Source organism: Curtobacterium sp. MCJR17_043 (assembly GCF_003224315.2).
Taxonomy (GTDB): Bacteria; Actinomycetota; Actinomycetes; order Actinomycetales; family Microbacteriaceae; genus Curtobacterium.
Map to the genome: position 1 here is coordinate 2,914,419 of NZ_CP126259.1, position 57,671 is coordinate 2,972,089.

The 57,671-nt window shown below is 72.4% G+C and carries 45 protein-coding genes, 2 tRNA genes and 13 pseudogenes (1 of these 60 only partly in view); 28 read left to right on the plus strand and 32 right to left on the minus strand.

Translation table 11 applies throughout. The features are described 5' to 3' along the window. Positions 1 to 139 precede the first annotated feature (139 nt). From DEJ15_RS15165 to DEJ15_RS15180, 7 genes and pseudogenes are all read left to right on the plus strand, one after another. On the plus strand, positions 140 to 1,048 hold the full coding sequence (locus DEJ15_RS15165; RefSeq protein WP_284175213.1) for an FAD binding domain-containing protein: 909 nt from the start codon (positions 140 to 142) through the stop codon (positions 1,046 to 1,048). A 23-nt stretch (positions 1,049 to 1,071) separates the two neighbouring features. Beyond that, positions 1,072 to 1,398, plus strand: a pseudogene (locus DEJ15_RS18910) ((2Fe-2S)-binding protein); the annotation flags it as partial. Positions 1,399 to 1,651: 253 nt separating this feature from the next. Beyond that, positions 1,652 to 2,203 (plus strand): annotated as a pseudogene (locus DEJ15_RS18915) (molybdopterin cofactor-binding domain-containing protein); the annotation flags it as partial. Positions 2,204 to 2,288: 85 nt separating this feature from the next. Continuing rightward, positions 2,289 to 2,741 (plus strand): molybdopterin cofactor-binding domain-containing protein, encoded by a 453-nt coding sequence (locus DEJ15_RS18920; protein ID WP_349814736.1) that lies wholly within the window; start codon positions 2,289 to 2,291, stop codon positions 2,739 to 2,741. Next, positions 2,633 to 3,172: pseudogene (locus tag DEJ15_RS18925) on the plus strand (molybdopterin cofactor-binding domain-containing protein); the annotation flags it as partial. The gene DEJ15_RS18920 and the pseudogene DEJ15_RS18925, both read left to right, overlap by 109 nt. Positions 3,173 to 3,308: 136 nt before the next feature. Further along, positions 3,309 to 4,850 carry an XdhC family protein gene (locus DEJ15_RS18930; protein ID WP_349814737.1) on the plus strand — a complete coding sequence of 514 codons (1,542 nt, stop codon included), beginning with the start codon at positions 3,309 to 3,311 and terminating at the stop codon, positions 4,848 to 4,850. A 116-nt stretch (positions 4,851 to 4,966) separates the two neighbouring features. Continuing rightward, complete coding sequence (locus tag DEJ15_RS15180) at positions 4,967 to 5,311, plus strand: hypothetical protein (RefSeq protein WP_146232859.1); 345 nt, start codon at positions 4,967 to 4,969, stop codon at positions 5,309 to 5,311. 166 nt (positions 5,312 to 5,477) lie between these two features. Here DEJ15_RS15180 and DEJ15_RS15185 read toward each other — a convergent pair. Further along, positions 5,478 to 5,927: pseudogene (locus DEJ15_RS15185) on the minus strand (manganese efflux pump MntP); the annotation flags it as partial. Between the two features lie 374 nt (positions 5,928 to 6,301). On the opposite strand from DEJ15_RS15185, the gene DEJ15_RS15190 reads away from it, so the two are divergent. Beyond that, on the plus strand, positions 6,302 to 6,982 hold the full coding sequence (locus DEJ15_RS15190; protein ID WP_110826207.1) for a hypothetical protein: 681 nt from the start codon (positions 6,302 to 6,304) through the stop codon (positions 6,980 to 6,982). A 274-nt stretch (positions 6,983 to 7,256) separates the two neighbouring features. Continuing rightward, positions 7,257 to 7,481: a PLDc N-terminal domain-containing protein gene (locus tag DEJ15_RS15195; RefSeq protein WP_110826029.1), complete on the plus strand. Its 225-nt coding sequence runs from the start codon at positions 7,257 to 7,259 to the stop codon at positions 7,479 to 7,481. A gap of 39 nt (positions 7,482 to 7,520) precedes the next feature. Here DEJ15_RS15195 and DEJ15_RS15200 read toward each other — a convergent pair whose 3' ends face one another. The 4 genes from DEJ15_RS15200 to DEJ15_RS15215 form a co-directional block, all read right to left on the minus strand. Continuing rightward, entirely contained in the window at positions 7,521 to 8,243 is a 723-nt protein-coding gene (locus DEJ15_RS15200) for an amidohydrolase family protein (protein WP_284175214.1), read from the minus strand. A gap of 109 nt (positions 8,244 to 8,352) precedes the next feature. Continuing rightward, positions 8,353 to 8,592, minus strand: coding sequence for a hypothetical protein (locus DEJ15_RS15205; RefSeq protein ID WP_284175215.1), 240 nt, complete (start codon positions 8,590 to 8,592; stop codon positions 8,353 to 8,355). 414 nt (positions 8,593 to 9,006) lie between these two features. Then, the gene (locus tag DEJ15_RS15210; RefSeq protein ID WP_284175216.1) at positions 9,007 to 9,441 is read right to left on the minus strand and encodes a hypothetical protein; all 435 of its coding nucleotides are present in this window, start codon (positions 9,439 to 9,441) and stop codon (positions 9,007 to 9,009) included. A gap of 26 nt (positions 9,442 to 9,467) precedes the next feature. Then, the gene (locus DEJ15_RS15215) at positions 9,468 to 9,959 is read right to left on the minus strand and encodes an HTTM domain-containing protein (RefSeq protein ID WP_181419625.1); all 492 of its coding nucleotides are present in this window, start codon (positions 9,957 to 9,959) and stop codon (positions 9,468 to 9,470) included. 409 nt (positions 9,960 to 10,368) lie between these two features. Here DEJ15_RS15215 and DEJ15_RS15220 point away from each other — a divergent pair, with 409 nt between their 5' ends. Further along, the gene (locus DEJ15_RS15220; protein ID WP_284175217.1) at positions 10,369 to 11,679 is read left to right on the plus strand and encodes an amidohydrolase family protein; all 1,311 of its coding nucleotides are present in this window, start codon (positions 10,369 to 10,371) and stop codon (positions 11,677 to 11,679) included. Positions 11,680 to 11,712: 33 nt separating this feature from the next. Here the strand turns inward: DEJ15_RS15220 and DEJ15_RS19740 are convergent, their stop codons facing one another. Both DEJ15_RS19740 and DEJ15_RS15235 read right to left on the minus strand, forming a co-directional pair. After that, the gene (locus DEJ15_RS19740; RefSeq protein WP_502866118.1) at positions 11,713 to 12,738 is read right to left on the minus strand and encodes a ferredoxin reductase; all 1,026 of its coding nucleotides are present in this window, start codon (positions 12,736 to 12,738) and stop codon (positions 11,713 to 11,715) included. After that, positions 12,735 to 13,391, minus strand: coding sequence for a helix-turn-helix domain-containing protein (locus DEJ15_RS15235; RefSeq protein ID WP_110826024.1), 657 nt, complete (start codon positions 13,389 to 13,391; stop codon positions 12,735 to 12,737). Before DEJ15_RS15235 ends, DEJ15_RS19740 begins: the two co-directional genes overlap by 4 nt. Before the next feature lie 153 nt (positions 13,392 to 13,544). On the opposite strand from DEJ15_RS15235, the gene DEJ15_RS15240 reads away from it, so the two are divergent. The 5 genes from DEJ15_RS15240 to DEJ15_RS15260 all read left to right on the plus strand — a co-directional run bounded on the left by DEJ15_RS15240 (position 13,545) and on the right by DEJ15_RS15260 (position 20,664). Further along, positions 13,545 to 15,641 (plus strand): ATP-binding cassette domain-containing protein, encoded by a 2,097-nt coding sequence (locus tag DEJ15_RS15240; RefSeq protein WP_284175218.1) that lies wholly within the window; start codon positions 13,545 to 13,547, stop codon positions 15,639 to 15,641. Beyond that, on the plus strand, positions 15,641 to 16,510 hold the full coding sequence (locus DEJ15_RS15245; RefSeq protein ID WP_110826022.1) for an ABC transporter permease: 870 nt from the start codon (positions 15,641 to 15,643) through the stop codon (positions 16,508 to 16,510). The genes DEJ15_RS15240 and DEJ15_RS15245 overlap by 1 nt, the downstream gene beginning before the upstream one ends. A gap of 549 nt (positions 16,511 to 17,059) precedes the next feature. Beyond that, complete coding sequence (locus tag DEJ15_RS15250) at positions 17,060 to 17,779, plus strand: hypothetical protein (protein WP_284175219.1); 720 nt, start codon at positions 17,060 to 17,062, stop codon at positions 17,777 to 17,779. A gap of 419 nt (positions 17,780 to 18,198) precedes the next feature. Continuing rightward, entirely contained in the window at positions 18,199 to 20,049 is a 1,851-nt protein-coding gene (locus tag DEJ15_RS15255) for a creatininase family protein (protein ID WP_284176229.1), read from the plus strand. Between the two features lie 255 nt (positions 20,050 to 20,304). Beyond that, positions 20,305 to 20,664, plus strand: a complete 360-nt coding sequence (locus DEJ15_RS15260; RefSeq protein WP_284175220.1) for a pyridoxine 5'-phosphate oxidase C-terminal domain-containing protein — start codon at positions 20,305 to 20,307, stop codon at positions 20,662 to 20,664. 270 nt (positions 20,665 to 20,934) lie between these two features. On the opposite strand, the pseudogene DEJ15_RS18945 reads toward DEJ15_RS15260, so the two are convergent. From DEJ15_RS18945 to DEJ15_RS15275, 4 genes and pseudogenes are all read right to left on the minus strand, one after another. Then, positions 20,935 to 22,239: pseudogene (locus DEJ15_RS18945) on the minus strand (aminotransferase class I/II-fold pyridoxal phosphate-dependent enzyme); the annotation flags it as partial. A 110-nt stretch (positions 22,240 to 22,349) separates the two neighbouring features. Continuing rightward, positions 22,350 to 22,423: transfer RNA gene (locus tag DEJ15_RS15265), tRNA-Arg, on the minus strand. A 92-nt stretch (positions 22,424 to 22,515) separates the two neighbouring features. After that, on the minus strand, positions 22,516 to 23,301 hold the full coding sequence (locus DEJ15_RS15270) for a dienelactone hydrolase family protein (protein WP_110826017.1): 786 nt from the start codon (positions 23,299 to 23,301) through the stop codon (positions 22,516 to 22,518). A gap of 39 nt (positions 23,302 to 23,340) precedes the next feature. After that, positions 23,341 to 24,762, minus strand: coding sequence for a glucose-6-phosphate dehydrogenase (locus DEJ15_RS15275; RefSeq protein WP_110826016.1), 1,422 nt, complete (start codon positions 24,760 to 24,762; stop codon positions 23,341 to 23,343). 97 nt (positions 24,763 to 24,859) lie between these two features. Between DEJ15_RS15275 and DEJ15_RS15280 the strand changes: the two genes are divergently transcribed. From DEJ15_RS15280 to DEJ15_RS18955, 10 genes and pseudogenes are all read left to right on the plus strand, one after another. Next, positions 24,860 to 25,519 (plus strand): Gfo/Idh/MocA family protein, encoded by a 660-nt coding sequence (locus DEJ15_RS15280; RefSeq protein WP_284175221.1) that lies wholly within the window; start codon positions 24,860 to 24,862, stop codon positions 25,517 to 25,519. Continuing rightward, complete coding sequence (locus tag DEJ15_RS15285; RefSeq protein ID WP_284176230.1) at positions 25,476 to 26,078, plus strand: Gfo/Idh/MocA family protein; 603 nt, start codon at positions 25,476 to 25,478, stop codon at positions 26,076 to 26,078. The genes DEJ15_RS15280 and DEJ15_RS15285 overlap by 44 nt, the downstream gene beginning before the upstream one ends. Continuing rightward, positions 26,075 to 26,998: a sugar phosphate isomerase/epimerase family protein gene (locus DEJ15_RS15290; RefSeq protein WP_110826014.1), complete on the plus strand. Its 924-nt coding sequence runs from the start codon at positions 26,075 to 26,077 to the stop codon at positions 26,996 to 26,998. The genes DEJ15_RS15285 and DEJ15_RS15290 overlap by 4 nt, the downstream gene beginning before the upstream one ends. A 120-nt stretch (positions 26,999 to 27,118) precedes the next feature. Then, positions 27,119 to 27,511 (plus strand): annotated as a pseudogene (locus DEJ15_RS15295) (thiamine pyrophosphate-binding protein); the annotation flags it as partial. Between the two features lie 115 nt (positions 27,512 to 27,626). Beyond that, positions 27,627 to 28,934: a thiamine pyrophosphate-dependent enzyme gene (locus tag DEJ15_RS15300; RefSeq protein WP_284175222.1), complete on the plus strand. Its 1,308-nt coding sequence runs from the start codon at positions 27,627 to 27,629 to the stop codon at positions 28,932 to 28,934. Between the two features lie 308 nt (positions 28,935 to 29,242). Next, the gene (locus DEJ15_RS15305; protein WP_284175223.1) at positions 29,243 to 31,207 is read left to right on the plus strand and encodes a bifunctional metallophosphatase/5'-nucleotidase; all 1,965 of its coding nucleotides are present in this window, start codon (positions 29,243 to 29,245) and stop codon (positions 31,205 to 31,207) included. After that, positions 31,170 to 31,520, plus strand: coding sequence for an LAVTG motif-containing sortase-dependent surface protein (locus DEJ15_RS15310; protein WP_284175224.1), 351 nt, complete (start codon positions 31,170 to 31,172; stop codon positions 31,518 to 31,520). The genes DEJ15_RS15305 and DEJ15_RS15310 overlap by 38 nt, the downstream gene beginning before the upstream one ends. A gap of 404 nt (positions 31,521 to 31,924) precedes the next feature. Further along, positions 31,925 to 32,182 (plus strand): annotated as a pseudogene (locus DEJ15_RS18950) (trimeric intracellular cation channel family protein); the annotation flags it as partial. Between the two features lie 73 nt (positions 32,183 to 32,255). Beyond that, on the plus strand, positions 32,256 to 32,627 hold the full coding sequence (locus tag DEJ15_RS15320; RefSeq protein WP_284176231.1) for a hypothetical protein: 372 nt from the start codon (positions 32,256 to 32,258) through the stop codon (positions 32,625 to 32,627). 344 nt (positions 32,628 to 32,971) lie between these two features. Next, positions 32,972 to 33,085 (plus strand): annotated as a pseudogene (locus DEJ15_RS18955) (TetR family transcriptional regulator); the annotation flags it as partial. 1,140 nt (positions 33,086 to 34,225) lie between these two features. Here the strand turns inward: DEJ15_RS18955 and DEJ15_RS18960 are convergent. From DEJ15_RS18960 to DEJ15_RS15430, 21 genes and pseudogenes are all read right to left on the minus strand, one after another. After that, a pseudogene (locus tag DEJ15_RS18960) lies at positions 34,226 to 35,185 on the minus strand (transglutaminase TgpA family protein); the annotation flags it as partial. Between the two features lie 683 nt (positions 35,186 to 35,868). After that, positions 35,869 to 36,417, minus strand: a complete 549-nt coding sequence (locus DEJ15_RS15330; protein WP_502866119.1) for a hypothetical protein — start codon at positions 36,415 to 36,417, stop codon at positions 35,869 to 35,871. A 77-nt stretch (positions 36,418 to 36,494) separates the two neighbouring features. Continuing rightward, the gene (locus tag DEJ15_RS15335; protein ID WP_502866120.1) at positions 36,495 to 37,205 is read right to left on the minus strand and encodes a hypothetical protein; all 711 of its coding nucleotides are present in this window, start codon (positions 37,203 to 37,205) and stop codon (positions 36,495 to 36,497) included. Further along, a pseudogene (locus tag DEJ15_RS19745) lies at positions 37,205 to 38,200 on the minus strand (AAA family ATPase). Before DEJ15_RS19745 ends, DEJ15_RS15335 begins: the two are co-directional and overlap by 1 nt. A 72-nt stretch (positions 38,201 to 38,272) precedes the next feature. Continuing rightward, positions 38,273 to 39,283, minus strand: a complete 1,011-nt coding sequence (locus DEJ15_RS15350) for a glycosyl hydrolase family 18 protein (protein WP_110826009.1) — start codon at positions 39,281 to 39,283, stop codon at positions 38,273 to 38,275. A 54-nt stretch (positions 39,284 to 39,337) separates the two neighbouring features. Beyond that, a complete protein-coding gene (locus DEJ15_RS15355) occupies positions 39,338 to 40,225 on the minus strand; it encodes a phosphate ABC transporter ATP-binding protein (protein ID WP_110826008.1) in 888 nt (295 codons plus the stop codon). A gap of 17 nt (positions 40,226 to 40,242) precedes the next feature. Continuing rightward, complete coding sequence (locus DEJ15_RS15360; RefSeq protein ID WP_284175226.1) at positions 40,243 to 40,926, minus strand: sortase; 684 nt, start codon at positions 40,924 to 40,926, stop codon at positions 40,243 to 40,245. A 398-nt stretch (positions 40,927 to 41,324) separates the two neighbouring features. Next, positions 41,325 to 42,596 (minus strand): Ig-like domain-containing protein, encoded by a 1,272-nt coding sequence (locus DEJ15_RS15365; protein ID WP_284175227.1) that lies wholly within the window; start codon positions 42,594 to 42,596, stop codon positions 41,325 to 41,327. Further along, on the minus strand, positions 42,593 to 43,384 hold the full coding sequence (locus DEJ15_RS15370) for a hypothetical protein (protein WP_284175228.1): 792 nt from the start codon (positions 43,382 to 43,384) through the stop codon (positions 42,593 to 42,595). The genes DEJ15_RS15365 and DEJ15_RS15370 overlap by 4 nt, the downstream gene beginning before the upstream one ends. A 67-nt stretch (positions 43,385 to 43,451) precedes the next feature. After that, entirely contained in the window at positions 43,452 to 44,099 is a 648-nt protein-coding gene (locus DEJ15_RS15375) for a hypothetical protein (RefSeq protein WP_284175229.1), read from the minus strand. 296 nt (positions 44,100 to 44,395) lie between these two features. Then, positions 44,396 to 45,265, minus strand: a complete 870-nt coding sequence (locus tag DEJ15_RS15380) for a hypothetical protein (protein ID WP_284175230.1) — start codon at positions 45,263 to 45,265, stop codon at positions 44,396 to 44,398. Between the two features lie 169 nt (positions 45,266 to 45,434). Beyond that, positions 45,435 to 46,046 (minus strand): hypothetical protein, encoded by a 612-nt coding sequence (locus DEJ15_RS15385; RefSeq protein ID WP_284176326.1) that lies wholly within the window; start codon positions 46,044 to 46,046, stop codon positions 45,435 to 45,437. Beyond that, entirely contained in the window at positions 46,043 to 46,228 is a 186-nt protein-coding gene (locus DEJ15_RS15390) for a hypothetical protein (protein ID WP_284176327.1), read from the minus strand. The genes DEJ15_RS15385 and DEJ15_RS15390 overlap by 4 nt, the downstream gene beginning before the upstream one ends. 76 nt (positions 46,229 to 46,304) lie before the next feature. Next, positions 46,305 to 46,466 carry a hypothetical protein gene (locus tag DEJ15_RS15395; protein WP_284176328.1) on the minus strand — a complete coding sequence of 54 codons (162 nt, stop codon included), beginning with the start codon at positions 46,464 to 46,466 and terminating at the stop codon, positions 46,305 to 46,307. A gap of 202 nt (positions 46,467 to 46,668) precedes the next feature. Beyond that, positions 46,669 to 47,736 (minus strand): annotated as a pseudogene (locus DEJ15_RS15400) (phosphate ABC transporter substrate-binding protein PstS); the annotation flags it as partial. Next, positions 47,733 to 49,094: a phosphate ABC transporter permease PstA gene (gene pstA / locus DEJ15_RS15405; protein ID WP_258366010.1), complete on the minus strand. Its 1,362-nt coding sequence runs from the start codon at positions 49,092 to 49,094 to the stop codon at positions 47,733 to 47,735. The pseudogene DEJ15_RS15400 and the gene pstA, both read right to left, overlap by 4 nt. 2 nt (positions 49,095 to 49,096) lie before the next feature. Next, positions 49,097 to 49,342, minus strand: coding sequence for an ABC transporter permease (locus DEJ15_RS15410; protein WP_284175231.1), 246 nt, complete (start codon positions 49,340 to 49,342; stop codon positions 49,097 to 49,099). A 66-nt stretch (positions 49,343 to 49,408) separates the two neighbouring features. Beyond that, positions 49,409 to 50,077 carry a PstC family ABC transporter permease gene (locus DEJ15_RS15415; protein ID WP_284175232.1) on the minus strand — a complete coding sequence of 223 codons (669 nt, stop codon included), beginning with the start codon at positions 50,075 to 50,077 and terminating at the stop codon, positions 49,409 to 49,411. A 382-nt stretch (positions 50,078 to 50,459) separates the two neighbouring features. Then, a tRNA-Ser gene (locus tag DEJ15_RS15420) sits at positions 50,460 to 50,548 on the minus strand. 319 nt (positions 50,549 to 50,867) lie between these two features. After that, the gene (locus DEJ15_RS15425; protein WP_110826003.1) at positions 50,868 to 51,572 is read right to left on the minus strand and encodes a GntR family transcriptional regulator; all 705 of its coding nucleotides are present in this window, start codon (positions 51,570 to 51,572) and stop codon (positions 50,868 to 50,870) included. Positions 51,573 to 51,766: 194 nt separating this feature from the next. Continuing rightward, positions 51,767 to 53,263 carry an MFS transporter gene (locus tag DEJ15_RS15430; RefSeq protein ID WP_284175233.1) on the minus strand — a complete coding sequence of 499 codons (1,497 nt, stop codon included), beginning with the start codon at positions 53,261 to 53,263 and terminating at the stop codon, positions 51,767 to 51,769. Positions 53,264 to 53,921: 658 nt separating this feature from the next. On the opposite strand from DEJ15_RS15430, the gene DEJ15_RS15435 reads away from it, so the two are divergent. The 3 genes and pseudogenes from DEJ15_RS15435 to DEJ15_RS15445 form a co-directional block, all read left to right on the plus strand. Then, positions 53,922 to 54,761: a uroporphyrinogen decarboxylase/cobalamine-independent methonine synthase family protein gene (locus DEJ15_RS15435; RefSeq protein ID WP_284175234.1), complete on the plus strand. Its 840-nt coding sequence runs from the start codon at positions 53,922 to 53,924 to the stop codon at positions 54,759 to 54,761. 71 nt (positions 54,762 to 54,832) lie between these two features. Continuing rightward, positions 54,833 to 56,192: pseudogene (locus DEJ15_RS15440) on the plus strand (MoxR family ATPase); the annotation flags it as partial. A gap of 63 nt (positions 56,193 to 56,255) precedes the next feature. Beyond that, a pseudogene (locus DEJ15_RS15445) lies at positions 56,256 to 57,671 on the plus strand (vWA domain-containing protein) (it continues 631 nt past the right edge of the window).

Genomic DNA, 57,671 nt, shown 5'->3' on the forward strand with positions numbered 1-57,671 from the left:
GTCATGTCCCGGAGGATGGCACCCCCCGTGTTTCGGGCAGGGGTCGAGCAGGTCACGGCTCCCGCGCGGCGACCGCCACCGGCTGTTGCTTCCCCGAAACGGTGCTGAAACACCGGTTCCCTACGGTTGCCGACATGGCATGGAACCGGGGCATGATCGCGCACGGCCGACGAGTCGGTGCGCTGACCGTCCCCCGTCGCCCTGCCCTGATCGGACCTGTCCATGGACCTCGTCTCCGTCCGCACCGTGCGGACACCGTCGCACCGCGACGACCTCGCGTTCTCCCCCCGGTGACCGCCCGCTCGGTGGCGGCACGTGGCTGTTCTCGGAGGAACAGCCCGGCCTGACCGGCCTCGTCGACCTGACGACGCTCGGCTGGCCCGACGTCGAACGGGTGCCCGGCAGCCTGACCGTCGCCGCGACCTGCACGATCGCGTCACTGCTGCGCGTGCGGCCCGATGTGTCGTGGCGCGCATGGCCGCTCGTCGAGCAGTGCGCGAACGCCCTGCTCGCGTCGTTCAAGGTCTGGAACGCCGCGACCGTCGGCGGGAACGTGGCCGTGGGACTGCCCGCGGGTGCGATGACGGCGCTGCTCGTCACGCTCGACGCCACCGCGGTCATCTGGACGCCCGACGGCGGGGAGCGGCGGGTGCCCGTCGAGCGGCTCGTCCTCGGCGTGCGCACGCTCGACCTGCGCCACGACGAGGTCATCCGGTCCTTCGAGGTCCCGGAGGCGGCTCTCCGAGCGACGACCGGGTACCGGCGCGTGTCGCTCAGCCCGTACGGCCGGTCGGGGTCCCTCGTCACCGCACGGTGGTCCGCGCAGGAGTTCGTGCTCGTGGTCACGGCGGCCACCCCGCGCCCGATCGTGTTCCGGTTCGCCGGGGTCCCGACGGCCGACGGGCTCGACGACGCACTCACGGCCGCGCTCGGGTCCGACGACCACTGGTACGACGACCCGCACGGGTCCCCCGCCTGGCGCCGCGCGGTCAGCACCCGCTCCGCACACGAGCTCCGCGACGAAGCCGCAGCGGGAGGGACCCGATGAGGATCGAGGTCGACGGCACCCCGATGGAGGTCGCACCGCAGCCCGGTCAGGTCCTCCGGACGCTCCTCCGGCAGCACGGCGTGACATCGGTGAAGAAGGGGTGCGACGCCGGCGACTGCGGTGCCTGCTCGGTGCTCGTCGACGGGGTGCCCGTGCACTCCTGCATCACGCCCGCACACCGGATGGAGGGCCGGACGGTGACGACGGCAGCGGGCCTCGGCACCCCGGAGCACCCGCACCCGGTGCAGCGCGCGTTCGCGGAGGCTCCGGGGTTCCAGTGCGGGTTCTGCACAGCCGGGTTCGTCGTCACCGCGTCCACGCTCACCGACGACGACCACGCCGACCGGCACCGGAAGCTCAAGGGCAACCTCTGCCGCTGCACCGGGTACCGGGCGATCGAGGACGCGCTCGACGGTGTCGTGAACACCGCGTGCGCGACCCCCGGCGCAGCGGTCGGCACGTCCGTCGTCGCGCCGGCGGCGATGCGCGTCGTCACCGGGCAGGAGGAGTACACGCTCGACGTCCCCGACACCCCCCGCGGTCCGGGCCACCGAGGCCCTGCTGCACCTCGCCGTCCTCGGCAGCCCGCACCCGCACGCCCGTATCACCGCGATCGACACCACCGCGGCCGAGGCGCTCCCCGGGGTGCACGCGGTGTTGACGTACCGGGACGACCCCGGCGTCCTGTTCTCCACCGGACGGCACGAGTCGCGACTCGACGACCCGGACGACACCCGGGTCCTCGACCGCGTGCTGCGGTTCCGCGGACAACGGGTCGCCGCGGTCGTGGCCGACAGCGTCCGGACCGCCGAGCTGGCGTGTGCGCTCCTCCGCGTCGACTACCAGGTCCTGCCGAGCGTGCACGACCCGGACGCCGCACGCCGACCGGGCGCACCCCTCCTGCACGGCGACAAGACGTCGGCCGAGCACCGGATCGCCGAGCCGACGCGCAACGTCGTGGCGAGCCTCCACGGCGAGACGGCCGACGTCGGAGCGGCCCTCGCGGTCGCCGCCGCGACCGTCGACGGCACCTGGAGCACCGGCCGGGTCTCGCACGCCGCCCTCGAGACGCACGCCACCCGCGGGTGGGTGGACCCGGACGGGAGGCTCGTGCTCCGGACCGCCACGCAGGTCCCGTTCCTGGTGCGGGACGAGATCGCCCGCGTCTTCGCGCTCGACCCGGCCCGGGTGCGCGTCGTCGCGAAGCGGGTCGGCGGGGGGGTTCGGCGGCAAACAGGAGATGCTCACCGAGGACCTCGTCACGCTCGCCGTGCTGCGCACGGGCCGGACCGTGCAGTACGAGTTCAGCCGACGCGACGAGTTCACGATCGCGCCGACGCGGCACCCCATGCGCGTCCGGGTCCGCCTCGGCGCCGACACCGACGGCAGGTTGACCGCGATGCACGTCGACCAGACGATGGACACGGGGGGCGTACGGCAACCACGGCATCGGCGTCATGTTCCACTCGGTCAGCGAGTCCGTCGCGGTGTACCGGTGCCCGGCCAAGCGGGTGGACGCGGAGTCGGTGTACACGAACAACCTGCCATCGGGGGGCGTTCCGCGGGTACGGCCTCGGGCAGGTGGTGTTCGCGATCGAGTCCGCGATGGACGAGCTGGCGCGGGAGCTCGGCATCGACCCGCTCGAGCTCCGCCGGCGGAACGTCGTCGTGCCCGGTGACCCGCTCGTCGTGACCGATCCGCACGAGGAGACCGACCTGCGGTGGGAGGGCAGCTACGGGCTCGACCAGTGCCTCGACCTCGTGGAACAGGCCCTGGCCGGGCCCCTGCCCGAGGTGCCGCGGACGGACGGGCCGGTCCTGACGGGTCCCGGGCCCGACGGCTCCCCGGACTGGGCGTTCGGCACCGGCGTCGCGCTCGCGGCCATCGCGACCATGCCGCCGCGGGGACACCACGCGCACACCTCGGTCGAGCTGCTGCCGGGCGGCCGCTACCGGATCGGCGTCGGCACGGCCGAGTTCGGCAACGGCACGACGACCGTGCACACGCAGCTCGTCGCCGCCGCGCTCGGCACCACCCCGGACCGCGTCGAGGTGCACCAGTCCGACACCGACGCCGCACGGTACGACACCGGTGCGTTCGGCTCCGCAGGCGTCGTCGTCGCCGGACGTGCCCTGTACGCGGCCGCGCAGGCACTGCGCGACGACATGACCGCCCGGGCACTCGTGGTCGTGGCAGCCCGGACCCCACGGACCGCATCGGGGGGTGCTCGGGCCCGCGGTCGTCGTGGAGCCCGGGGGTGTGCGGGTCGGCGACGAACTCGTCGGGCACGCGGAACTCCTCGTCGACGGTCCGCTCGTCGCGCACGGCACCCACGACGGCACACCGCGGTCACTCGCGTTCACCGTGCACGGGGCCCGGGTCGCCGTGCACCGCCCCACCGGTGAGGTCCGGGTCCTGCAGAGCGTCCAGGCGGTGGACGCCGGCACGGTGCTCAACCCGGAACAGCTCCGGGGGCAGGTCGAGGGCGGTGCCGCGCAGGCGGTTGGCTCGACCCTGTACGAGGAGGTCGTGCTCGACGACACCGGACGGGTCACCACCGACGCCTTCCGGTCCTACCGGGTGCCGAAGATGTCCGACGTGCCACGCACCGAGGTGCTGTTCGCCGACACACACGACCCGCTCGGTCCCCTCGGGGCGAAGTCCATGAGCGAAGCCCCCCTACAACCCCGTCGCCCCGGCCGTCGCGAACGCCGTGCGGGACGCGATCGGCGTGCGGCCGTACCGTCTCCCGATGACCCGGGACCGGGTGTGGGCGCTGCTCGCCGACCCGGCCGACGCCGGAGGTGCGTGATGTTCGAACTGGCGCCGCGCCTCCTGGCCGTCCTCGACGCCGGCGACCCCGTCGTCGTCGCGACCGCCGTCGACGTGCAGGGCAGCTCACCGAGCGGGACCGGCACCTCGATGGCGGTGCTGCCCGGTGGCGAGGTCGTCGGGACGATCTCCGGCGGGTGCGTCGAGGGGTCCCTGTACCTGACGGCGGAGGAGGTCCTGACGACCGGTGTCGCCGTGCTCGAGCGCTTCGGGTTCGAGGACCCGTCCGACCCCGCTGCCGACTGGGCGCCGGGGCTGCGGTGCGGCGGGCGGGTCGAGGTCCTCGTCCACCGCGTCCTGCCGAGCGACGCCGTCGTGCTCGACGCGCTCCGTGCCGCCGCCGCCGGGACGCCGACGTCGCTCACGGTGTCCCTGGAGCCCGCGTCGCTCGGCGCGGTCGTGCGTCCGGCGGACGGGTGCCGGACGCGGGTCTTCACCGAGTACGCCGGGGGCCGCGCCCGCTGCATCGTCGTCGGCGCCGTCGAGTTCGCCGTCGCCGTGACGAACACCGCGGCCATGCTCGGCTACGCGGTCACCGTCGTCGACCCGCGGCCGGTGTTCCTCACCGACCAGCGGTTCCCGGCGGCGCAGCAGCGGATCGTGGGGTGGCCGCCCCGGGTGCTGGCCGACACCGCGATCGGGCCGGACACCGTCGTGGTGCTGCTGTCCCACGACGACCGGTTCGACGCCGAGGTGCTCGACCTCGCCCTCCGCCGCGGTGCCGGGTACGTCGGGGCGATGGGGTCCCGCGCGACGCACGAGCGGCGCCTGGCGGTGCTGCACGACCTCGGGACGCCCGACACCGCGCGGCTGCGTTCCCCGATCGGGCTCGACATCGGAGCGGAGACACCGGCGGAGATGGCACTGGCGATCATGGCCGAGGTGGTGGCCGTGCGCCGGGGCGCTCCGGGCGGTCCGCTCGTCGGCGGGAGCGGGGCGCTCCACCGGCGGACGGCCCAGACCCGGTGACCAGCTGCGCCGGGTCACTCCCCGCCGGTACCCCGACGGCGCGGAGCATCGGCGATGTCGCTCCGTCGACCAGTGAGGGCGTCGGCCGCCGAGAGATGGCTCGCTAGGCTCCAGCTGTGTCCATGACAACCGGCCCGATCGGCGCTCGGGGAACCGCGCTGGTCGTCGCGACCGTCCTGACGTCGGTGTCCGCCGGAGCGTTCCTGGTGCTCTGGGCAGCTCTCTGGCTGCCGGTGCTGCTGCGCGGCGCGGACACGGCGCTCTTCCTGTGGCCGCTCGTCGTGGTCCTGGCCGTCGGACCGTGGTGCGGCTCGGTGGCAGCGCTGGTCCTCGCTGCCGTCGCACTCGGCGGGAGACGGGCGCCGACCGCAGCGACCGCCGTGCTGCTCGCCAGCGCACTGCTCGTCGTGGTCGCACCGGTGGCACTGTGGTTCGGCGCACCGACGCCGCTGGGTGTCTGAGCGTCCTCCTCCGCTCTCGGCACCGTCCGCCCGTGGGGACACGGCTCAGCCGAGGACGCCGGTGTGCTCCAGCACGATCTGCACGCCGATGAGGATGAGCACCACGCCCCCCGGCGATCTCCGCCGGCTTGCCGAAGCGTGCACCGACCCGGCGGCCGACCACCACGCCGACGTAGCTCAGCACCGCGGTCGTGACCCCGATGAGCAGCACCGCCCACCCGATCGACACGGGCAGGAACGCCAGCGTGATGCCGACCGCGAGCGCGTCGATGCTCGTGGCGACGGCGAGGACGAGCAGTTCCCGGACGCTCAGCCGGTCCGTGTCCTCGTCGGTGTCCTCGTGCCCGTGGAAGGCCTCCCACAGCATCTTCCCGCCGACGAGCGCGAGCAGGCCGAAGGCGACCCAGTGGTCGACGTCGGCGATGGCGCTGGCGAAGGTGGTGCCGAGCAGCCACCCGAGCAGCGGCATGAGCGCCTGGAAAGCACCGAACACGAGTGCGATGACGACGGCCTGGCGCGCGGAGAACCGCTTCATGTGCAGGCCCTTGCCGAGCGCGACGGCGAAGGCGTCGGCGGAGACGCCGATCGCGATCAGGAACAGGGCCCAGAACGACATGGGGTCGTGCCTCTCGAGACGGACGGAGGAGACACCGTCGTCTCGGAACCCGACGATCCTGCCACGTCGATCACCGCCCCGAGGACGAGAAATACCTGATCAGGGAGATTCGTCCCGCCGAATCTCCCCGTTGGGCGCCCCGCCTGCATCGGCCTGTCCAACGTGGCGCACCGGCTGGATGTAACAGGACGGTAACGACGGGAAACCCACCCAAACCATGTCGGGACCGGTGCCGAATCACTGTCACAAGCCGGGAACGGCCCGCAAGCGCTCACCAGCCGCACATCGCTGGTTCTCCACCCCTTCGCGGGGTGTGTTCGGCGCGCATCCCATTCCAGATCCGCGCCGAGCGCGACAAGCAAAGGAACGAAGACATGCGCAAGTCCCTGAAGACCTCGATCACCCTCGCCACGACCGGTGCCCTCGTGCTCGGCGGTGCAGCGTTCGGCGTCAGCGCCGCGAACGCCTCCACCCCGGCCGTGCACACCGTCTCCAGCTCCGCCTCGAAGATCCCCGCCCCGGTCGCGTCGGTCCCCGAGGTCCTCGGCGGCGACACCTCCGTCGCCCTCGACAAGGGCTTCACCGACGCCCTGACCTCGCTGAAGCTCACCCCGGGTGTCTCGGGAGATGCGACCCTCGAGGACGGCGCCGTGTCGTTCCCGATCACCTCCGGCTCGGTCACCTACTGGAGCCCGGACGGCAACTACCGCCCCTACGTCCAGGGTCTGCTGAACCACGACGACTCCGGCCTGACCCTCAAGGCCGGCGACACCACCGTCACGCTCGAGAACTTCGTCGTGAACCCGGGCTCCTCGAAGCTCTACGGTGACGTCCTCGTCAACGGGAAGGTCGCCGCCCCGAACGCGTTCCTGTTCGAGCTGCACGGCGGCTCCCTCAAGCCCCTCCAGCTCGAGGGCGACAACGCGATCCTGACCGGCACCACCGTCCACATCTCCCAGGACGCCGCGGACCTGCTGAACCAGACCTTCAAGACCGACGCCGTCAAGCGCGGCCTGCTCGTCGGCACCGCCACCATCACCGCCCAGATCAAGTAACACCCGATCTGACGCACCACCAGAACGCCGTCCCGCACACCGCGGGACGGCGTTCTCGCGTCCCCGGAACCAGACGCCCGGGTTCCACGACACCCCGCCACCGTCCCTCCCGGTTCTGGAATCCGCGCACCTCGACCGTCGAGATGCGCGAATCACGGAACCACGGCAGGACCGACGGGAGGCGACCACCGCCGACGGGAGGCTCGTCCGCCGTTCCCGACGCCGCTACACTCCGGGAGCGGAGTGCGACCGAGCCCTCCAGCGGAGGTGGGACGTGTTCGGGAACCTGGCTGTCGGAACGCACGCCGCGGTGCTGCTCGTGATCATGCTGCTCGAGGTCGGGGCGCTGGTGGTCCTGTGGCGCGACCGGACGCGGAGTCAGCTGGCGAAGGTCGTCTGGACGGTCGTCATCGCGGTGCTCCCGGTCCTCGGCGCGCTCGGGTTCCTGCTCAACTGGGCACTCGGGCGGCTCGCGGACCGGCTGAACCGCGCGCACTGACCGAAGCCACCGACCGGCCCGAGCGCCCCGCGCGGCGGCTCACGCGGGTGTCCGTGCCAACCGCTCGCGCAGGCGGGCTGCCAGCTCGCCCTCGTCAGCCGTGACGAGTCTCCCGTCCCGCACGACCACGCGGCCACCGACGACGACGTGGCGGGGCCGCCGCCCCGGGAACGCCCACAGGAGGCCGGCGACCGGATCGGCGACCCCGGCATCCGCGACGCCGGAGACGTCCCAGACGCAGAGGTCCCCGGCCGACCCGGCGCCGAGGTGTCCGAGTTCCGGCCGCCCGAGACCGACGGCGGACCCCTCGGTCGCCGTGCCGAGCACCTGTCGGGCGGGCAGCTGCGGCCCGACGAGCGCGGAGACCTGCATCGCCAGGCGGGCGTCCGCGAGCAGGTGTCCGGCGTCGTTGCTGCCGCCGCCACTGGTGCCCAGACCGACCGGGACGCCCGCGGCGAGGAGCCGCGCGACCGGCGCGATCCCCCACCCCATCGGCACGTCGCACCCCGGTGCGTGCGTGGCCGTGACCCCGGCAGCCGCGATGCGGGTGACCTCGTCGTCGGTGACGTCGCACAGGTGCGCGATCGTGACGTCGGGCGCGAGCCACCCCCACTGCTCGAGCAGGTCGAGCGGGCGTCGTCCGTACCGCTCGAGGGCGATGGCGGTGTCGACCTGTTCGTTCGCCTGCGTGCGTCGGCGCAGGCCGTGCTGGGCGGCGACCTCGCCGAGGGCACGGAACGTCGCCTCGCCGTCCGAGTGCACGCCCGCAGGGCCGACCGCGACCTGCAGTCGTCCGTCGGGGTCGACGCCGCCGACCGCGTCCTCGTGGAGCAGTCCGGTGACGATCGCGTCCGCCGACGCGGCCGCCCGCTCAGGGTCGTCCCGGGCGCTCCCCCCGGACGAACACCAGCCGCCCGCCGAGTCCGCGGACTGCGTCCACCGTGGCCGCGGCGAGCGCGACCGTGTCGTCCGCCGTCGCGTCCGCCGGCCAGTTGAGGTGGTGGTCGGCGACGGTGGTGACCCCGGACAGGAGGCCCTCCGCGGCCCCGACGGCAGCGGCCAGTCTGTAGAGCTCCGGGTCGTGGCCCACCCGGCCGTACGCACCGGCCATCGTGGGCAGCCAGTCCGCCATCGGTACACCGCGGGTCCCGGGGGAGGGTCCGGAACGCCGTCTGCAGCAGGTGGTGGTGTGCGTTGACGAGGCCGGCGGTGACGACACATCCCGAGGCGTCGAGCGTCGTCGCGACCGCACTGCCGTCGTCGACCACGACGTCGCCGTCACGCTCGGTACGGGGGGTCGACGAGGACGCGGTGTGCGCCGGTGACGGAGAGCATGCAGCGTTTGTAGCAGCGCGGTGTTTCGGGACGGTGTCGAACAGGGACCTCTTCGTCATCCCGCAGCTTCGTCTCATCGCTGAGACAGCTTGCCGATCGTTCTCAGCAGTGAGACGAGGGGTCGTCTTCCACAGCGCCGAGCGGCATGACCGAGGTCCTCGTCCGGCTACGGAGCGGGCTCGATTGATCCTCAGCGCGCGACCAGACGGGCTCGGATGTGTTCGGCGACACGCTCCGGATCACTGCACTGCACCACGTATTCATGATTCCTCCGGGTCCGCAGGACGACTGCCGGCCGGTTCCCGAGGATGAGTCCCGTCGCGGCGCCGTTCCACCGCAGGCCGACACCACCGAACCGGAACCAACTCTGTTCTTCGACCCTGACGGATTCCAACTCGGAGTACTCGAGCTGACGACGCCAGAGGGGGAAGAACCGAAGGTCGACGCTGTCAGCGACGTCCACGCGCACGGAGGCGGTGACGAGGACGAAGCCGGCACCGAGTACGAGCACGGCGGGGAGCATCGTCAACGTCGCGGGACCGATTCCGATCTCACGGACGAGGAGGACCATGAGGGCGACCATGCCACCGAAGCTGAGCAGGAGGAAAGCGCCGAGCACCCTCATCCAGCCAGGTCCGTTCGTCGTCTCCGTCATACCGGTGTCTCCTTTTCTCTTCCCGAGCGGATCCGGTACATCCTCGGTCGAACGAGTGACCATCCGACCGGGACGACCAAGATCAACAGCGCGGCACCCATCACGAACGCGAAGCTCGACACGCCGAGCACCAGCCAGATGGCGAGATGGAACAGGAGTGCGATCGGCAGCAGTATCCGCAATCGGAACGGCGTCGGCAGGAGCACGGCGATCGCGAGACTGAACTCCAGCACGAGCGTTCCCCAGGACGAAGCGGCGACCAGCACTGGGCGCATCGTCACCCATTCCGCCACCGGCCGGAGGAGCGGCGGTGCCCCGAACACGTTGTTCCGCACCCAGTAGAAGAGGGCAGTGCCGTTCACCCACTCTGCACTGCTGAGCTTCCCGAGACAGGCGACGAGGTAGACAATCGCGACCTGCAGCTTCGCGAGCGCGAGGGCGGAGTACGCGACGAGGACGCGCGCGCCCAGAGCACGCTCCGGCTGCACGGCCGTCCACGAGGTCCGCCGCCGGGGACCGCTGTCCCGGCGATGAGCGCAGCAGTGACCAGCCCGACTCCTCCGGTCGTCATCAGAGTTCGGCATCGGCTGTGTTCCGCGAATCTGGTCATGGCGTCGATACTCGTCGTCTTACATTCAGTATGTCAACCACGACTAGGGCTCAGAACACCTGCGGATCGGGACACGACCTCCTTCCCGCAGGACTGTGACCCCTTCAGCCGTTCTCCGCGTCGTTCCGCCGGCGCCGCCAGCACCAGTGGGAAACCGGACGGGAACACCCGCGAAACACGGGGTCCCTAGGTTCTCCCCATGACGCAGACCCTGATCCGCGGCGGGTGGGTCCTGACCGCCGCCCCCCGACGCCTCCGCCACACCGTCCGCGATCCGGGACGGTGCGGTGCTCCTCGACGGGACCCGGGTCGCCGCGGTCGGCACCTTCGCCGAGCTGTCGGCGGCGCACCCGGAGGTGGCCGTGCGTGGCGGGGCGAACGACGTCGTCACGCCCGGCTTCGTGAACACGCACGGGCACTTCAGCGAGGGGCTCATCACGGGGATCGGCTCGCAGTACACGCTGTGGGAGTGGTTGAACGCGCTCATCGCGCACGTCAACCCGGTGATGACGCGCGACAAGGCGTACGCGGGCACCATGCTGCAGGGCATCCAGATGCTCCGGAGCGGCGTGACGACGGCGAACGACATGTTCTGCTCGGACCCGATCCCCGGCGAGCCGGCGACCCCGGGGGTCGTGCAGGCGCTCGAGGAGCTGGGGCTTCGCGGGGTCGTGTCGTTCGGCTCCGGAGACGTCGACCGGGACTTCGGTGCGACCCCGATCCTGGAGGAGTTCGACGCGCTCCGTGAGGCCGCCGAGGCGAGCCGCTACAGCTCGTTCCGAGTCGGCGTCTCGTCGATCGGCCGGTACACCGACGCGACGTGGCAGGAGCACGTCGACTACGCGGTCGCCGGCGGCCACGGCGTGCACGTGCACTTCCACGAGGTGCGCGAGGAAGTCACCGCCGCCCGCCAGCGCACGGGGAGGACGGCGATCGGGTACGCCGAGGCGACGGGCATGTTCGAGGTGCCGGTCATCGCCGCGCACAGCGTGTGGATGGACCGCCAGGACCGCGAGACCTACGCGGCGAACGGCGTCGGCGTCGCGCACAACCCGGTGGCGAACGGCATCCTGGCGAGCGGCATCGCCCCGGTCGCCGAACTCCGCGCGCTCGGCATCCCGGTGGGCATCGGCGTCGACGGTCCCGCGTCGAACGACTCGCAGGACTTCCTGCAGGCGATGAAGACCGCCGCGCTCCTGGCACGCATCCGCGACCTGCAGGCGACCGCGATGACCGCCCGCGAGGCGTTCGAGATGAGCACCATCGGCGGCGCCCGGGCCCTGCGCATGGAGGACGAGATCGGGTCGCTCGAACCCGGCAAGCGCGCCGACCTCGTCGTGTTCGACGGCGAGAGCCCGACCCTCGCCAACGTGCACGACCCGTTCCAGGCGGTCGTGTTCGTCGCCGGCAGCCGTGAGGTCAAGGACGTCTGGGTCGACGGCGAACTGAGCCTCGCCGACTTCGACGTCACCCGCGTCGACGTCCGCGAGGCGGTGGCGCGCGCCCGTCCGTTGGCCCGCCAGCTCGTCGAGCAGGCCGGCCTGGAGCGCCTGTCGGCGCTCACGGGTGCCCCGCTCGACGACACCGAGCGCCCCTGACGGAGCGACCGAGCACCGGACGGGAGGCCCGGATCACGGCCGGATCCGGGCCTCCCGTCCGACGGTCAGAGCTCCAGCACCAGGCGCGGGCACCCGGCCGCCGCGCGGCTGACGCAGACCATCATCGTGCGGTCGTCGGCCTGCTCCGCGGGACTGAGCACGGTGTCCCGGTGGTCGACCGACCCCTCGAGGACGGGCGTCTCGCACGTGCCGCAGGTGCCCTCGCGGCAGGACGACAGCACGAACGCGCCGGCGTCCTCCGCGACCTCGAGCAGGCTCCGGTCGGCGGGGACGGTGACGGTCGTGCCGGTCAGGGTGAGCTCGACCTCGAACGCCTCCCCCCGGGGCGTCGACGTCCGCAACGGGCTCGAACCGTTCGACCCGGACGCTGCCGGCCGGCCAGTGCGCGGCGGCGGTTTCGACCGCGTCCATCAGCCCGCGGGGGCCGCAGCAGTAGACGACGGCGTCGCGCGGCTCAGCGAGCAGCCCGACCACGTCCAGCCGGGGTGCCTCGTCGGCGGCGGCGAGCGTGACCCGGTCGGGGTGTGCCGCGAGGAGCTCGTCGGCGAACGCCATCCGGTCGCGGGACCGACCGGCGTAGTGCAGCTCCCACGGCGTCCCGGCCCGCTCAGCCGCGGCGATCATCGCGACGATCGGGGTGATCCCGATCCCGCCGGCGACGAACACCGCGGGACGCCCGGGGTCGAAGCCGAAGTGGTTCCGCGGGCCGCCCACGGTCACGTCGTCGCCGACGCGGAGCAGGTCGTGCACGGCCAGCGAGCCACCGCGTCCGGTCGCCTCGCGGAGGACCGCCACCCGCCAGTGTCCGTCGTCCGTCGTGGTGACGAGCGAGTACTGTCGCTCGACGCCGGGCGCCACCCCGAGGTCGACGTGGGCACCGGGCTCCCATGCCGGCAGCGGCGCCGAGTCGAGCGGGGCGAGGTCGAGCGTCACGACGTCCGCAGCCACCTGCCGCCGGGCCGCGATCCGCATCCGGTGTCGCGCCTCTGTCTGCGGCACGGCGGTGCCGTACGCGCCGTTGCTGATGCCCGCGCTCATGCGCCGACTCCGGGCCGCGGCGTCTCCTTGACGACGATGAGGTGGAACGCGCTGCCGTCGGCACTGCACCACCGGTGTCCGGTCCCGCCGCGGTAGTACGCCGAGTCGCCGGGGCCGAGCCGCAGCACGTCCTGGCCGCGCAGGTCGAGCACGACGGCACCGGCGAGCACCGTCAGGAACTCGTCCTCGTGGTGCTCGAAGTACTCGCCGAGGTCGGTGTTGTCGCCCTTCCACTCGAGCGGCTCGAAGGCGTGTGGTCCGGCGTGCACGAGCAGCCGCGCCTCGCCGCTCGAGAACGGGCCGCGGGCGCCCTCGCCGGCGCGGAGCACCTCGGGCCGTCGGTCGTCGGGCTCCTGGCGGACCGGTGCCCCGGCGGCGAGGAGGGCGACCTGCGTGGTGTCGAGCGCACCGGCGATCTTCTCGAGCGACACCATGCTCGCGCGGGAGTGACCCCGTTCGACCTGGCTGAGGAACGGGTGCGACAGGCCGGTGCGCTCGGCGAGCTGCACGAGCGTCATCCGTGCCGCGCGGCGGAGCGTCCGGACGTGCGCGCCGATCCGGCGGGCCTGTTCGTCGACGACTCGATCGGTCGTGGGCTCGACCGCGGGGGTCGGAGCGGTGGCCGGTCCGGTGTCGGTCAGTTCGGTGGGCATCGCGCTCCGATCGGGGACGGGAGGGGCTGGGCGTTCCGTGCACGTCATCTCGTCACAGGCGGCAACCGGCGCGAAACCGGAGGGAAACACGGCCGCCCTAGCATCGAAGATGTTGATGCGATCAACATTGTCACACACGATCGAGAGGGTCCCATGGAGTCGTCACTGCCCCGTCGGGTCGCCCTCCTCCGCTCCGCGCTGCTGCCGGACGGCAGGCTCGTGGACGTCGCGATCGACGGCGACACCGTCAGCGCTGTCACGCCGGCGGGCACACTCGCAGCCAGCGACGCGGACACGCTCGACCTCGACGGACGCCTGCTGCTCCCCGCTCCCGCCGAGCCGCACGCCCACCTCGACAAGGCCCTCAGCGCGGACCGGATCCGGCCGCCGCTCGGCGACCTCGGATCAGCCATCGCGGCCTGGGCGGCGCACGCCTCGACCATGTCGGTCGCGGAGATCGCCGACCGGGCGCGGACGCAGGCGCTCGCCATGCTCGCCGCCGGGACGACCGCGATCCGGACCCACGTCGACGTCCTGAGCGACGGTGGCACCGCGAGCGTCGCCGACAGCGTCCGCGGAGCACGGGCACTCGTGCAGGTCCGCGAGGAACTCGCCGACCTCATGGACATCGAGCTCGTCGCCCTGGCCGGACCGCTCGCGCCGGACGAGCACGTCGAAGCGGTGCTCGACCTCGGCGTCGACCTGGTCGGCGGCGCCCCGCACCTCGCCGAGGACCCGCTCGCCGACGTCGACCGGTTGCTCGCGATCGCCCGGCGCCGCGGCCTCGGGGTCGACCTGCACGCCGACGAGAGCCTCGACGGGCCGGTCACGCTCGACCACTACGCCCGGGCGGTCCGTGACTGGCCGCGCGACCGCCAGTACTCCGCCGGCCACTGCGTCCGGCTCGGCACGCTCGGCCCGGAGCGGCTGGCCGAGGTCGTCGCCGACGTGGCCGCCGCGGACATCGGCGTCATCACGCTGCCGATCACGAACCTCTACCTGCAGGGCTGGCAGCACCCGGTGTCGACGCCGCGCGGCCTGACGGCGATCCGCGCACTCCTCGCCGCCGGGGTCCGGGTGGCCGCCGGCGCCGACAACGTCCGCGACCCGTTCAACCCGGTCGGCCGCAGCGACGCGCTCGAGACCGCATCCCTCCTCGTCACCGCCGGACACCTGACGCCCGACGACGCGTACGCGATGGTGAGCGTCGCCGCCCGGAGTGTGATGGGCCTCCCGGCCGCCGGCCCGGTCGTCGGGGCGCGCGCCGACCTGCTCGCCGTCGCCGCGACCAGCGTCACCGACGCGGTCGCGAACGCGCCGGCCGACCGCATCGTCCTGTCCCGCGGACGGCTCGTCGCCCGCACCGAGGTGCAGCGCAGCGTCGCCGCCCCCCACCCGCGCCCAGGCACCCGCCGTGCCCGAGCCCGCAACCGTCCCCGTTCCCTGACCGCGCACCACCATGCACGAGAACACGAGGTACCCGTGACCACCACCGCACCAGCCCCCGTCACCGCGACGGACACGCTGCTCGACTTCCGGAACGTCGAGATGACCTTCCCGAACGGCACCATCGCGCTGCAGGGCGTCGACCTCACCGTCGACCGCGGGCAGTTCGTCTCCGTCGTCGGCCCCTCCGGCTGCGGCAAGTCGACGCTGCTGCGGATCGCGTCCGGCCTCGAGACCGCCTCGGACGGGACGGCCGGGGTCGCCGCCGACCGGATCGGGTACGTGTTCCAGGACGCCACCCTCCTGCCGTGGCGCACCGTGCAGGGCAACGTCGAGCTCCTCGCCGAACTCGGGGACGTGCCGAAGGCCGAGCGGGCCGCGAAGGCGGCGCACGCGATCGACCTCGTCGGGCTGAACGGCTTCGAGTCGAACCTGCCGAAGCAGCTCTCCGGCGGCATGCGGATGCGCGTGTCACTCGCCCGGTCCCTGACGCTCGACCCGGAGCTGTTCCTGTTCGACGAGCCGTTCGGCGCCCTCGACGAGATCACCCGCGAGCGCCTGAACGACGAGCTGCTCCGCCTGTTCGTCGAGCAGCAGTTCGCCGGGCTCTTCATCACCCACTCGGTGTCCGAGGCGGTCTACCTGTCGACCGAGGTCGTCGTCATGTCCGGCCGTCCGGGCGGCATCGTCGGGCGCTTCGCGGTGCCGTTCCCGATGCCCCGTGACCCCGACATCCGTTTCACGCCCGAGTTCGCCGAACTGGTCGGCGAGGTCTCGCACGCACTCCGGGAAGGACACCGCTGATGGTCACGCTGCAGGAGGTCGCGGACGCCCGCACCGCGCGCACCGCCGCCCGTCGCTCCACCCCGCGCACCCGTCGGTCGGTCACCTGGTGGCAGCCCGTCGTCGTCCTCGCGGTGCTCGTCGGCGTCTGGTACGCCGCGGCCGCCTACTACGACCACGTGCGGGGCCTGGCGTTCCTCGTGCCGTACCCGCACCTCGTGCTCAAGGCGATCGTCGCACCGACCGGGATGAACGGCGCACCCTCGACCTTCGGCCACGACCTGTGGACGGCACTCGGCCGGACGACGGTCGTCTCGCTCACCGGACTGCTGTTCGCCATCGTCATCGGCGTCCTCTGGGCGATGGCGATGGCCCAGGCGAAGTGGCTCGAGAACTCGCTCTACCCGTACGCGGTCGTCCTGCAGTGCGTGCCGATCCTGGCGCTCGTGCCGCTCATCGGCGCCCTGTTCGGGTACGAGTTCACGAGCCGCGTCATCGTCACCGTGATGATCGCCCTGTTCCCGATGGTGTCGAACACGCTCTTCGGCCTGCAGTCGGCCGACAAGGGGCAGCGCGAGCTCTTCCGCCTGCAGCGTGCCGGCCGGTTCGCCCAGCTCGTGAAGCTGCAGGTCCCCGCCGCCCTGCCGTCGATCTTCGTCGGCCTGCGCACCTCGGCCGGCCTCAGCGTCATCGGCGCCATCGTCGGCGACCAGTTCTTCCAGCGCGGCAACCCCGGCCTCGGCGTCCTCATCCAGGTGACGGCCTCGCGGCTGATGGGACCCGAGCTCTACGCGACCATCATCATCGCCTCGCTCTACGGCGTCGCGGTGTTCCTCGTCTTCGGCCTGCTCGGTCGTCTGGCCGTCGGCCGCTGGCACGACTTCGGCTGAGCCGATCCCCGTCTCCCCTCCCCCTCCCACAGCACCCGCCCCAGCACCACGAGACCCGCACCACGAACGGAGCCTCCATGCGCACCACCACCCGACTCGGCGCTGTCACCGCCGCCCTCACCGTCTCCGCGATCGCCCTCACCGGCTGCGCGAGCGGTTCGGCGACGAGCGCCACCACCACCGCTGCGACGAGCGCCGCCACCGGCCCGGCCGTCGACCTCTCCGACGTCTGCCCCGCGACCGTGGTCGTGCAGACCGACTGGAACCCGGAGGGCGAGCACGGCCACCTGTACCAGATGCTCGGCGCGAACCCGGCGATCAACGCCTCGGGCAAGACCGTCACGGGCGACCTGGTCGCGAACGGCAAGCCGACCGGCGTCAAGCTCGAGATCCGTGCCGGTGGCCCGGCCATCGGCTACTCCAAGGTCAGCTCGCAGATGTACCAGGACAAGTCGATCACGCTCGGCTACGTCTCCACCGACGAAGCGGTCATGTTCTCCGGCGAGCTGCCCACGACGGCCGTCTTCGCCGAGAACGACCAGTCCCCCCATGGCGATCATGTGGGACCCGGCGACCTACCCGGACGTCGACAGCATCGAGAGCCTCGGCAAGGCACTCGAGGAGAACGACGGCGTGGTCCGCTACTTCAACGACGCCGCCTACATGTCGTACCTCGAGCAGTCCGGCATCCTGCCGAAGAGCGTCCTCGACGGCAGCTACGACGGCACCCCGTCCAAGTTCGTCTCAGCCGGCGGCAAGGACGCCCAGCAGGGCTTCGCCACCGCCGAGCCGTACGTGTACAAGAACCAGGTCGCCGCCTGGGGCAAGAAGGTCGAGTCGGCTCTCATCTCGAGCACCGGCTGGAACCCTTACCCCGAGACGATGTCCGTCCGCTCGGACCAGATGTCCGAACTGAAGCCGTGCCTCGAGAAGCTGGTGCCGGTCATGCAGCAGGCCGACGTGGACTACCTGGAGTCGCCCGCCGCGACGAACGACCTCATCACGCAGCTCGTGCAGCAGTACAACAACGGCTGGACGTACGACTCGAAGGTCGGTGCGTTCGCGGCCGAGCAGATGCAGAAGCGCGGCATCGCCACGGACGGTGACAACGGGTACGTGGGCGACATGGACGAGCAGCGCATGGCCGACTTCATCGAGAAGGCCACGCCCGTCTTCTCCGGCTCCGGCGGGAACATGAAGAAGGACCTCGCGCCCTCCGACCTGTACACGAACGAGTTCCTCGACGACTCGATCTCGCTCGGCTTCTAGCCGGTCCGGCCCGGCCGACCATCCACCGACGGGAGGCGCGACACCGCACGCGTGTCGGGCCTCCCGTCGGTCCCCCACCTCCCTCGCAGCAGGAGCAGCCATGACCATCGTCACCCCCCGTCTCCGTCTCCCCCCACCACCATCGAGGCGCTCCGCGCCGAGCTCGTCGACCTCCTCGGCGAGCGCGGTGTCAGCGCCGACGAACGGACGCGCGCACGCGCCTCCGTTGACGAGGCGACCATGAGCCCGATCCTCAGCGAGCAGCTGCCGCTCGGGCTCGCCGACCTCGTCGCCTCCCCCCGCGAACGCCGACGAGATCGCCGCCACCCTGCACGCCGCCGTCCGGCACGGCGTCCCCGTGACCACCCGCGGCAAGGGCACCGGCAACTACGGGCAGGGCATCCCCCCTGCACGGCGGCCTGGTCCTCGACACCTCCCGTGCCCGCGCCGTCGTCGAGGTCGGGGACGGCTGGATCACCGCCGAGGCCGGCACGTCGATGGTCGCCCTCGAGCAGGCCGCCGCGGCCGCCGGGCAGCAGCTGTGGATGTACCCGTCCACCGCGCAGTCGACGATCGGCGGCTTCCTGTCCGGCGGCTCCGGCGGCACCGGGTCGATCGCGCACGGGTCGAACTGGCAGGGCTTCGTCACGGCGCTCGACATCGCGCTGCCGGGTGAGCCGGGTCTGCGGCACGTCGAGGGTGACGAGGCGCAGCCCTTCGTGCACACGTACGGCACGGCCGGGGTCATCGCCCGAGCGACCGTCCGGCTCGAACCGCTGCAGGACTGGCGTGCCGTGTACGCGACCTTCCCGACGTTCGAGCAGGCGCTCGTCGCGGTGCGCACCCTGCGCGGCCTCACCCCGGTGCCGCGGCTCGTCAGCGCCGACCGCGCCGCGATCGCGGCCACCCTCCCGACGGACCCGGCCATCGCCGCCGACCGGGCCAGCCTGCGCGGCATCATCGACGCGGCGGCGCTCGACGAGGCGCAGGACCTCATCACCTTCGCCGGCGGCACTGTCGAGGACGTGCGCGAGGGGCTGCAGCAGACCACGAAGGTGTCGATGCTGTCGTACAACCACCCGATCTGGTGGCTGAAGCGGAACACCCCGGACACCGAGTACTTCCACGTCGAGGTCGGCGGCGAGGCGCTCATCGACCGGATCGCCGAGGTCGAGGCCGTCTACCCCGGCGGCATGCTCCACATCGAGGCGGCGCACCTCGGCCCGATCGGCATGCTCACCGCGCCGTACACCGGGGCGGAGGACGTCTACGCCGGCTACCCGCTGCTCCGCGACCTCGGTGTCCGGGTCCACAGCCCCCCACCAGTACTACGTCGACCACGGGGTGGAGGAGCTGCTCGCCCTGAAGCAGCGCACCGATCCGGACGGGCTGCTCAACCCGGGGCACGTCATCGACCCGTCGCTCGTCGAGTCCGGCGGGTCGACCGCGTCAGCGCAGCCGGCCGTCCCGGGCTTCGGCAAGTGAGCGGCACGCGGAAGCTCGCGGAGCTGTCGGGTCCGGCCGTCGCCGCCGGCTTCACGGCGGACACCGTCGTCGTCCAGCCGACCGGAGCGGTCGAGCACCACGGCCCGCACCTGCCGCTGCTCACCGACTTCCTGCTCGCCGACCACATCGGCGGCGCGGCGGTCGAGCAGGCCGCGGCCGAGGGGCTCGACGTCTGGCAGCTGCCCACCCTGGCGTTCACGAAGTCCGACGAGCACAGCTGGGCGCCGGGCACCGTGTGGCTCGACGCGTCGACGATGTTCGAGACGGTCGTGCAGATCGGCCGCGCCGTCGCCCGCACCGGGGCCGGCACGCTCGTGTTCGCGAACGGGCACGGCGGCAACGTCGCGCTGCTGCAGGTCGCCCTCCGCGAGATCCGGAAGCGGTACGGCCTGAAGACGTTCCTCATGCCGACGCTCGCCCGCGTGCCGGGTCCGGACGGCGAGGACGCGGACGAACTCGGCCTCGGCATCCACGGCGGTGCGGCGGAGACGTCGATGATCCTGCACCTGCGCCCGGACCTGGTCGACATGACGCTCGCCGAACGCTGGGTGCCGGAGCACATCGCCGGGTTCTCGAAGATCGCGTTCAACGGCGGTCCGGTGTCGTTCGGGTGGTTGTCGGACGATTTCGGCACGCCCGGTGTCGTCGGGGACGCGATTCGTGCCTCCGCCTCGTACGGCGCGGCCCTGTGGGAGCACTCCCTCGCCGAGGCGGTGGCCTCGCTGCACGAGATCGCCCGCTTCGACCCCGCCGGTCCGCGGTGACCGTGCTGCCGGGCGAGGCCGCGGCGACCGTCGACGGACCGCCGCCCGCGGAGCCGCTCGTGCTCGCCGCGGCCTGGCTCCCGGTGGACGGGTCGGCACCGGGCCCGACGATGACCCTGTCCACGATCGGGCTGGACGGCTACCCGTCCGCCCGCACCGTCCTGCTGTCCCGGTTCGACGGACGGCGCCTGCACTTCCACACCGACACCCGGAGCCGGAAGGCGGCCGAACTGGCGGCCGTCCCCCCGGGCCTCCGTGACGATCGTCTGGCCGGAGGCCGCCCGCCAGCTCGTCGTGGCCGGGGACGTCGCGCCGGTCACCGACCGGGAGGCCCGGCTCGCCTACGGCGCGCGGACCCGGTACCTGCAGGTGCTCGCCTGGGTGAACGACGCCGACCTGGCGGGTGCGACGGCCGAGCTCCGTCGCGAGCGGTGGACGGCGTTCGGCCGGGAGCGTGGCGACGGCCCACTCGAGCCGCCGACGACGTGGGGCGGCTACGCGCTGACGCCGCTGCGGATGCTGTTCTGGCAGGGCGCGACGGACGGGCCGAGCAACCGGCTGGCGTACGAGCGCGACGCGGACGGTGGGTGGCGGCGCGAGGCCTGGCCGGGGTGAGTCGCCGGGCTGGCCGGGGTGAGTCGCTGGGCTGGCCGGGGTGAGTCGCTGGGCTGGCCGGGCTGAGTCGCCGGAGTGGCCGGGCCGCCCTCCCGCTACCGCACGTCGCGCATGACGCGGATGGTGCCGAGGCTGCCGTCGGTCGGGTCCGGCAGGACCATGCCCGCCTCCAGACCACTCCGCAGGTACTCGATGACCTCGGTGGTGATCCGCTCCCCCCGGCACGTACGCGGGGATGCCGGGCGGGTAGGGCGTCGCCTGCTCGGCCGCGATCCGTCCGGCCGCCTCCTCCGCCGGGACGGACTCGGCCGGGGCGAAGAACGCCTCGCGCGGCGTCACCACCGACTCGAGCACGATGCCCGCGCGGCCGGGCAGCTGCACCGGCGGGTCCTGGTCGAGTCCGGGCGCCGTGGCAGCGAGGGCCTCGAGTGCCTGCACGAGCCGATCGGTCGTGAACTCGTCGTCGGCGATCGAGATGTCGACGCCCAGGTGCCGGTGGTCGGACAGCCCGAGGTCGATCTGGTGGTGCTCCCGGATCCAGTCGAGCGCGTGGTACCCGTTGATCCCGAGCGCCTGGACGTCGAGCAGCATGCGCATCGGGTCGAGCTCGTGCGAGGCCTCCGCGTGCAGGAGCTCGTCGTGCAGCACGCTGATCCCGTCGATGGCGTCGATGCGCTCCCGGGTGCGGTCGGCGAGTTCGATCGCACGCGCGATCCGCTCGGCACCGTCCTGCACCATGTGTCGCCGCCAGCCGTCCATCGCGGCGTAGACGAGCACGTTCGGGCTGGTGGTCATGAGCATGTCGGCGCAGGCCCAGAGGTGGTCGTGGTCGACGAGGTCGCCCCGGAGGTGCAGGACGGAGCCCTGCTCGAAGCCGAGGCCCATCTTGTGCACGCTCGTGACGCACACGTCGGCGCCCGCACTCATCGCCCAGGAGGGCAGGTGTTCGGAGAACGGCAGGTGCGCACCCCACGCCTCGTCGACGATGAGGGGCTTGCCGCGCTCGTGACAGACCGCGGCGATGCCCTCGATGTCGGCGCAGGTGCCGTACGGGGTGGGACTGACGACCAGCGCAGCGGCCGCGTCCGGGTGGGCGTCCCAGACCGCGGCGTAGTCCTCGGGCGACGGCGGGTGCGAGATCCCCTGGTCGGCGTCGATCCGGGGTTCGACCCAGTAGGGCTGCAGCCCGGAGAACACCAGGCCGGCCGTGACCGACTTGTGCGCATCCCGGCCGATGACGATCCCGCCGTCCACTCCGCCGACCGAGAGCATCGCCGCCTTGACCGACAGCGAGCTGCCGCAGGTCGAGAAGAAGACCTTGTCCGCGCCCACGGCGTCTGCCATCAGGGCCTCTGCGGTCGCGAGGTAGCCGTTCGACGACGTCCGGTCGTCGAGGCCACCACTGGCGAGCACGTCGTTGCGGAACGGGTCCGACCCGAGCACCGACAGCGTCTCGGTGTCGACCCCGCGGCCCTGCCGGTGCCCGGGCGGCGAGAAGCTGTACCGGTTCATGGCGTGGTGGTCCCGCAGCGCGTCGAGGAACGGAGCGGCCGTCTGGTCGAGATCGTCAGGCATGGTCCCCGTGTAGTCCGGCGGCCGTGGTGGGTGATCCAGCCTCGTGTGCCTCGGAGGACGACGAAGGCCCCGGAGGTGGTCTCCGGGGCCTTCGTGGTGTTGCGGTACTGTGCGCTCGAAGGGACTCGAACCCCCCAACCTTCTGATCCGTAGTCAGATGCTCTATCCATTGAGCTACGAGCGCGTGGCCCTTGCGAGCCGTGGAAGACTCTACAACAGCTCCGCTCGCAGCGCCAATCGGAGGCATCGAGCCCGCCCGCTCGGCGTGTCGCCGGGTCAGGCGCCGGCGAGCTCCTCGTCGAAGACCTCGGCGAGGAACACCTGCAGGGCCTGCCACGAGCGACGGTCGGCGCGCTCCTGGTACTGCGCACCGTGGTCGGGTGCGTTCGTCCCGGGGACGGCGAACGCGTGCATGGCGTCCGCGTAGGTCACGACCTGCCAGTCCACCTCCGGAGCGCCGCGCATCTCGTCCTGCCAGGCGTGCACGGCCTCGTCCGGGACGACCGGGTCAGCGCCGCCGGTGAGCACGAGGAGCTTCGCGCGGATGTCGTGCGCGTCGGAGGGGTCGTGGGTGAGCAGGCCGCCGTGGAACGCCACCGCACCGACCAGCTCGGCACCGGTGCGGGCGAGTTCGAGTGCGCCGGTCCCGCCGAAGCAGTAGCCCATGACGACGACCTTCGTGGCGTCGACGTCCGGGTCCGCGAGCAGGCGGTCGAGTCCGGCGCGCAGGCGCGTGCGGAACAGGGCGTTGTCGCCGTAGAACCGGCCGGCGACCTCGGCGGCGGTGTCGTCGCCGGGGCGGATGCCCGCGCCGTAGACGTCCGCGCCGAAGGCGACGTAGCCGAGGCGGGCGAGCATGGTCACGCGTGCCTCGACGTGTTCGTTGACGCCGTGCCAGTCGTGGACGACGAGCACCGCCGGACGGGGGCCGGCGACGGCGGCGTCCTTCGCGAGCACGCCCTCCAGGTCGGTGCCGTCGGAGTCGTAGTGCACGGTCTCGACACGGATGTCGGCACCGGCGGGTTCGGGAACGGTCTGCAGTATCGCGTCGATCGTGGTCACGCCTGCGGACGTTACGCTCCCGTCCCGGGGACCGTCCCGTCAGCTGTCGACGTTGTCCCAGCTGTCCGGCCCGCCCGACCCGGCGGCGTACTCGTCGAGCGGGGTCGTCCCGGCCCGCCAGGCGGCGAGGAACGGCTCGACGACCTTCCACCCCTGCACGGCGCTGTCCCCGCGTACCGACAGCGTCGCGTCCCCCTCCAAGACGCCGGCGAGCACCTCGCCGTAGGCACTCAGCCGTCCGGGGTTGAACGTCGTCGTCAGCGCGGTGTGGTCGACCGTGTACGGGTCGCCCGGGCCGTTGACGTTGAGCTCGAGCTGCATCTCGTCCGGGGCGATCCAGATGCAGAGCCGGTCCGGCAGCACCGCTCCGGTGAGGCCGTTCGGGACGTGCGGCGAGTCCTTGAACGTGATGAGGATCTCGCGGCGCTGCTTCCCCAGGGCCTTGCCGGACCGCAGGGTGAACGGCACCCCGGCCCAGCGCCAGTTCGCGATCTCGAGCTTCAGCTGCGCCAGGGTCTCGGTGCCGAGGGCGGGGTCCACGCCCTCCTCGTCCACGTAGGACGGCAACGACCGGTCCCCCACCGAACCGGCCGTGTACCGCGCGCGCTTGCCCGCGGCCGCGACGTCTCCACCCCACGGCCGGACGGCGCGGAGCACGAGCTCCTTCTGCGTGCGGAGGTCGTCGGCGTCGATCGAGGCCGGGGCCTCCATCGCGACGACGGCCATCACCTGCAGCAGGTGGCTCTGGATCATGTCGACGAGCGCCCCGGCCTTGTCGTAGTAGCGGGCGCGACCCTCCAGGCCCAGGGTCTCGTCGTAGACGATGTCGACGCGCGCGACGTGCTGCGAGGACAGCAGCGGCTCGATGATGCGGTTGGCGAAGCGCAGCCCGAGCAGGTTGAGGACGGTCGACCGGCCGAGGAAGTGGTCCACCCGGTGGATGCGCTCCTCGGGCAGGAAGGAGTGCAGCAGGTCGTTGAGGTGCCCGGCGCTCTCGGCGTCGGTGCCGAACGGCTTCTCGAGCGCGAGCCGCGTCCGGGCCGGCAGGTCGATGTGGGCGAGCTGCTCGCAGCTCTTCTCGGTGACGGCCGGCGGCAGGGCGAAGTAGATCGCCGGGTCGTGTCGGCAGTCGCCGAGCAGGGTCCGCAGGTCGTCGGCGTCCGTGACGTCGGCCGTGCGGTAGGACGAACCGTCGACGACGGCCTGGAGGCGCGGGGACAGTCGCCCATCGCCGGTCGCGCCCTCGTCCTCCTCGTTCTTCGACGCCTGGGCGTTCTCGAAGGCCTCGTGCACGAGGTGCTTCCAGTCGGCGTCGGACAGGTCCTCGACGCCGGCGCCGACCAGCTGGACGTCCCAGTCGTCCTTGACGTCGAGCAGCGTCGCGAGGCCGGGGAGCAGCAACCGCTTGGACAGGTCGCCGCTGGCTCCGAGGATGAGCAGTGTGGTCTGGAGGCTCGCCATGCCCCAGACCGTACTCACCGGCTCCCGAACACGGCCGGGTCCGCCCGCTACGGTGGTGCCGACGCACAGGAGCGTCGACACGGCGCGAGGGAGCACCATGACGACAGAGGGCACCGTCCACGCACCCGACGTGGACCAGCAGCTGGCCGGGCCGCCGCGGTCCGCGTCCCGGCAGGGCGGGCGTCTCCGGGTCGCCGTGGTCGGCACCGGGATGATCGCGGCCGTGCACGTCCGTGCCGCGCGCGCCGCCGGCGCCGAGGTGCTGGGTGTCCTCGGCCGGAACCGGGAGCGCTCCGCACAGGTCGCCGCGCAGCTCGGGCTCGACCGCGGCTACGACGACCTGGACGCGGTGATCGCCGACCGCCCCGACGTCGTGCACGTCTGCACGCCGAACGACCAGCACCACCCGCAGACGCTCGCGCTCGTCCGCGCGGGCATCAACGTCGTGTGCGAGAAGCCGCTCGCCGTGTCCGCCGCGCAGGCCGCCGAACTCGAGCAGGCCGCCGCCGACGCCGGGGTCGTCGCGACGGTCCCGTTCGTGTACCGCTACCACCCGATGGTGCGGGAGATCCGCTCGCGCATCGGCGCCGGGGAGCTCGGCCGCGTCCTCGCCGTGCACGGCCACTACCTGCAGGACTGGATGCTCGACTCGGACGCGTCCTCATGGCGGGTCGACTCCGGCGCTGGGGGGGCTCTCCCGGGCCTTCGCCGACATCGGCTCGCACTGGTGCGACCTCGTCGAGTTCGTCACCGGTGAGCAGTTCGCCTCGGTCAGCGCCGTCACCGACATCGTCCACCCGACCCGTCCGGCTGCCTCAGGCATGTCGTTCTCCGGCACACCCGACCCCGACCCGATCGCCGACGCTGCCGAACGGGCCGAGGTGACGACCGAGGACACCGCGGTCGCGACGTTCCGCACCGGCGCCGGGCGCATCGGCAACGTCGTCATCTCGCAGGTGTCCGCCGGCCGGAAGAACCGCCTGTGGTTCGAGGTCGACGGCACCCTCGGGTCGGCCGCCTTCGACCAGGAGCAGCCCGAGACCGCCTGGTTCGGCAACGAGACCGGGGCGCAGATCGTCGTCCGGGACCCGTCCCAGGGCTCGCCCGACCAGCGGCGTCTGGCGGTCGTGCCGTCCGGACACCCGCAGGGCTACGTCGACGCGTTCGCCGCGTTCGTCGCCGACACCTACACCGCCGTCACGACCGGAACCGCACCGGAGGGTCTGCCGACCTTCGCGGACGGGGCCCGCTCGGCGCGCATCATCGACACCGTGGTCGCCAGCGCCGGCGACGCCGCCTGGAGGGAGATCCGATGAAGCTGGGGATGCTGACCGCGTGCCTGCCCGGATGGGACCTGGCACGCATCGCGGAGTTCGCGAGTGCCGAGGGCTACGAGCGGCTCGAGGTCGCCGTCTGGCCCGGCACCGGCGGACGCGACTTCGAGGCGGCGCACCTGCCCGTCGCCACCTTCACCGACGAGGACGCACGGGCGACCCGGGAGCTGCTCGACCGCACCGGCCTCGAGATCAGCGCGCTGGCCTACTACGAGAACAACCTGCACCAGGACCCCGCCCGCCGCGAGGAGGTCCGCACCCACCTCAGGCACGCGGTCGACGCCGCGCAGCTGCTCGGTGTGCCGTACGTCGGCACCTTCGTCGGCCGCGACATGACGAAGTCGGTGCGCGAGAACATGGCCGAGGGCGACCGGGTCCTGCCCGAGCTCGTCGACTACGCCGGCGAGCGCGGGGTGCGGCTCGTCATCGAGAACTGCGTCATGGAGGGCTGGCACCCGGACGGCTACCCGGGCAACATCGCGTACTCGCCCGAGCTCTGGGAGTGGGTCACCGGACTCGGCTTCGGGCTGAACTGGGACCCGTCGCACCTCACCTGGATCGGCATCGACCCCGTCGAGACGATCCTGCCGTTCGCCGAGCACATCGTGCACGCGCAGGCGAAGGACGTCGAGCTCTTCCCCGGCAGACGGAACGAGTACGGCTTCTTCGGCAAGGTCGACAAGGGCGAGGACCCGTGGGAGATGGGCTGGTGGCGGTTCCGGGTCCCCGGCCGCGGGGTCGTCGACTGGCCCCGCGTGGTCGACCGGCTCTACGAGGCCGGGTTCGACGGCACGCTGTCCGTCGAGCACGAGGACCCGCTCTGGGGCGGCGAGGACGTGAAGGTCCTCGAAGGTCTCCGGATCGCCCACCGGACGCTCCGGCCGCTCATCGCCGCCGAGTAGCGGCGTCGCCGCCGGACGGGAGGCCCGGATCGCGGGACCGACGTCGGTTGCTGACCCGGGCCTCCCGTCCGGTGACCGGGTGCTGGGAACGCACGGACACACCGCGAGCACCCTGGTCCCATGAGCCAGAACGTGAGTGAGTTCGTCCTCGACCGGATCAAGGCCTGGGGCGTGACCCGGGTGTACGGCTACCCGGGTGACGGCATCGGCGAGTTCGACGGCGCGCTCGGCAAGGCCGACGGCAAGGGCGAGGGCGTCGAGTACATCCGCCCCACACACGAGGAGATCGCCGCGCTCATGGCGACCGCGCACGCGAAGTTCACCGGCGAGGTCGGCGTCTGCATCGCGACCTCGAGCCCCGGTGCGTTCCACATGCTCAACGGCCTGTACGACGCCCAGATGGACAACCAGCCCGTCGTCGCGATCGTCGGGCAGCAGGGTCTCGCCGCGGTCGGCACGTTCACGCAGCAGGAGTCGAACCTCGAGCGCGTGTTCGCCGACGTCGCGTGCTACGTGCAGACGATCGCATCGCCGGACGCCGCCGGGGTCGTCATCGACACCGCGTTCCGCACCGCGATGCTCCGCAAGCAACCCGCCGTGGTCGTGCTCCCCCCACGACGTGCAGGCGATGACGTGGTCGGAGCCCGGCGCGGAGCACTGGGTGTCCCGGTCGAGCGACGTCCCCGCGTCGACGCGCATCACACCGCCGGCGGAGGACATCCGGAAGATGGCGGACATCATCAACGCCGGGGAGAAGGTGACCTTCCTGGTCGGCGCCGGTGCCCGAGGTGCGACGGACCAGGTCCTCGCGGCCGCCGAGAAGGCCGGCGCCGGCATCATCACGGCGCTCCGCGGCAAGGACGTCGTGCCGTCCGACGTTCCGTACCACACGCAGCAGGTCGGGCTCCTCGGCTCCCGCCCCAGCCTGACGCAGATCAAGGAGTGCGACACGATCGTGCTCCTCGGCACGAACTACCCGTACGGCGAGTACCTGCCCGCGGTCGGGCAGGCGCGCGGGATCCAGGTCGACATCAAGCCGGAGCAGCTCGGCCTGCGCTACCCGAACGAACTCAACATGTGGGGCGACGTCGGGGCCACGCTCGACGCCGTGCTCCCGCTCCTCGAGCAGAAGACCGACCTGGGATGGCAGGAGCAGCTCGCCGACGAGATGCGCGAGTGGGAGGCCGAGATGGCCCGCCAGGCCGAGGTCGCCTACAGCGACGGGGTCAACCCGCGCCGGGTCGTCCGCGCCGTGAACGAGCGGCTGCCGGAGGGCGTCACCGTGACCTGCGACGCCGGCACCACCGCCGACTGGTACGGCCACCACATCCGGCTCCGCCGCGGCATGCACGGGGACATGTCCGGTCGGCTCGCGACGATGCTCGCCGCGATGCCGTACGCCGTCACCGCGAAGTTCGCCTTCCCGGACCGCCCGGCCGTGTGCACGATCGGCGACGGCGCGTTCCAGATGCTCGGCATGAACGAGCTCATCACCGTGAAGAAGTACATGGACCGGTGGGAGGACAAGCAGCTCGTCATCGTGGTGATGCACAACGACGACCTCGGCCAGGTCTCGTGGGAGATGCGCACCGAGGACGGCAACCCGATGTGGCGCGGCTCGCAGGACGTCGAGACGATGGACTACGCCGGGTACGCCGAACTCTTGGGCTTCCAGGGCATCGCCGTGCACAGCGACGACGAGGTCGACGCGGCCGTGGAGCGGGCGTTCGCGTTCCCGGGCGTGACCCTCATCGACGCGTACGTGAGCCGGAGTGTGCCCCCGCTGCCGCCGCACATCACCGCGGAGTACGCCGTCAACACCGCGAAGAGCCTGCTCAAGGGCGACCCGGTCGAGTTCGACGTGGTGAAGGACTCCGCGAAGGCGATGGCGGCGGAGGTCGTCGAGCGGGCGAAGGGCGCCCTCGGCCGCGACTGACGACCGCGGTCGCACGGGGCGGGTCGTGCCCCGCAGTTGAACACCGTGTTACGGAGGCGACGCCGTCCTGGCGTGTCGGCTGTGGGTCCTCGTAGGTTCGTGAGGTCGTGTCCCCCAACCGGGGGGCAGAACCACCACACCAGGAGTCCTCACACCGATGAGCCCGTCCCACTTCCCCCGAACCCACTCCCAGGCGGAGGCGCGGCATCGTCGCCGGTACCGCCCTCGCCACCGCGGGCGTCCTCGTCGCCCTGGGCGCCCCGGCCGCCGCGGCCGAGGCCGCCTCCGGCGCGACCGCACCCGTCACCGTGGCCGCCGCCGGTGACACCACGATCGACATCCTCGACGTCAACGACTTCCACGGCCGCATCGAGTCCGAGGGCACCGCGGCCGACAAAGCCGCAGGCGCCGCGAAGCTCGCCGCCGTCGTCCAGGCGCAACGTGAGGCGAACCCGAACACGATCTTCGCCAGCGTCGGCGACAACGTCGGTGCGTCGACCTTCACGTCGTTCGTGCAGCAGGACGACCCGACGATCGACGTTCTCAACCAGATGCGTCTCGACGTCAGCGCGATCGGCAACCACGAGCTCGACAAGGGCCAGGACGACCTCACCGGGCGGATCGAGGACCGTGCGGATTGGCCGTACATCTCCGCGAACATCGTGAAGCAGGGCACCACCGAGCCCGCCTTCACCCCGTGGTCGATCGTCGAGAAGGGCGGCGTCAAGGTCGGCTTCATCGGCGCGACCACCGAGGCGCTCATCCCGGGGCTCGTCAGCCCCGGCGGCGTCGAGGGACTCGCCATGGCCCCGATCGTCAGCTCGGTCAACCGGTATGCCACCGAGCTCACCGACGGCGACGAGGCGAACGGTGAAGCCGACGTCCTCGTCCTGCTCGTGCACGAGGGTGCGACGACCGGAGCCCTCACCGACGCGACGGGCAGCGGCGCCTTCGGACAGATCACCGCGGGCGTGTCCTCCGAGGTCTCCGCGATCGTGTCCGCGCACACGCACGCGACGTACGACCACTCGATCCCGGGCCCCGACGGGACCCCGCGTCCCGTGATCCAGGCCGGCTCCTACGGCGTCGCCTACGGGCACCTCCGGATGACGGTCGCCGCGGACGGCACCCTCACCAGCATCACCTCCTCGGTGAAGCCGGTGAACACCGACCCGGCGAAGCCCGCCGACACCACCTCGGTCGACGCTGTGACGAAGACCGTCGCGGACGCCAAGGCGGTCGCCGACGTCAAGGGCAAGGAGCAGCTCGGCACCATCACCGGCGACCTGCGGCGTGCCCTGCAGTCCGACGGCAAGACCGAGAACCGCGGCGGCGAGTCGACGCTCGGGAACAACATCGCCGAGGTCCAGCGCTGGGCGACCGAGCGCCAGGGCTCCCAAGTCGCGTTCATGAACCCGGGCGGCCTCCGTACCGACCTCGTCTACGCGTCGAGCGGTGCCGGTGACCCCGACGGCAGCGTCTCCTACAAGGAAGCCGCCCTCGTGCAGCCGTTCGCGAACACGCTCGTCACCGAGGACATGACCGGGCAGCAGATCAAGGACGCCCTCGAGCAGCAGTGGCAGCCGGACGGCCTCGAGCGTCCGTTCCTCAAGCTCGGCGTGTCCGAGGGCTTCGCCTACACGTACGACCCCTCGAAGGGCCGCGGCGAGCGCATCACCGGCATGACCCTGGACGGCGAGCCCATCGCGCTCGACGAGACGCTCAAGGTCACGGTCAACTCCTTCCTGTCCACGGGCGGCGACAACTTCGCAGCGTTCGCGGCGGGGACGAACAAGGCCGACTCGGGCCAGGTCGACCTGCAGGCCCAGGCGGACTACTTCGCGGCGCAGGATGCCGTGGAGCCCCCCGATGGACCAGCGCGCCGTCGGCGTCACCACGACGCCCGAGCCCGATGGCGGCTTCCAGCCCGGCGACGAGGTGACCGTCGACCTCTCGTCGCTCGTCTTCAGCAACGCCGGAGACCAGAGCGGCACGGTCTCGGTGTCGGCCGGCGGAACGGAGCTCGCGTCCGCCCCGATCGACACCACGGTGGTCGACAAGTACGACGAGCAGGGCCGCGCCTCGCTGACCTTCACCGTCCCGGAGACCGGTGCCGCGACGCCGGGCGGACCCACCACCCCGACCGAGCGCGCACGCCCCGCGGCCGCCGCGGTCGAGACCTCGGACGAACCCCTCGTCGTCGAGCTGCCGAGCGGACAGCGGATCACGCTGGCCGTGACCGTGCCGGTGCTCGTGGCCCCGGCACCCGGTGAGGAGCCGGTGCCGACGCCCGGTACCGACCCGACCGACCCGACCGAACCGACCGTCCCGACCGACCCCACGGACCCGGCGACGCCGACCGTGCCGGTCGCGACCGACCCGGACGGCGGGCTCGTCGCGGTGCCGATCGCCGGTGGTGGCATCGACGACGCCGACGCCGACGGCGGGCCGCTGGCCTACACGGGCGCCGAGGTCGCAGGACCCGCACTCGCGGCGGTGCTCCTGCTCCTCGCGGGCGTGACCGCCCTGGTGCTCGCCCGCCGCAAGCGGGCTGCGCACGACGCGACGGTGCACGCCGACCGCTGACGGGCCTCCCGGCCACGTCCGACGGGCCCTCCCACCGACCGGTGGGAGGGCCCGTCCCGTCTGCTCGGCCAGGAGGCGCGGTCCCGGGTCCGCCGGTCGCCGTCCCGGGGTCCCCGGGTCGGTTTCCGCACCGCGCCGCGGTACGCTGCTCCCGTCGCATCGCGATGCATCGCGCCGGGTCGCCGGACGGTGGTTCCGTCCGTCGAGACCCCGCGGTGCGGGTGTCCTCCGCCTCCAGGGAAACGGCGGAGGGCACCCCCTCTCCGTCCGGTGGGCGGCGCACGTGCGGTTGGATGGTCTCCATGAACGTGCTGACCGTGGACGGCCTCGCCGCCGTGACGAACGTGCTCGACCTCACCGGGGTCTTCGCGTCTGCACTGCTCGGCGGGTCGATCGCGCGGACGATGGACTTCGACCTGTTCGGGTTCCTCGTGGTCGGCTTCGTGTCCGGCCTCGGCGGTGGGCTGCTGCGGGACGTCCTGCTGCAGAACGGGCCGCCCGTCGCCCTGACCGACCCGCTCTACCTGCCGGTCGCGGTCGCCGGCGCCCTCGCGGCGTTCTTCGTCTCCTTCTCCGAACGCACCTGGGACCGGCTCTTCACCGTGCTCGACGCCGCCGTCATCGGGTTCTGGGCGGTGGTCGGCGTGCAGCGGACCTTCGACGCCGGACTGGAGTGGCCCGCCGCGATCATCATGGGCACCGTCACCGCGGTGGGGGGGCGGGGCCATGCGCGACATGCTCCTGCGCCGTGTCCCGGCGGTCTTCGGCGGGAACGCCCTGTACGCGACGGTTGCGGTCGCCGCGTCCGCCGTGATGGTGGTCGCCTCGTACCTCGGCTCGCCGTCGATCGGCATCCTGGTCGCGATCCTGCTCTCGCTCGTCCTCCGGTGGGGCGCGGTCCGGCGGGGGTGGGGCCTGCCGAACGGTCGCGACTGGCAGCCGCAGTCCAGGCTGGCCTCCCTGCTGCGCCGCGGGCGCGGGCGTGGTCGTCGGTTCGTCCGCCCCGAGGTCGTCCGGCTGCTCCGCCGTCCCGGTCGACGAGCCGGCGCGGGCAGCGTGCACACCGACGGCGAAGCGCCGCATCCCGCGGACCCCGCCGCGGACTGAGACCGGCACTGGGATCCGCGGCGGCACCGTCGTACACTCGAGACCGCCGGGTATCGACCCGGTCGCACACCCGGTCGTCGCACCGACGTGACCCGAAGACGGCGGTCCCGTCCGGGACGTGCGGGCACGAGGGGCTGCCGCCCGCGCGGCGACCGACGCACGGCGCGGCTCCCCGACCCGCACGCACCGCCGTCACCACCGGCGGTGCCCCGACACCGACCAGCAGAGTCCCGGAACAGGATCCGATGACCGACGCACCCGAACCGCACACCCCCGGTCCCGAGCGCACGAGGTCGGTCCCGCGCACGCCACGCGCCGAGGTCCGGGAGCGCCTGCTCACCGCCGGCGCCCGGGCCTTCGCCGAGCAGGGCGTGCACGAAGCCCGGCTCGACGACATCGCCGCCGCCGCCGGGTTCAGCAAGGGCGCCGTCTACTCGAACTTCTCGTCGAAGGAGGACCTGGTCGGGCAGGTCATGCAACGGGCCACGAACCTCGTGCTCCGCTCGCTGCAGGAGCTCGTCCGGGTCGACATCGAGGCCGCGGACGTCGGGGACGTCGTCCGCGCCGCGTTCGGCCGGCACGACCAGAGCGCCCAGTTCGCACTGCTCTCCGAACTGCGGGGCTACGCGATCCGCCACCCCGAGTTCATGCCCGAGTTCGTCCGACAGCGTCGACACCTGCACGACGGCGTCCGCGAACTCGTCCACCGGTGGTTCGCCGCGCACCCGGAGCTCGACCCCGGCATGCCGCTCGACACCTTCGCCACGCTGCTCGTCGCGGCCAACTCCGGGACCGTGTTCGACGCCCCCCGCGCTCGACGACGCCGACCCGGGCGACGTCGTCGCCGCCCTCGTCGAGGCGGTCATCCGGCCGCGTTGACCGGTCGCCCGTGCGTCCACGCCGACGAGGGCAGCAGGCTCGGCGGGAGCAGCCGCGACCGCAGCACCTGCCGGCGGGACACGGCCGCGTCCAGCACGGTCCGGGCCTCCCGGAGTGCCGTCACGAGCACCTGCGGGTCGGCCGCACCACCCGCCGCGTACCGTTCCCGGTCGACCGCGTCGACGACCGTCTCCAGGAGCGGGACCACCGCGGACGGGACGGTCGCACGGAGCCGTCCGAGCACCGCCCGTGCCGTCCGCGCGGCGGCGGCGGCGTCGCCCGGCGACGCGGACACCGGGGCGAACCCGTGGTCGTCGAGGTCGTCGAGGAGTTCCCGCCACGCGGTCACGGCCGGGTCGCGGCCGGCGGACACCGCGGCCGTCCGACGGCGACGACGGACCGCCCGCAGCAGGCCCGGCGCGACGAGGAGCACGAGTGCGACGAGCAGTCCGACGAGCACGCCCCAGGCCCGGGAAGCATCCCCACCGCCCGTCCCGCCGGTCGCGTCCGCCCCGGCCCCCGCACTCGGCTCGGCGCTCGGTGAGGCCGAGGGCGCGGTGGTCTCGCCAGGAGCAGGCAACGGCGTCTCGGAGGGGGGCGGCCGACGGCGTCGACGTCGGGGTGGACTCGGCCTGCGCGGCGGCGTCCGACGCCGGTGTGGGCTCGAACGCGACCCAGCCGGCCCCGCGGATGTACAGCTCCGGCCACGAGTGCAGCTGCCGGTTCGACACCGTGTACTCGCCGTCCTCCTTCGCGCCTCCGGCCCGGTACCCCACCGCGATGCGGGACGGGATGCCGAGCGTGCGGGCCATGACCGCCATCGCGGAGGCGAAGTGCACGCAGTAGCCCGATCGCTCCCGCAGGAAGGTCGCGACGACGTCCATGCTGTCGCCGTCGTACCCGCGCTCGACGGGGGCCGTCTCCGAGTACTCGAACAGCCCGCTGCGGAACCACTGCTCGAGCGCACGTGCCCGCTCGTAGTCGCCCGTCGTCGACCCCTCGACCCGGGCGGCGGTGTCGGCGATCACCGCCGGCAGGTCGTCCGGGAGCGCGGTGTCGGTCCGGAGCTGCGCCGCGGACGGGGTGCGGAAGCCGCGGCCGTCCGCCTGGCCGAGCCGCCCCGACGCGGCCACGGCGTCGAGGTAGGCGTTCGCCGACACCGATGCGCCGTACGCCTCGTACGTGGCGCCGCGCGCGGTCGCCGGCCCGGCGGACCGGACCGTGTTCGTGTCGCCCGACCAGCGCCACTGGGTGAGGTCCAGGTTGGTCGACTGCGACTCGACCGACATCGCCCCCGCCGGCAGGGGCAGGTAGTTGCTCGACAGCCCGGTGATGCGGACCGTCACGTCGGTACGGCCGGCGAGCCGCGGGTTCACGCCGACCGCCCACCGGGACTGGTCGGCGGTGTCGGCGGTGCTGGCGTCCGTCACGGTCGGGACCCAGTCCCCGGTCCCGAACTCGTCGAGGTCGGCGAGCTTCAGGTACTGCGGCTGCCCGTCGGCCGACCGGTACCGGAACACCTCGAGCTCGCTCGGGCGACGGAGGTCCTGCCCGAGCTCGAGCAGCGTCCCCGGACGGCCCGGCTGGATCGGCGACCGGACCGAGCCGGTGACGCCGGAGAGCCACCCCGAGTCGAGCGGCACGAGGGTCGGCAGCCCGACCGCGACGACGAGCCCCATCGCACCGACCACAGCGGCCGGGAGCGCCCGCTGCACCGGACGGACGGACGTCCAGAGGAGCGCGAGGAAGGCGAGCGCGGTGAGGACCACGAGCCACACGGACGGGGCCTCCCCCCGTGATGATCCCCGGCACGAGCAGGATCACGAGCGCGGGCACGGCAGCGAGCGCCGCCGTCGGGGCGATCGCGGCCAGGAACAGCGACGCGCCGGCGACCCACGCGATCGCGACGGTGACGACGAGGCGGATCGCGTCGGTCTGCGGCAGCGGCGCGGGGTTGAGCCGGATGGCCGCGAGCGTCTGTCCGAGCGCACCGCTCTGGTCGAGCCAGCTGAGCGGTGCCGAGCCGTTGAGGAGCGCGACCCCGCACGAGGTGACGATGAGCGTGGCGACGAGCGCGACGAAGCGGGCGCCGCGCGGGCGGGACCGGAACGCGAGCACGACGGCGACGAGCACGGCGGTGACGAGCACGCCGGACACCCACCACGCGGTCCCCTGCACGAGCGGACGGATCGCGAGGGCGGCGACGAGCACCGGCACCGGGGCCAGTGCGACGACGCGGGCGTCGGGACGGTCCGGCCGGCGGTCGTCGCGGGCGAGGACCTCGCGGACGTCGACGTGGGGCCGAGGGCGGCTCGGGTTGGTGGCGGTCATGCGTGCTGTCCGTCCGCGGTCGGGTCGGCGGTCACCGGGCATGCCCCGCCGTCGTGCTGCCCGGCACCGGGACGACGACCACGCGCCATCCGGCCCGGTCGAGGACGCCCCGCACGGCCGGGTCCGGCGGCACCACCGTGACGAGCAGGCCGCGGCTCGACCCGTTCGTGGCGGACACGAGTTCCGCGGCCTGGTCGAGGGTGCAGTGTCCGGTCACCACGGCCGTCATCCCGTGGACGTCCCGGCCCCGGACGCCGTGCAGCACCTCGGGCACGTCGCGGGCACCGCTCCGCACGGAGACGTCCGCGAGCCCGACGAGGACCTCGGACAGCCCGCCGGCGTCGCCGCTGTGCCGGACGTCCCCGCCGGGTCCGTCGGTCACGAGGGCCACGCGCGAGGTCCGCGCCGACAGCGCCCGGGCGACGCTGGCAGCCACCACGACGGCGTGCTCGAAGGCCTGGTCGCCACCGAGGTCGGCGAGTTCGGCCAGGTCGTCCCGGCCGAGCTGCTGGTACGACTCCCGTCGCACGTCCAGCGCGAGGACCGCCTCCGGCGGCTGGGCCTGGGTGGTCTGGCGCACGTGCAGGTCGCCCCGCTTGGCGCTCTGCCCCCCAGTGCACACGGCGGATCGGGTCGCCGGGCCGGTAGGGGCGCAGTTCACTGTCGTCGGCGGACCCGCCCTGCCCGACCCGCCCCTCGTCGGCGGACACGGCCCCGGCGAGCGCTGCGGAGTCGAGCGCCGCGAGCGGGACGGACCCGGGCACGACGACGACCTCCTCCGCGGACACGACGGGCCGGTCGATCCGCAGCAGGCCGAAGGGGTCCTCGACACGGACCGTCACCGGGCCGACCAGGCCGCGCCCCCGGGAGATCGCGAGGGCCTCGACGTCGAGCACGGCCGGCGGCGTCGCCGGCCCGACGGCCAGGAGCGACGTCGGCTCCGCCGTGCTGACGAACAGGTCGTCGAGCTGCTCGGTGACGAGCAGCGTCGACCGTGGTGCGAACCGCATGCCGGAGCCGCGGAGCGTCACCCGCTCCCGGTAGACCTCGCCGACCTGCACGACCGCGCGAGGTGCCGACCGGGAGGCCCGGAGCGGCGCCGCCACGGCGAGTGCGGTCACGACGCCGAGCACGACGAGGACGACGAGGAGCAGCCCGGCGGTCACGGCGACGCTCATCGACGTCGCCAGTCCGGCGAGGACGAGGCCGATGCCGGCCACCGTCACGGTCCAGCCGCGGAGCGTCGGGCGGGGGGAACGGCGTGCGCCGCAGCATCCCGAGCCCCCGCCGTCCGTACCGGGACAGCACCGAGCGCGTCGCGCCGGTGCGACGCGCTCGCCGCCCGGCGAGGGGACGCTGGTCCGCCATCAGGACCGGACGGGCGTGGCGGTGAAGGGCACCGCGGTGTCGGCGACGATGCGGACGACGATCTCGCGGGCGGTGTCCTCTGCCGCGCCCCCCGAGTCCGCGGGCGACCGGGACGAGTCGGTGGGCGAGGACCACCGGCGCGAGCGCCGCGACGTCGTCCGGGGTGACGAACGGGCGTCCAGCGAGGGCCGCGGCGGCGCGGGCGGCCTGCGCCAGGTGCAGGGTCGCACGGGGGCTCGCGCCGAGCAGCAGGTCGGGGTGCGTGCGGGTGACGCGGACGATCTCGACGATGTACGCCTCGACGTCCGCGGCGACGTGCACGGTGCGGACGGCGGCGATCATCGACCGCAGGGTGTCGACGTCGACGACCGGGCGCAGGTCGCCGAGCGGGTCGTGCGCCCCCCCGAGCTGACAGCATCCGCCGTTCCGCCCCGGCGCTCGGGTACCCCATCGCGATGCGGGCCATGAAGCGGTCCCGCTGGGCCTCCGGCAGTGGGTAGGTGCCCTCCATGTCGACCGGGTTCTGCGTGGCGACGATCATGAACGGGGACTCGAGCGGCCGGGTGACGCCGTCGACGGTCACCTGCGACTCCGCCATGGCCTCGAGCAGGGCCGACTGGGTCTTCGGACTGGTGCGGTTGATCTCGTCGCCGATGACGACGTTCGCGAAGACCGGCCCCGGTGAGAACCGGAAGGTGCCGGACGACTGGTCGTAGATGTTCACGCCGGTGACGTCGGACGGGAGCATGTCGGACGTGAACTGGATTCGGTTGACCGACCCCCCCGACAGACGCCCCGAGCGCCTTCGCGAGCACGGTCTTGCCGACGCCGGGGACGTCCTCGACGAGCAGGTGGCCCTCGGCGAGCATGACGGTGAGGGCCGTGCGGATCGCGTCGGGCTTGCCGTCCACCACGGTCGCGACCGACGAGGCGATGGCCGCCCCGGCTTCCTGGATCACGTCGATCGGGACGGTTCGGTGGGTCAGGTCCGGCACGCAGGTCTCCTCGCCACGGGGTCGATGTGCGGCGATGCTACCCCGGCGCGATGACAGCCAGCGGAGGATGTGTCACCGGTTGCGCGGACGGTCCTTGGGCAGCGGCATGGAGTCCAGGGACCACATCGCGACGCCGTGCAGCGAGAGCTCGCGGGCCAGGTCCTGGCGCACCCGGTAGGAGCGGGCGTCGGACCAGTGCAGCTCCCGACCGTCCGCAAGCGTCGCCGACCACTCGCCGTTGGGCGCCGACCACCGTGCCCGGTCCCCCGCCAGCCGTGCCGCGTGCGCCACGGTCAACGAGCGGTCCACGGCCCCGGGGCCCCACACGTACCCGTACCCGGCGACGCCCAGGTCGATGTGACCGCGCGGGACGCCGGCGGACTGCGCCGCCCGGACGACCTGCCGCGTCCACGGGAGGGCACCGATCGTCCCCGGACCGCTCCACGGCCCGTGCTGGTCGTAGGTCATGAGCACGACCCGGTCGACACGGCGGGCGATCTCCCGCAGGTCGTAGCCGGTGTCGCGGTAGCCCGCCCGGTCCGTCGAGGCCATCACGGCGATGGACGTCCTCGCGCTCGGGCCCAGTCGCTCGCGGACCGCCGCCCGTACCGCGTCGATGAACGCGACGAGGCCCGGTCGGTCCTGCTCCCGCAGGGACTCGAGGTCGATCTGCACGCCGTCGAAGCCGTCGCGCTGCGCCGTCCGGGCGAGCGCGCGGGCCACGCGGTCGCGGTTCGTCGCGTCGGCGAGCAGGGCCGTGCCCGTCTCGGGCGAGAAATCGCCCAGGGTCTCCGAGAAGTTGCTCACGAGCAGCTCCGACCGGGCACCGGCCGCGTGTGCCGTGCGGGCGAGACGCGCCAGGCCGTCGGGTGCCGCGGCGAGGGCCTTCCCGTCGTCCCGGAGGGTGACGCCGTCCACGCCGATCGTGGTCGCCCGCTGTCCGGCGTCCGCGACACGGGACACCGCGTGCGGACCGGGGCCGATGTACGCCTCGGTCGTCACCGCACCCGCTGTGGCACCTCCGCCGAGCACGAGGCCCGCCGCGAGCACGCCGGCCGTCACCACCACTGATCGTCGCTGCACGCGCCGACTGTACCGTGCGGTCGGGACGTGCCGCCCGGCGGTGGCGCGCTCCGCCTACCCGAACCGGCCGTTGACGTAGTCGGCGGTGCGCGGGTCCTGCGGCGCACCGAACATCGCGTCGGTCGGACCGTGCTCGACGATCGCGCCCGGGGTGCCGGCCTCGGCCAGGAAGAAGGCGCACCGGTCGGAGACACGCTGGGCCTGCTGCATGTTGTGCGTGACGATGACGACGGTGACGTCCCGCGCCAGTTCGGTGATGGTCTGCTCGATGCGGCGCGTCGACGTCGGGTCGAGGGCGGAGCACGGTTCGTCCATCAGGAGGACCCGCGGCCGGACCGCCAGCGACCGGGCGATGCAGAGGCGCTGCTGCTGGCCGCCGGAGAGCCCGCCGCCCGCCTGCCGGAGGCGGTCCTTGACCTCGTTCCAGAGCCCGGCCTTGGTCAGGGTCTCCTCGACCAGGTCGGTCTTCGCGTTCTTGTCGAGTTTGACCCCGGTGAGGGCGAGGCCGGCGAGGACGTTGTCGGCGATGCTCATCGCGGGGAACGGGTTCGGCTTCTGGAACACCATGCCGATCTGGCGTCGTGCCTCGGTGATGCGGCGGGAGGCGTCGTAGATGTCGACGTCGTCGAGCAGCACCTCGCCCGCGAGCGACGCCGTGGGGACGAGTTCGTGCATGCGGTTGAGCGTCCGGAGGAACGTGCTCTTGCCGCACCCGGACGGCCCGATGAGCGCGGTGACCTGACCGGCCGGCATGGTCAGCGAGACCCGGTCGAGGACCTTGTGGTCGCCGAACCAGGCGGACACGTCACGGGCGTCGAGGGTGGCCGGGGTGAGCGTCGGGAGGAGCTCGGTCGGGGTGTCGGTGCCGATGACTGCGCCGGGGGCGGTGCCGGGGGCGAACCAGCTGTCGAACTCGTCGACCGTGGTGGCGGTGTCGGTCATGGTGGTGGCCTTTCCGGTCACATCAGGTTGGGGAGCAGGAGGGTGAGCTGCGAGGCCGCGAAGAGTCCGACGGCGAGCACGACGGGGACGGCCACCACGACGGTCTGCCGGTGGCCCCACAGGCGCATCCCGACCGTGAAGAGCGCGACCATCGCGGCGAGCACGATGAGCCCGAGCACCACGAACGGCCAGACCGTCCCGTCGCCGGCCATCGTGAGCTCGCGGGGTTCGAGGCTGGAGTAGCCGAAGGCCGGGGTGGGGGTCGGCGCCGGGTCGGACACCAGCTCGGCGTCGACGCGGACGACGGAGTGCGGAAGGAACGGCAGCCCGGCACCGGAGACGAGTGTCAGCCGACCGTCACCGACCGCCATCGGGGCCGGGACGGGGTCGCCGGTCCGGCGCACGTCGGTCACGCGGTACCGGGCGGTGCCCTGGCCGGTGGTGGCGGTGAGGGTGTCGCCGCGGTGCAGCTCGGCGATGCGGCCGAACGGGCCGCCGTAGGCCGTCTGGCGTCCGTACACGACACTCGCCCCCGCCTGTCCGGGGAGCGGGGTGTCCCGCCGGTGACCCGGGCCGGACCGCGTGACGTCCGACGTGGTGCCCTGGAGGACGACCGAGCGCAGGCCGATCGCGGGGACCCGGAGGAGGGCGACCGGGGTGCCGTCCGCGACGAGACGGCCGTCGGGCCCGGTCTGCCCCACGGGGGGCGGTCGCGTTCGCGAGCTCGAACCGGTAGGCGTCGAGGGCGAGCTGCTGGTCGCGGACGTACGAGACCTGCGAGACGGCGATGAACTGCAACGCGAACCCGACCAGCAGCAACCCGACCACGACGAGCGCGGACCCGCCGAACCGCCACCGCTCGGGCCGGCCGAGTACCGGGAGTGCCCGGGCGGCGGGGCCGACGGGCTCCGTCGACCACCCGCTGGTCGGGCGGCGGACGGCAGGTCGACGGACCGTGCGTCGGGAGGTCGGCCGGCGCAGGACGGGCAGCCGTCGGGCCGGCCGGTCCCGTCGGGAGGGGGTGCTGGTCATGGTCTCGTCCATCGCAGTGGTGGGAGGGGCCCGGTCGGCCGCGGTGCGGCCGACCGGGCAGGGGGTGTTACTTGGTGACCTTGAGGGTCGCGGCCTTGCTGGCGCTGTTCCAGGTCGTGCTGCCGCCGTAGGACACGGTCAGCTTGTGGGTGCCGGCCTTCAGCTTCGGCAGGGTGACGGTCACGCGGCCGTCCTTGCTCGACACGGTGCCGGAGGCGAGCTTCTTGCTGCCCTCCTTGACGGTGACGGTCCCGGTCGGCACCGAGCCGGCGCCGGAGACCCGGACGGCGACCTTCGCCTTGGCCGAGGCCTTGACCGACTTGATCGCGCTGACCGTGACGGTCGCGGTGCCCTTGGCCGCCGCGGCGGACACGGTCGGGCTCGTCACGGTCGTGCCCGACGCCTTCCCGACGTAGACCGCGCTGAGCTTGTACGAGGCCGCCTTCGGGACGAACGAGACGGTCGCGGTGCCGGCAGCGGCCACCTGGGCGGTGCCGAGGGTCTCCTTGCCGTTCTTCAGCGTGACCGTGCCGCCGGCTGCGTCCGCGCCGGTGACCGTCACGGCCACCTTCGCGGTCTTGCCGACCGTGAGCTTCGGGGCGGTCAGTGCCACGGCGGTCGCAGGGGCCACGTCGACGGTGGACGGCGCGGAGCTGCTGGACGCGACACCGGCGAGCGCCGGGACGAACAGCGCCGTGACCGAGGCCGATCCGGCGGGCAGGGTGACCGAGGCGGTGCCGGTCGTGGCGCCGCGCGCGATCGTGCCGATGCCCACGACCGTGGTGCCCTTGAACACCTTGACCGTGCCACCGCCCGCGCCGAACGAGTCGACGGAGACCGATGCGGTGACGGCCTTGCCCGCCGTGGCCGTCGCCGGGACGGTGAGCTTCGTGGTGCTCGGGGACGCGGTGACCGAGCGCAGCTGGTCGTAGCCGCAGGTGGTCGCCGGCGTGGTGGCGGGCTCCGGGAGGAAGCCGTAGGCCGCGATCGTGGCGGTCTGCTTGCAGACGAGCGAGTCCTTGCCCACGAAGGTCTTCGCGATCGCGCTCGACGGGTCGTCGGCCAGGCGGGACGGCACGATGTTGTAGACGTCGCGGACGAAGCCGGCGTACGCGGGGTTGGTCGCGTACGACGAGCCGCTGCCGGTGGTGGCCGGGGCCTGCTTGCCGTCGACGACGCTCAGCGGCGCGAGCACCACGCCGTGGCGACGGTCCTTGACCGAGCCGACGCCGTTCGCCTGCGCGACCCACTGGCTGACCGAGAACGGGGCGAGGGCGAGCGTTCCCCCCGGTGGTGCTGTCGACGATCGCCTGGCCGTTGTGCTCCTCGATCGGCTCACCGGCCACCGTGTCGGACACGAACGGGCTGGTCGAGGTGAAGCCGGAGGCGTCGGTGAGGCCGAGCTTGCCGAGGAAGTAGCTGCGGGTGCCCGAGCCGAACTTCGGCAGGAGCGGCTTGATCTTCACGGCCGTGGTGCCGTCGGGGCCGGTGGCGGACGAGCCGACGGAGTCGTACGAGCCGTCGGCCCTGAAGTAGGCGTGGGTGACGTCGCCGCGGTACACGTTCCACAGGGTCGGGGCGGTCTTCGCCTGGGTGCCGTCGCCGACGAAGAAGGGGACCTTCGCGAGCTGGCTGCCGGGGGGCGTACGCCACGTCGACGGCGTCGCGGGCGAACGGGACGTACGCGACGACGCCGTCGGACGCGGTGCTCGACGGGCCGCTCGAGGACCGGGCGAAGTCGAGCTGACCGACCACCGAGGAGTCGACCGTCGTGCTCGTGCCGTCGGCCAGCGCGACGCCGGACTTGCTGGCGATCGCACCGATGGCGACGAGGAGCGCGTCACGACCGGCACCGGATCCGGACACGCGCGGGATCGCCTTGCCGCCGGCACGGGTGACCACCGAGGGACCGGCGTTCGCCGCGTCGTAGGAGGCGATCTGTCCGCCGCCGACGGCCGTCGCCACGCCGTTCATGACGTCCTGCGTGGTGTCCGAGCCGAGTCCGACGAGGGTGCCGAACGCGTTGCCGGCCGGGTCCGCCTGGGCGGCCGGCACGGCGAGGGCACCGACGATCAGGGCGGTCGCCCCGAACGTGACGCCGATCTTGCAGAAGGTGTTCGCCTTCATGGCTGGTGGTTCCTTTCGTGGGTTCCGACGCGGCCCAGGTGGCAGCAGTCGATGGGGTGGAACGGGGTCACACGTGGGCGGCGGCCAGCATCGCCAGCCTCCGTCCGCGGCGGATCAGGAACGGACCGATGCCGAGGGCCGGCACGCCGGCCCCGAGTGCGGCGGCGAGTCCCATGCGGGTCGCGGCCAGGGGCTGGTCCGTGGTGCGGTGGTCGGGTCCGTCCGCGGCGGCGGCCTGGTCGACGTCGTTCGACGACGGCTCCTGGACGGCCGGGACCTCGGGAGCGGACACCGGACCGGTGGACGTCGAGCCGGTGTCGGTCGTCCCGACGGGCAGCGACTGGTCCTCCGGTGCGGAGGCCGGTGGGGCCTCCGCCTCCGGCGTCTCGCCGGTCCCCGGAGCGGCCGGGGCGGCCTCGGGGCAGGCGGCGGCGACGGCACGGGTGTCGACGAGGTCGGCTGCGACGGTCTCCGCCTGGGTCGTCATGGCGGCGGGCAGCGGCACGTACCCGGCGGGCAGTTCGCCCTGCCGTTCGCCCTGGACCTGCCCCTTGCCCGCCGCGTAGCCGATGAACCCCGCGTAGGCGCGGCGTTCCTCGGGCGTCGCGGCGCAGACGTTGACGGCGGCGTAGCTGAGCATCGACAGCGGGTAGGCGCCGGGGGTGCGGTCTGCCGGGTCCGCGACGACGACCCCGGGAACGGTCGACGCGCGCATCGTGGCGACGCCTGCGGCGACCGACTCGGGTGTCGGTGCGACCGCCTCGCCGGCTCCGTTCACGAGCTTCGCGGTCGGCAGGCCGTAGCGCGCGGCCGAAGCGGCGTCCGTGATCGTCAGGACGAACCGGCTGCCGGGTACCTGCGCACCGAGCGAGGTGTAGCCCTTCGGCTGCCCGAACGGGTTCCAGGAGCTCTTCTCGTTCGGGTCGGCCTTGAGGGTGCGGTACGCCCCCCTCGTGCATGTCGTTCATGTAGGGACGCATGTCGAGCGTGCCGTAGCCGGTCTCGTCGGGGTCACCGCCCTTCGCGATGGTCAGGTCGGCCTTCGGGAAGCTGTCCACACTCGTGTCGGTGGCGAGCGCCAGCGACCGGTACGCCGGGTTGATCCGCATCCCCCCACTCGTCGGGACGGCCGTCGAGGAACGCGGCCGCCACCGGGTCGGAGCGCAGCCACGACCACACCCGGCCGTTCGCGTCGGCGTTGCCGAGCGCGACCATGAGCCCGGCCGGGGCGGTGTCGCTCTTCGACCCGACGAACGTCGGGTTGAGCGCGAGGAACTCCGGGTCGGTGACGAGGCTGGCCGCGTTCCCCTGCAGGGTCGTGTTCCCGCTGCCCCGACCGGGGACGTCGGCCTGGTACGACTGCGTCAGCAGCTTCGCGACGAGGCGGGCGTCGAGCGTCAGGTCGAGGGCCTGGAGGCCGTCACGCACCTTCGCGGGTGCGTCCGGGTACAGGCGGTAGTCGATGGTGAACGCGACCACGACGGCGGACTGCGCGACGGGCGCGTACCGGATGGTGTGCTCCGCCGCGACGGCCTTCGCGAGCGGACTGGTCACGAGGGCGAGACGGGAAGAGCCGTCCACCTCCGAGACGATCTGGTTGGCGGCCTCACCGTCGCCGATCTGGGAGAACCCGTAGGTGGTCCCGAGGCCGCAGAGCGCCGGTTGCCAGGCGGTGACGGCCTCGGTGGCGGTCTCCGACCCGACCAGGCGCTCCTCGGCGTTGCCGATCGGGCAGGACTGCGCGACGGACTGGAACCCGAGCGGGAACACCACGCGGTTGCGCCACGCGGAGGCCGACAACGGGGACCCGGTCACGCGACCGGCGGCCGTCGAGTCGGCGGTGCTGCCGTCGAGGTTGTGCGAGCCGCGCGGGACGACCACGAGCCAGCAGGACCGGGGCGTGCTCGTGCCGGCGACCTCCTGGCCGCACCCGAGCTGCGGCGCCTCGAGCCCGGACTGCGTCTCGAAGACGACCTGCCCCGTGCCGTCACCCGCCGTGCGACCGGCGGTGACCTCGTTCGAGGTGTTCGCGTCGAACTGCTTGGACAGCTCAGTGGAGGTCTTCGCCAGGGTGCCGTCGACCGCGCGGAACGGCATCCGGTACGCCTTGAGGAACGGGTTCTCGGCGGGCGGTTCGAGCATGAGGTCCGGGTCGGCCTGCTCGCCGACGAGGGTGGTGTCCTGCACGGGGTCGTCGCCGCGGACGAGGTCCCGCTTGGCGGCGCCGACGCCGGTCCGGCTGCTGACAGCGGCCGACGGCGCACCCCACACGCACTGCTGCGGGGGAGGGACCGGCCGGGTCGTCGCCCCAGCACTGCATGATCTGCACGTAGTCGGTCGCGTACTCGCTCGGCGAGGTCGTCTTCGCTCCGCTCCAGCTGACCGTGATGCCCTGGTCGGTGAGCTCCTCCGTCTGGCTCACCCGGAAGGTCATCCCCGAGAAGGTCTCGGCGTCCGGGTCGGGCGTGCCGGTGCCCGGAGCCTGACCGCCGCCGAGCGACGCCTGGGCCTCCTCCCACGTAAGGGTCATCGCGGAGCTGTCCGTCGGGGCGGTGGCCGAGGCGGGCGCGGTCACGACGAGCAGGGACCCGGCGACCGTCGTCGTGATGATGCCGAAGGCGAGCGCGGCGGAGCCGAGCCGGACGAGGTGCTGGTTCTTCACTTGCGGACCCTCCGTCGGGAGACGAGCACGCCGATGAACGGCGGCAGCAGCACGAGGGCGAGCAGGGCCGCGACGGCGACGAGCATGAGCGTCTGGCGCGAGCTCCACCCGTGCAGCGCGTCGACGGACACCGGGAGCGCCGCGACGTTCTGGCAGACACCGCTGTCGGCGTCGCACTGCACCGGGGAGCCGTTGCCGACCGCGTTCGCTGCGACACCGGTGCCGCCGGGACCGCCGCTGCCACCGCCGGACAGGGCCTCACCGCCGGAGCCGGAGGCTCCGGAGGACGAGCCTCCGGACGTCGCCGTGGCGCCCTCGCCGGAGCCGCCGGAACCGGACGCGCCCGTCGCTCCCCCCGCCCTTCGAGCCGGCCTGGGTCTGCCTCGGCGTCTCGGTGGCCTTCGCGCCGCCGGTGCCCACGGTGCACTGCTCCGCACCGAGCTTGTCGCAGGCCGGAGGCTGCGGGGCCTTGGCCGCCAGCGTGTTCGTGCCGTCCGCCGAGAACGTCGGGTTGTTGCACTTCCGGATGTCGACGTCCTTCGCGACCGCCCCCCGGGATCCGGCGCACCTGCTCGAGACCGGCCTGCACCAGGTTGATCGGCAGCGGCGAGTAGCCGAGGACCTCGGCCTGCTGCTGCCCCTCGCACAGGAAGTAGTAGTCGAACGCGGCGAGGGTCTTGCCCTTCGCCGGGGTCAGGCTGGCGTCGGTGGTCGTCGGGATGACCATGTAGGAGTACGACGACAGCGGGTACGTGCGCGCGTCCGCGTTGTCGTAGACGCCGTCGAGCACCTGCGTGAGGTACGCCGAAGAGTTCTTGTCCTCGTTGATCTTCGCCCCGAGGAGCCCGACGGCGACGTTCGAGGCGGTGGGCTCGACGTAGTAGCCCGCCTTGTTGAGCACCTTCGCGACCGGGTACCCGGTCTTCAGTGCGTAGGAGTACTCGACGTACGTGATCGTGCCGACGTTCGCCTTCTGCGCCACGTAGCCGGAGACACCCTGCGAGTTCGGCTGGGCGATGAAGCCCTTGCCCGGGACCGTCGGGTAGTTCGACGTCACGCCGCACGGCAGCGGACGTCCGGCCTGCTTGCAGTACGCGTTCCACTCGGACGGGTACTTCTTGCTCAGCCAGGTGGTGAACTGCGCGGTCGAGCCGGAGCCGTCGGAACGGACGACGGGCACGACCGGACGCTTCGGGAGCTCGAGGCCGGGGTTGTCCGCCTTGATCGCCGGGTCGTCCCAGCTCGTGATCTTCCCCGTGAACACCCCGGCGAGCACCGGACCGGACAGCCGCAGGTTCGTGATCTGCTTGCCACCCGAGCTGAGGTTGTACATGAACGACGTCCCGCCCGCGACGACCGGCATGTAGCCGTACCCCACGGTCGGCGGGTCGTCCGTGACCCCACCGTCCTTGATGCCGTACGGGATCTCGGACACCGCGAAGTCCACCGTGCCGGCCTTGAACTGGTTGCGGCCGTCGGACGACCCCGTGCTCGCGTACCGGACCTTCATGCCGTACTGCTGGACGTTCACCGCCCACTGCTGGATGGCGACGGAGCTCCACGAGGAACCGGCGCCCGAGATGGGCACGTAGTTCTCGGCCGCGCTCGCGGCGGTGGTGGGCAGGGTCGTGAGGGCCAGCACGGCGGCGGCCAGGAGCGCACCGATCGTGCGTCTTCTGCGGGTGGTCACGAGGGGTCCTTCGGGGAGGAGTCGGTCAGGCGGGAGTTGAGGCTGTCCACGTGGCGGTCGACGTACCGGCGGGCGGAACGGACGGCGGGTGCGACGGCGGCCAGACCGCGGCGGACCAGTCGACCGGCGGCACGGATGCGGTCGTTGCGGCGTTCCCGGGTCGCGACGGTCTGCGCACCGATCACGCGGGCGATGACGAACAGCACGAGCACGAGGGACATGAGCACCGCGGCGGCGCCGAAGCCGCGGGCGATCATGTTCGGCTCCGGCGACTTGACGAACTCGAAGATCGCCAGGGGCAGCGAGATCATCGGGCCGTTCGTCGGGTCGATGTTGAGGTCCGGCGCGTACCCGGCGGTGAGCAGCACCGGGCTCGTCTCGCCGATCCCGCGCGCCGTCGCCAGGATGATCGCGGTGACGAGACCGGACCGCGACGTCGGGAGCACGACGCGCCAGACGGTCTGCCACTGCCCCGCGCCCAGCCCGATCGACGCCTCCTTGAGGGTCGACGGGACCAGACGGAGCACGACGTCGGCGGACCGGATCATGATCGGCAGCATCATCACGCTGATCGCGAGCGACGCCGCGAAGCCGGACTTGTCGACGCCGAGCCCGACGATGACGCTCGCGTAGATGAACAGCCCGGCGACGATCGACGGGAGGGCCGTCATCGCCTCGACGATGGTCCGGACGAACCGGGCGAACGGCCCCGGCACCTCGGTGAGGAACAGCGCGGTCGTGATCCCGAGCGGGACGGTGATGAGGAGCGCGATCGAGATCTGGATGAGCGACCCGGCGATGGCGTGCAGTACGCCGCCGGAGGTCATCGGGTCGAGCGGCCCGGTGAGTGCCATGTCCTGCGTGTAGAAGTTCGCGTGCGGCAGGGCCCTGGTGGCCCGGACGACGCTGAACCCGACGACGAAGACGAGTGTGGCGACGACGACGAACGCCAGGGTGTGGACGGCCGCCGACACCACGCGGTCCCGCACCACGGCGGCGTTCTCGGTCGTCGCGACCAGCAGCGCGTAGAACACGAGGAACATCACGTACGCGACGGCGGCGAACGCGATCGGACCGGACACCGGTGCCAGGTCGGTGAAGACCACGACCGTGACGGCGAGGGAGGCCAGGCCCGCGCCGACGTGGCAGAGCAGGTCGCTGATCCGCACCCCGCCGACGCGGCGGTCCTCGGGACCGCGGTCCGGCTCGGAGGCCCGTTCGGCCAGCGGCAGGACGGTGCCGGCTCCGGCACCGGACGGGCCCGCAGCGGTCGGCGGGCTGGTCGGGACCGCTGTGCGGCGGGTCATGGCGGGCAGGGGCGTCGTGGCGCCCGACGGCGCCTGGGTGATCTCGGTCATGGCTAGCTGCTGGCTCCGGACCGTGAACGGGCGACGACCGCGGACGCGGCGAAGTTGATGCAGAGGGTCATCAGGAAGAGGGTCAGGCCGGCCGCCATCAGGGCGGACATCCCGAACGGGGTCGCGTCGCCGTAGCGGAGGGCGATGAGCGACGACACCGAGCTCGCGCCGGCCTGCAGGACGTGCGGCTGGATGACGAACACCGGCGAGATGATCATGTAGACCGCGATGGTCTCCCCCCAGCGCACGGCCCAGTCCGAGCATCGTGCCGCCGATGATCCCGCCACGGCCGAAGGGCAGCACGACCGAGCGGATCATGCCCCACTTCGTCGACCCGAGGGCGAGCGCCCCCCTCCCGCTCGCCGAGCGGTGCCTGCGAGAAGACCTCGCGCATGATCGAGGTGACGATCGGGGTGATCATCAGCCCGACGACGATGCCGGCGATGAAGGTCGACGCCGTGTAGACGGTCGAGGACGCGAGCGGGTCGTCCAGGTCGATCCCCTCGACGCGGAACAGCGGGATCCACCCGAACCACTGCGAGATCCACCGCGACACCGGGGTGATCTGCCCCTGCAGGAAGAAGAACCCCCCACAGGCCGTAGACGACGCTCGGGATCGCGGCCATCAGGTCGACCAGCCCGATGAAGAACTTCCGCACACGGGTCGGTGCGTACTCGGTGATGTAGAGCGCGGTGCCGAGGGACAGCGGGACGGCGAGGGCGATCGCGACACAGGCGATGAGGATCGTGCCGACCAGGACGGCCGCGATGCCGAAGCGGTGGGCATCCGGGTCCCAGGCCTGCGTGGTGAGGAAGCTGAAACCGGCGACGCGGAGGGCCTCGGAGGCGCGGAACGCCAGGAACAGGCCGACCAGCGACATGATCGTGAGGACCGCGACCCCGCCAGCACGGGCGATGAACCGGAACCTGACGTCCGACGGGTCCCGCACGACCGTGAGGAGGCGGGGCGAATCTGTGGACAACGTGATCCTTCGGGATTCCGGGGCAGCTGCTCGGGCGACCGACGGAGTGCTGCTCTCCGGTTCGGCGGCATCACAGTGGCAGTCGGATGGCGAACCGCAGCCCTCCCGGGATCAACTGATCCGTGACCCGGAAATGAACAACAGGGGACTCCTAGCGGATTCTGGGGAATCTCCGATGCACCAGTCCCCGGATCGGGGGGTCAGGATCTGTCCCCCGGGGTACGCGGACCGCCGGCATCCTGCAGGTCCGCGGCAAAGCCCTGGTCAGGAGGCAGTTTCGTTCCGGGTGCTAACTTGTTCCGCGTCGTAGCCCGCGCACCGAGGAGCTCGGCCGACGACGAAGCCCCGGTCCGCTGCTGCGGAACCGGGGCTTCGAGGAGTGCGGAGACGGAGGGATTTGAACCCTCGGTCCCCTAGAGGGGACTCCACCTTAGCAGGGTGGTGCACTCGGCCTGACTATGCGACGTCTCCAGGTGCCTGACGGCACTCCCACCACCATACAGGAGGACGAGGGCCGGGACGAAACGGTCCGGCAGCGCTACACCCGACCCCGGCGCGGTCGGTCCCCCCGAAGTGGGGACGGCGGGGGGCTTGCCAGCGTGTACCCCGCTGCATAGTCTCGTCGGGACGTGGCGATCACATTCCGGGGCATCCGTGCCCTGTCGCTACGACACAGCACCCAGACGTCGCTCCCCGTGGCCTGGGCCCGGCGTCCCCGATCGCCCGGCGCCCGCCCGGGGAGCGACGTCGTCTCTGCCAGCACGCAGCAGCGACCGCGTGCCCGGCAGCGCTAGGCGGACTCCGCGCTCCGGAACCGTTCGGGCAGGGCGATGAGGAGCTCGGCGAGCTCGATCAAACGGGCCGCGCACCGGATGACGTCGTCGGCCAGGGCAGCGGCACGGGCCGCCTTGACCAGGTGCATGCGACTGGTCCAGTCCGCGGCGACGTCGATGCCGTTCGCGCGGGCGATGTCGTCCGTGTGGAAGACGTCGAGCACCGGCTGCTGCGACCGGAGCCAGTCCGCGCTCACCGGTGCTCCCGAGCGGCGGAGCACCCACACGGCGAGTTCGACGAACGCCCCCGCCTCGGACTGGCAGTCGCGCAGGACCACGGCGTCGAACGGCTCGTCGGTGGGCGCACAGCTGGTCGGCGGGTCGACGAGCATCGACCGGGCGATGCGCGTGCGCTCCACCATCTGCCCGACGGTCCACGGCGCGATGACGACGCCGACGTACCGCTGGACGACCACGAGCCGCATGGCCTCCAGCGGGACGAGGGCTTCACGGACGGGCGTCCGCGAGACCTGCATGTCGTCCGCCAGCGCATCGAGCCGGAGGCGCTGGCCGCGCCGGTAGTCACCGCGCAGGATGCTCCGGAGCATCCGCGCGAAGACGGCGTCGCGCAGCAGGTTGCGCGGGACGGCGATGGGGTCGCCGGGATGGGCGACATCACGATCGGGGCGCAGGAGGCCGGTCATCACGTCACCGTCACGCATGGCGGCCCTGACGGGACACCACCCCGACGGCACGGTGGACAACGGCCCTGTTCAGTTGCATGTGGAGGGCGACGGCCCGTTCGGCCGTCGCCCGTCGTCCATTCGTCGTTCTCGCGTTCCGCATGGTGCCTCCGTGACCACGGCCCTCCAGGACGGGCCGTGGCCACGAGGATCACAGGACGTGACGCTCACCGCTAAACATGTTGCATCAGGAGTTTCGCGAGGACGACGCCCCCCGCCCCGTCCTTCGCGGTCAGGACGGACAGCGGCTGCGTGATGTCCTCGAGTCCCTTCCGCGCGGCGTCGACCCCGAACACGAGTGCCACGACGCCGCCGAGGACCATCACCCCGGACCCGAGCAGGTAGCCCCAGAAGAGCGGCTCGCGCGACGACCCGTCCCCGATGAAGGCGCCGTAGACCAGCGGAGCGATCGCGCCGAAGACCTGCGCGAGGGCGAAGAAGTACGAGATCGCCTGCGACCGGAGTTCGAGCGGGAAGATCTCGCTCACCGTCAGGTAGGCGCTCGACGCTCCGGCCGACGCGAAGAAGAACGACACGCACCAGAACGCGACCTGGACGGTGGCGCTGATGGCGTCGGCGCGGAACAGGAACGCAGAGGTCGCGAGCACGAGCCCGGACACCAGGTACGTCAGGAAGATCATCTGCCGCCGACCCCAGGTGTCGAAGAACCGGCCGAGGATGAGCGGACCGAGCAGGTTGCCGATCGCGAACGGGAAGAAGTACAGGCTCGTCTGCGCGGTCTCCATGTCGAAGAAGTTCGTCAACACCAACGCGTACGTGAAGAAGATCGCGTTGTACAGGAACGCCTGCGTGATCATCATGGTCGCGCCGACCAGCGTGCGGGTCGGGTACTGCTTGAGCAGCACGCGGGCGATGGTGAGGAACCCGACGCGGTCCATCGGCGTCACGGTCATCGCCTTCGACTGCGGCACCACTTCGAGCTTCCGCCCCGACTCCCGCTCGACCTCGGCCTCGATGCGCGAGACGGTCTCCTCCGCCTCCTGCTCCTTGCCGTGGGTCATCAGCCACCGGGGACTCTCGGGGATGTGCCGACGCAGGAAGATGATCGCGATGCCGAGCACCGGGCCGAGGAAGAACCCGATCCGCCATCCGACGTCCTCGGCGAAGTGCGCGGTGTCGAGCAGGTAGATGTTCGCGGCCGCGCCGAGTGCCGCGCCGCCCCAGTAGGTGCCGTTGATGGCGATGTCGACGTGCCCGCGGTACTTCGACGGGATCAGCTCGTCGATCGCCGAGTTGATCGCCGCGTACTCACCACCGATCCCGAGCCCGGCGACGAAGCGGAACACCGCGAGGAACCAGAAGTCCTGCGCCAGGCCCGCGACGCCCGACCCGATCAGGTAGATCGCGAGCGTCAGGATGAAGAGCTTGCGTCGACCGAGCCGGTCGGACATGCGTCCGAAGACCAGGGCACCGACGACCTGGCCGACCAGGTAGACACTGCCGAGCGACGTCACGTCCTGGTTCGACAGCCCCAGGTCCGCCTTGAAGCCGGCGTTGGAGACGATCTGGATCTCGAGTCCGTCCAGGATCCACGACACCCCGAGGCCGACCACGACGCTCCAGTGGAACTTCGTCCACGGGAGCCGGTCCATCCTCGCCGGGACCAGGCTCGTGACCGTGCCGTCCCTCGTTCCGCTGGCGCTCGTCATGCGCATGCTCCTCCCGCGGCGGACGCCCTCGGCCTGCCGCAAGCCAGGACCGTACGCCTGCGCCACCGCCCGGGTTCTCGGCCGGGACGTGCGGATCGACCGCGCCCGTCGACCGGCAGGGAGGGGGGGGTCGAGCGGGGCGGAGCCGGATCCCCCCTATGTCGATCAGGCTCCGCCGCTCTGCCCTCATCCTCTCGGATGCTAGGGATCCTCACAACTCCCGGGACGCTCACACCGCTGGCCGGGAGGCCCGTGGCGGACCCCACCACGAGCCTCCCGGCCAGTAGCGTGGTCGCGTGCCGCTGCAGAACTCGTCCGACCGCATCCTCACGACCCACACCGGTTCGCTCCCCCGGACGCCGGAGCTGACCGCCCTCCTGGTGGCCCGTGACCAGGGGAAACCCTTCGACGAGCGGGCACTCCGCGAGGAGACGGCCGCTGTGCTCGCCGCGACCGTGGACGCGCAGCTCGATGCCGGGCTCGACGTCGTGAACGACGGCGAGGTCCCCCCGCGTCGGGTTCTCGACCTACATCCGCGAACGACTGACCGGCTTCGGCGGGACCGGCCACCGCAAGCCGACGCTCGACTCGGTGAAGTTCCCCCGGGTACGCCGCGTTCCAGGCGCGACAGATCGACGAGGGTGCCGAGTTCGCCCGTGTGTGGGACACCCCGGTGGCACAGGGCCTGCTGCAGTACGACGCGGAACGGACCGGGATCCGCGAGGACCTGGACGGGTTCGAGCGCGAACTGGCGCGGAACGCCGCGGCAGGACGTGTTCCTGAGGGGACCTTCATCTCCGCCGCGACGCCCGGCATCGTCGCCACGACCCTGCTGCTCGACGACGCCAACCCGCACTACGCCGACCACCGCGAGTACGTGTTCGCCCTCGCCGAGCAGCTCCGGGTCGAGTACGAGGAGATCGTCGCCCGCGGCCACGTGCTCCAGCTCGACGCCCCGGACCTGGCGATGGAGCGCGTGATCCACTTCGGCGACGCGACCCTCGACGAGTTCCTCACGGCGGTGGACCTGCACGTCGACGCCCTCAACCACGCCCTGCGGAACATCCCGAAGGAGCGGACCCGACTGCACGTCTGCTACGGCAACTGGCAGGGTCCGCACCAGGACGACGTGCCGGTCGACGTGCTGCTCCCGCACCTGTACCGGGCAGAAGTCGGGTCCTTCAGCATCCCGTTCGGCAACCCGCGGCACGCGCACGAGTTCCCGGCGTTCCGCGACCTGCCGCTGCCCGAGGACGCCGTGCTCGTGCCGGGCGTCATCGACGTGACGACGAACTACCTCGAACACCCGCAACTCGTCGCGAACCGCATCGTCGAGGCCGCCGAGGCGGTGGGCGACCCCACCCGTGTCATCGCCGGCACGGACTGCGGACTGGCGACCTTCGCGAGCTACGAGTTCGTCGCGTCGGACGTCGCGTGGGCGAAGCTGCGCGCGCTCACCGAGGGCGCCGAGATCGCGTCGCGCCGCCTGTTCGGCTGACCCCGCTCCGGCGGACGCGGCCCGCGACCGGAGGGTCGCCAGCGTCGGCGGGCAGGCGTACCGTGGCGCCCGTGAACCGACCTGACATCTCCACGGTCGGCGAGCTCCGCGCTGCTGGGCACGTCCAGAAGTCGGTCCGCGCCGAGATCCGCGACAACCTGCTGACCGCCCTCCGCGAGGGCCGCAACCCCTGGCCCGGCCTGCACGGCTTCCGGACCACCGTCATCCCGCAGCTCGAGCGCGCCCTCATCGCGGGGCACGACGTCGTCCTGCTCGGGGAGCGCGGCCAGGGCAAGACCCGACTGCTCCGCACGATGAACGGCCTGATGGACGAGTGGACGCCGGTCATCGCCGGGTCCGAGCTCGGCGAGCACCCGTACGAACCGATCACCACGGCGAGCATCCGTCGTGCGGAGGACCTCGGCGACGCGCTGCCGGTCTCGTGGGTGCACCGCGACGAGCGCTACGTCGAGAAGCTGGCGACGCCGGACACCTCCGTCGCGGACCTCATCGGCGACGTCGACCCGATGAAGGTCGCGGAGGGCCGCAGCCTCGGCGACCCCGAGACCATCCACTTCGGTCTCATCCCGCGCGGACACCGGGGCATCGTCGCGATCAACGAGCTGCCCGACCTCGCCGAGCGCATCCAGGTCGCGATGCTCAACGTGATGGAGGAGCGGGACGTCCAGATCCGCGGGTACGTCCTCCGGCTGCCCCTCGACGTGCTCATCGTCGCGAGCGCGAACCCCGAGGACTACACGAACCGCGGCCGCATCATCACGCCGCTCAAGGACCGCTTCGGTGCGGAGATCCGCACGCACTACCCGATCGAACTCGAGGACGAGATCGCGGTGATCCGGCAGGAGGCGCAGCTCACCGCCGACGTCCCGGACCCGCTCGTCGAGATCCTCGCCCGCTTCACCCGGGCGCTCCGCGAGTCGAGCGCCGTCGACCAGCGCAGCGGCGTCAGCGCCCGCTTCTCGATCGCCGGGGCGGAGACCGTGTCGGCGGCGGCCGTGCACCGCGCCGCCCGACAGGGCGAGCCCGAGGCGGTCGCCCGTCCGATCGACCTCGAGACCGCGGTCGACGTGCTCGGCGGCAAGATCGAGTTCGAGTCCGGGGGAAGAGGACCGCGCCGACGAGGTGCTCGAACACCTGCTCCGCACGGCGACCGCGGAGACCGTCCGCTCACGCTTCCGCGGGCTCGACTTCGGTGTCCTCGTGGACGCGCTCGAGGCCGGCACGATGGTCACCACGGGCGAGCAGGTCAGTGCACGGGACTTCCTCGCCGGTCTGCCGTCGCTCGGCGAGTCCGACCTGTACGACCAGATCGGTGAACGCGTCGGTGCCACGAACGACGGCGAGCGGGCGGGCGCCGTGGAGTTGGCGCTGGAGGGGCTGTTCCTCGCCCGGCGCATCAGCAAGGAGTCCGGCGGGGGGCGAAGCAGCGTATGGGATCTGACGTCGTGGGCCCGAACAGCGGTGGGGTGTCCCGTGGCTAGTCGACTGAACCGTCGTCTCAGCCGGGACAGCCGCTACGGCAAGTACGAGGGCGGGCCGGATCCCCTGGCACCGCCCGTCGACCTCGCCGAGGCGCTCGACGCCATCGGTGAGGACGTCATGGCCGGCACCTCCCCCCGAGCGCGCGATGCGGGAGTTCCTCCGCCGCGGTGGTCGCACGCAGCGCGGGCTCGACGACCTGGCTCGGCTCGTCGCCGAGAAGCGCCGCAAGCTCACCAGCGAGAACAACCTCGACGGCACGCTGCAGGAGGTCAGACGGCTCCTCGACGAGGCCGTTCTCGCCGAGCGCGGACAACTCGCGCGTGACACCGCGATGGACGACGGCGACCGCGCTCTCGCCGAACTCCAGCTCGACAGCCTGCCGCCGTCGCCCGCCGCCGCGGTGAACGAACTGCACGGCTACGACTGGAAGAGCCCCGCGGCACGCCAAAAGTACGAGCAGATCAAGGACCTGCTCGGCCGGGAGATGCTCGACCAGCGCTTCGCGGGCATGAAGCAGGCGCTCGAGAACGCCACCGACGAGGACCGGGCCGCGGTCGCGCAGATGATGCAGGACCTCAACGACCTGCTCGACGCGCATCGCCGCGGCGAGGACACGCAGGAGCAGTTCGACGCGTTCATGCGGCAGCACGGTGACCAGTTCCCGAGCAACCCCCAGGACGTCGACGAGCTCCTCGACGACCTCGCCGCCCGCGCCGCCGCCGCCCAGCGGATGCGGAACTCGATGACACAGGAGCAGCGCGACGAACTCGACGCCCTCGCCGAACAGGCGTTCGGCTCGCCGGCGCTGATGGGCGCGCTCTCCCGACTGGACGAGAACCTCCGCGCGCTGCGCCCCGGCGAGGACTGGGGCGGGTCCGAGGGCATGGACGGCGAGCAGGGCCTCGGGCTCGGCGACGGCACCGGGATCTTCCAGGACATCGCGGACCTCGACGCCCTCGCCGACCAGCTCGCGCAGGTCGGTCCGGGCTCCGAACTCGACGACCTGGACCTCGACGCCCTCGCGCAGCAGCTCGGCGACCAGGCCGCCGTGGACGCCCGCACCCTGCAGCAGCTCGAGAAGGCGCTGCGGAACTCCGGGTCGATGCGCCGCGGCACGGACGGGCAGCTCCGGCTCACCCCCAGGGCCATGCGGCAGCTCGGGAAGAGCCTGCTCAAGGACGTCGCCGAGCGGATGTCCGGTCGGCAGGGCGCGCGTGACCTCCGCCGGGCCGGAGCCGCCGGTGACCGTTCGGGCTCGACGCGTCCGTGGGAGTTCGGCGACACCGAGCCGTGGGACGTCACGCGCTCGATCACGAACGCCCTGACCAGGACCGCGGGCGACGGAGCGCGGACCGGTGCCGGTGTGCGCCTGCAGATCGAGGACGTCGAGGTGCAGGAGACGGAGGC

What these genes read in the sequence shown, in the direction of transcription:
- DEJ15_RS15165 (WP_284175213.1), top strand. Translation starts at nt 140, where the DNA reads ATGGAACCGGGGCATGATCGCGCACGGCCGACGAGTCGGTGCGCTGAC.
- DEJ15_RS18920 (WP_349814736.1), top strand. Translation starts at nt 2,289, where the DNA reads ATGCTCACCGAGGACCTCGTCACGCTCGCCGTGCTGCGCACGGGCCGG.
- DEJ15_RS15190 (WP_110826207.1), top strand. Translation starts at nt 6,302, where the DNA reads ATGCGCAAGTCCCTGAAGACCTCGATCACCCTCGCCACGACCGGTGCC.
- DEJ15_RS15205 (WP_284175215.1), bottom strand. Translation starts at nt 8,592, where the DNA reads ATGGCCGGTGCGTACGGCCGGGTGGGCCACGACCCGGAGCTCTACAGA.
- DEJ15_RS15210 (WP_284175216.1), bottom strand. Translation starts at nt 9,441, where the DNA reads ATGAGGGTGCTCGGCGCTTTCCTCCTGCTCAGCTTCGGTGGCATGGTC.
- DEJ15_RS19740 (WP_502866118.1), bottom strand. Translation starts at nt 12,738, where the DNA reads ATGAGCGCGGGCATCAGCAACGGCGCGTACGGCACCGCCGTGCCGCAG.
- DEJ15_RS15235 (WP_110826024.1), bottom strand. Translation starts at nt 13,391, where the DNA reads ATGCCCACCGAACTGACCGACACCGGACCGGCCACCGCTCCGACCCCC.
- DEJ15_RS15240 (WP_284175218.1), top strand. Translation starts at nt 13,545, where the DNA reads ATGGAGTCGTCACTGCCCCGTCGGGTCGCCCTCCTCCGCTCCGCGCTG.
- DEJ15_RS15245 (WP_110826022.1), top strand. Translation starts at nt 15,641, where the DNA reads ATGGTCACGCTGCAGGAGGTCGCGGACGCCCGCACCGCGCGCACCGCC.
- DEJ15_RS15250 (WP_284175219.1), top strand. Translation starts at nt 17,060, where the DNA reads ATGGCGATCATGTGGGACCCGGCGACCTACCCGGACGTCGACAGCATC.
- DEJ15_RS15275 (WP_110826016.1), bottom strand. Translation starts at nt 24,762, where the DNA reads ATGGCGAGCCTCCAGACCACACTGCTCATCCTCGGAGCCAGCGGCGAC.
- DEJ15_RS15280 (WP_284175221.1), top strand. Translation starts at nt 24,860, where the DNA reads ATGACGACAGAGGGCACCGTCCACGCACCCGACGTGGACCAGCAGCTG.
- DEJ15_RS15290 (WP_110826014.1), top strand. Translation starts at nt 26,075, where the DNA reads ATGAAGCTGGGGATGCTGACCGCGTGCCTGCCCGGATGGGACCTGGCA.
- DEJ15_RS15300 (WP_284175222.1), top strand. Translation starts at nt 27,627, where the DNA reads ATGACGTGGTCGGAGCCCGGCGCGGAGCACTGGGTGTCCCGGTCGAGC.
- DEJ15_RS15320 (WP_284176231.1), top strand. Translation starts at nt 32,256, where the DNA reads ATGCTCCTGCGCCGTGTCCCGGCGGTCTTCGGCGGGAACGCCCTGTAC.
- DEJ15_RS15335 (WP_502866120.1), bottom strand. Translation starts at nt 37,205, where the DNA reads ATGGCGGACCAGCGTCCCCTCGCCGGGCGGCGAGCGCGTCGCACCGGC.
- DEJ15_RS15355 (WP_110826008.1), bottom strand. Translation starts at nt 40,225, where the DNA reads ATGACCGACACCGCCACCACGGTCGACGAGTTCGACAGCTGGTTCGCC.
- DEJ15_RS15370 (WP_284175228.1), bottom strand. Translation starts at nt 43,384, where the DNA reads ATGAAGGCGAACACCTTCTGCAAGATCGGCGTCACGTTCGGGGCGACC.
- DEJ15_RS15375 (WP_284175229.1), bottom strand. Translation starts at nt 44,099, where the DNA reads ATGCGCGCGTCGACCGTTCCCGGGGTCGTCGTCGCGGACCCGGCAGAC.
- pstA (WP_258366010.1), bottom strand. Translation starts at nt 49,094, where the DNA reads ATGACCGAGATCACCCAGGCGCCGTCGGGCGCCACGACGCCCCTGCCC.
- DEJ15_RS15425 (WP_110826003.1), bottom strand. Translation starts at nt 51,572, where the DNA reads ATGCGTGACGGTGACGTGATGACCGGCCTCCTGCGCCCCGATCGTGAT.
- DEJ15_RS15430 (WP_284175233.1), bottom strand. Translation starts at nt 53,263, where the DNA reads ATGACGAGCGCCAGCGGAACGAGGGACGGCACGGTCACGAGCCTGGTC.